This window comes from Phormidesmis priestleyi ULC007 (genome assembly GCF_003003695.1).
Taxonomy (GTDB): Bacteria; Cyanobacteriota; Cyanobacteriia; order Leptolyngbyales; family Leptolyngbyaceae; genus Phormidesmis_A; species Phormidesmis_A priestleyi_A.
On record NZ_PVWG01000004.1, the window covers coordinates 169,722 to 227,392 of the forward strand.

The 57,671-nt window shown below is 49.9% G+C and carries 43 protein-coding genes and 1 pseudogene (2 of these 44 cut by a window edge); 26 read left to right on the plus strand and 18 right to left on the minus strand.

The window, feature by feature from the left end; translation table 11 throughout:
• Positions 1 to 2,588, plus strand: the 3' portion of a protein-coding gene (locus C7B65_RS05995) for an esterase-like activity of phytase family protein (RefSeq protein ID WP_073070669.1). The gene continues 745 nt to the left of window position 1, outside the view; 2,588 of the gene's 3,333 nt are visible here — the last part of the coding sequence; its start codon lies off the left edge, out of view; its stop codon occupies positions 2,586 to 2,588.
• Positions 2,589 to 2,905: 317 nt separating this feature from the next.
• Here C7B65_RS05995 and gcvH read toward each other — a convergent pair whose 3' ends face one another.
• The 3 genes from gcvH to gcvT form a co-directional block, all read right to left on the minus strand.
• On the minus strand, positions 2,906 to 3,289 hold the full coding sequence (gene gcvH / locus C7B65_RS06000) for a glycine cleavage system protein GcvH (RefSeq protein WP_317615807.1): 384 nt from the start codon (positions 3,287 to 3,289) through the stop codon (positions 2,906 to 2,908).
• Between the two features lie 73 nt (positions 3,290 to 3,362).
• A complete protein-coding gene (locus C7B65_RS06005) occupies positions 3,363 to 3,905 on the minus strand; it encodes a Uma2 family endonuclease (protein ID WP_073070671.1) in 543 nt (180 codons plus the stop codon).
• A 15-nt stretch (positions 3,906 to 3,920) separates the two neighbouring features.
• Positions 3,921 to 5,045 carry a glycine cleavage system aminomethyltransferase GcvT gene (gene gcvT, locus C7B65_RS06010; protein ID WP_073070672.1) on the minus strand — a complete coding sequence of 375 codons (1,125 nt, stop codon included), beginning with the start codon at positions 5,043 to 5,045 and terminating at the stop codon, positions 3,921 to 3,923.
• Positions 5,046 to 5,392: 347 nt separating this feature from the next.
• Here gcvT and C7B65_RS06015 point away from each other — a divergent pair, with 347 nt between their 5' ends.
• Positions 5,393 to 6,691: a glucose-1-phosphate adenylyltransferase gene (locus tag C7B65_RS06015; protein ID WP_073070673.1), complete on the plus strand. Its 1,299-nt coding sequence runs from the start codon at positions 5,393 to 5,395 to the stop codon at positions 6,689 to 6,691.
• 197 nt (positions 6,692 to 6,888) lie between these two features.
• Here C7B65_RS06015 and aroF read toward each other — a convergent pair whose 3' ends face one another.
• Positions 6,889 to 7,743, minus strand: a complete 855-nt coding sequence (gene aroF, locus C7B65_RS06020; RefSeq protein ID WP_073070674.1) for a 3-deoxy-7-phosphoheptulonate synthase — start codon at positions 7,741 to 7,743, stop codon at positions 6,889 to 6,891.
• 375 nt (positions 7,744 to 8,118) lie between these two features.
• Here aroF and C7B65_RS27675 point away from each other — a divergent pair, with 375 nt between their 5' ends.
• The 20 genes from C7B65_RS27675 to C7B65_RS06115 all read left to right on the plus strand — a co-directional run bounded on the left by C7B65_RS27675 (position 8,119) and on the right by C7B65_RS06115 (position 38,498).
• Positions 8,119 to 8,283 (plus strand): hypothetical protein, encoded by a 165-nt coding sequence (locus C7B65_RS27675; RefSeq protein ID WP_181314344.1) that lies wholly within the window; start codon positions 8,119 to 8,121, stop codon positions 8,281 to 8,283.
• A 582-nt stretch (positions 8,284 to 8,865) separates the two neighbouring features.
• Positions 8,866 to 9,801, plus strand: coding sequence for a hypothetical protein (locus tag C7B65_RS06025; RefSeq protein ID WP_073070675.1), 936 nt, complete (start codon positions 8,866 to 8,868; stop codon positions 9,799 to 9,801).
• Positions 9,802 to 9,848: 47 nt separating this feature from the next.
• A complete protein-coding gene (locus C7B65_RS06030) occupies positions 9,849 to 11,516 on the plus strand; it encodes a phage tail sheath C-terminal domain-containing protein (protein WP_073070676.1) in 1,668 nt (555 codons plus the stop codon).
• A gap of 12 nt (positions 11,517 to 11,528) precedes the next feature.
• Positions 11,529 to 12,107, plus strand: coding sequence for a hypothetical protein (locus C7B65_RS06035; protein WP_083582805.1), 579 nt, complete (start codon positions 11,529 to 11,531; stop codon positions 12,105 to 12,107).
• Positions 12,108 to 12,121: 14 nt separating this feature from the next.
• On the plus strand, positions 12,122 to 12,586 hold the full coding sequence (locus C7B65_RS06040; RefSeq protein ID WP_083582807.1) for a hypothetical protein: 465 nt from the start codon (positions 12,122 to 12,124) through the stop codon (positions 12,584 to 12,586).
• A complete protein-coding gene (locus tag C7B65_RS06045; RefSeq protein ID WP_073070677.1) occupies positions 12,583 to 13,902 on the plus strand; it encodes a hypothetical protein in 1,320 nt (439 codons plus the stop codon). The genes C7B65_RS06040 and C7B65_RS06045 overlap by 4 nt, the downstream gene beginning before the upstream one ends.
• Positions 13,903 to 13,913: 11 nt before the next feature.
• On the plus strand, positions 13,914 to 14,459 hold the full coding sequence (locus tag C7B65_RS06050) for a hypothetical protein (protein ID WP_073070678.1): 546 nt from the start codon (positions 13,914 to 13,916) through the stop codon (positions 14,457 to 14,459).
• 21 nt (positions 14,460 to 14,480) lie between these two features.
• Positions 14,481 to 15,191 (plus strand): hypothetical protein, encoded by a 711-nt coding sequence (locus C7B65_RS06055; protein ID WP_073070679.1) that lies wholly within the window; start codon positions 14,481 to 14,483, stop codon positions 15,189 to 15,191.
• Between the two features lie 4 nt (positions 15,192 to 15,195).
• A complete protein-coding gene (locus C7B65_RS06060) occupies positions 15,196 to 18,327 on the plus strand; it encodes a peptidoglycan-binding protein (RefSeq protein ID WP_073070680.1) in 3,132 nt (1,043 codons plus the stop codon).
• Positions 18,317 to 19,906 carry a phospholipase D-like domain-containing protein gene (locus C7B65_RS06065; RefSeq protein ID WP_073070681.1) on the plus strand — a complete coding sequence of 530 codons (1,590 nt, stop codon included), beginning with the start codon at positions 18,317 to 18,319 and terminating at the stop codon, positions 19,904 to 19,906. The genes C7B65_RS06060 and C7B65_RS06065 overlap by 11 nt, the downstream gene beginning before the upstream one ends.
• A 34-nt stretch (positions 19,907 to 19,940) precedes the next feature.
• Entirely contained in the window at positions 19,941 to 21,038 is a 1,098-nt protein-coding gene (locus C7B65_RS06070; protein WP_219898387.1) for a hypothetical protein, read from the plus strand.
• Positions 21,039 to 21,063: 25 nt separating this feature from the next.
• On the plus strand, positions 21,064 to 21,867 hold the full coding sequence (locus C7B65_RS06075) for a phage baseplate assembly protein V (protein ID WP_073070682.1): 804 nt from the start codon (positions 21,064 to 21,066) through the stop codon (positions 21,865 to 21,867).
• 67 nt (positions 21,868 to 21,934) lie between these two features.
• Positions 21,935 to 22,261, plus strand: a complete 327-nt coding sequence (locus C7B65_RS06080) for a hypothetical protein (protein WP_073070683.1) — start codon at positions 21,935 to 21,937, stop codon at positions 22,259 to 22,261.
• A gap of 170 nt (positions 22,262 to 22,431) precedes the next feature.
• Entirely contained in the window at positions 22,432 to 22,926 is a 495-nt protein-coding gene (locus C7B65_RS06085) for a GPW/gp25 family protein (protein WP_073070684.1), read from the plus strand.
• On the plus strand, positions 22,923 to 24,557 hold the full coding sequence (locus C7B65_RS06090) for a baseplate J/gp47 family protein (RefSeq protein WP_073070685.1): 1,635 nt from the start codon (positions 22,923 to 22,925) through the stop codon (positions 24,555 to 24,557). Before C7B65_RS06085 ends, C7B65_RS06090 begins: the two co-directional genes overlap by 4 nt.
• A gap of 51 nt (positions 24,558 to 24,608) precedes the next feature.
• Positions 24,609 to 29,528 carry a hypothetical protein gene (locus tag C7B65_RS06095; protein ID WP_106253948.1) on the plus strand — a complete coding sequence of 1,640 codons (4,920 nt, stop codon included), beginning with the start codon at positions 24,609 to 24,611 and terminating at the stop codon, positions 29,526 to 29,528.
• 68 nt (positions 29,529 to 29,596) lie between these two features.
• Positions 29,597 to 30,505 carry a hypothetical protein gene (locus C7B65_RS06100; protein ID WP_073070687.1) on the plus strand — a complete coding sequence of 303 codons (909 nt, stop codon included), beginning with the start codon at positions 29,597 to 29,599 and terminating at the stop codon, positions 30,503 to 30,505.
• A gap of 324 nt (positions 30,506 to 30,829) precedes the next feature.
• Positions 30,830 to 35,047 carry a choice-of-anchor R domain-containing protein gene (locus C7B65_RS27680; protein WP_181314345.1) on the plus strand — a complete coding sequence of 1,406 codons (4,218 nt, stop codon included), beginning with the start codon at positions 30,830 to 30,832 and terminating at the stop codon, positions 35,045 to 35,047.
• A gap of 80 nt (positions 35,048 to 35,127) precedes the next feature.
• On the plus strand, positions 35,128 to 36,810 hold the full coding sequence (locus tag C7B65_RS06110) for a hypothetical protein (protein WP_073074213.1): 1,683 nt from the start codon (positions 35,128 to 35,130) through the stop codon (positions 36,808 to 36,810).
• 566 nt (positions 36,811 to 37,376) lie between these two features.
• Positions 37,377 to 38,498: a THUMP domain-containing class I SAM-dependent RNA methyltransferase gene (locus C7B65_RS06115; RefSeq protein WP_073074212.1), complete on the plus strand. Its 1,122-nt coding sequence runs from the start codon at positions 37,377 to 37,379 to the stop codon at positions 38,496 to 38,498.
• Positions 38,499 to 38,615: 117 nt separating this feature from the next.
• On the opposite strand, the gene C7B65_RS27685 is transcribed toward C7B65_RS06115, so the two are convergent.
• The 11 genes from C7B65_RS27685 to C7B65_RS06165 form a co-directional block, all read right to left on the minus strand.
• Positions 38,616 to 38,789, minus strand: a complete 174-nt coding sequence (locus C7B65_RS27685; protein WP_181314346.1) for a hypothetical protein — start codon at positions 38,787 to 38,789, stop codon at positions 38,616 to 38,618.
• 69 nt (positions 38,790 to 38,858) lie between these two features.
• On the minus strand, positions 38,859 to 39,086 hold the full coding sequence (locus C7B65_RS06120; RefSeq protein ID WP_143162087.1) for a hypothetical protein: 228 nt from the start codon (positions 39,084 to 39,086) through the stop codon (positions 38,859 to 38,861).
• A gap of 55 nt (positions 39,087 to 39,141) precedes the next feature.
• The gene (locus tag C7B65_RS06125) at positions 39,142 to 42,063 is read right to left on the minus strand and encodes a hypothetical protein (protein WP_073074210.1); all 2,922 of its coding nucleotides are present in this window, start codon (positions 42,061 to 42,063) and stop codon (positions 39,142 to 39,144) included.
• Positions 42,064 to 42,168: 105 nt separating this feature from the next.
• Positions 42,169 to 44,076, minus strand: a complete 1,908-nt coding sequence (locus C7B65_RS06130) for a pentapeptide repeat-containing protein (protein ID WP_181314347.1) — start codon at positions 44,074 to 44,076, stop codon at positions 42,169 to 42,171.
• Positions 43,976 to 44,554, minus strand: a complete 579-nt coding sequence (locus C7B65_RS06135; protein ID WP_073074208.1) for a hypothetical protein — start codon at positions 44,552 to 44,554, stop codon at positions 43,976 to 43,978. Before C7B65_RS06135 ends, C7B65_RS06130 begins: the two co-directional genes overlap by 101 nt.
• Positions 44,555 to 44,621: 67 nt before the next feature.
• Positions 44,622 to 44,855: a hypothetical protein gene (locus tag C7B65_RS06140; protein ID WP_073074207.1), complete on the minus strand. Its 234-nt coding sequence runs from the start codon at positions 44,853 to 44,855 to the stop codon at positions 44,622 to 44,624.
• 211 nt (positions 44,856 to 45,066) lie between these two features.
• Positions 45,067 to 45,861, minus strand: a complete 795-nt coding sequence (locus C7B65_RS06145) for a C39 family peptidase (RefSeq protein ID WP_073074206.1) — start codon at positions 45,859 to 45,861, stop codon at positions 45,067 to 45,069.
• Positions 45,862 to 46,058: 197 nt separating this feature from the next.
• On the minus strand, positions 46,059 to 47,330 hold the full coding sequence (locus C7B65_RS06150; protein ID WP_073074205.1) for a hypothetical protein: 1,272 nt from the start codon (positions 47,328 to 47,330) through the stop codon (positions 46,059 to 46,061).
• Entirely contained in the window at positions 47,330 to 48,565 is a 1,236-nt protein-coding gene (locus tag C7B65_RS06155) for a hypothetical protein (protein ID WP_106253949.1), read from the minus strand. Before C7B65_RS06155 ends, C7B65_RS06150 begins: the two co-directional genes overlap by 1 nt.
• A gap of 205 nt (positions 48,566 to 48,770) precedes the next feature.
• Positions 48,771 to 50,054: a hypothetical protein gene (locus C7B65_RS06160; protein ID WP_073074203.1), complete on the minus strand. Its 1,284-nt coding sequence runs from the start codon at positions 50,052 to 50,054 to the stop codon at positions 48,771 to 48,773.
• A gap of 117 nt (positions 50,055 to 50,171) precedes the next feature.
• Positions 50,172 to 52,232, minus strand: a complete 2,061-nt coding sequence (locus C7B65_RS06165; protein WP_073074202.1) for a hypothetical protein — start codon at positions 52,230 to 52,232, stop codon at positions 50,172 to 50,174.
• Between the two features lie 473 nt (positions 52,233 to 52,705).
• Here C7B65_RS06165 and C7B65_RS06170 point away from each other — a divergent pair, with 473 nt between their 5' ends.
• The 4 genes from C7B65_RS06170 (at position 52,706) to C7B65_RS06185 (ending at position 56,043) form a co-directional block, all read left to right on the plus strand.
• The gene (locus C7B65_RS06170; RefSeq protein ID WP_073074201.1) at positions 52,706 to 52,921 is read left to right on the plus strand and encodes a hypothetical protein; all 216 of its coding nucleotides are present in this window, start codon (positions 52,706 to 52,708) and stop codon (positions 52,919 to 52,921) included.
• Positions 52,922 to 52,975: 54 nt separating this feature from the next.
• Positions 52,976 to 53,872, plus strand: a complete 897-nt coding sequence (locus C7B65_RS06175) for a lipase family protein (RefSeq protein ID WP_073074200.1) — start codon at positions 52,976 to 52,978, stop codon at positions 53,870 to 53,872.
• A 39-nt stretch (positions 53,873 to 53,911) separates the two neighbouring features.
• Entirely contained in the window at positions 53,912 to 54,922 is a 1,011-nt protein-coding gene (locus tag C7B65_RS06180; RefSeq protein WP_143162086.1) for a hypothetical protein, read from the plus strand.
• A gap of 257 nt (positions 54,923 to 55,179) precedes the next feature.
• Positions 55,180 to 56,043 (plus strand): hypothetical protein, encoded by an 864-nt coding sequence (locus tag C7B65_RS06185; RefSeq protein ID WP_143162085.1) that lies wholly within the window; start codon positions 55,180 to 55,182, stop codon positions 56,041 to 56,043.
• 101 nt (positions 56,044 to 56,144) lie between these two features.
• Here C7B65_RS06185 and C7B65_RS29195 read toward each other — a convergent pair whose 3' ends face one another.
• The 3 genes and pseudogenes from C7B65_RS29195 to C7B65_RS06195 all read right to left on the minus strand — a co-directional run.
• On the minus strand, positions 56,145 to 56,888 hold the full coding sequence (locus C7B65_RS29195) for a WD40 repeat domain-containing protein (protein WP_425320460.1): 744 nt from the start codon (positions 56,886 to 56,888) through the stop codon (positions 56,145 to 56,147).
• Between the two features lie 30 nt (positions 56,889 to 56,918).
• Positions 56,919 to 57,620, minus strand: a pseudogene (locus C7B65_RS29200) (WD40 repeat domain-containing protein); the annotation flags it as partial.
• A protein-coding gene (locus tag C7B65_RS06195) for a BTAD domain-containing putative transcriptional regulator (protein ID WP_073074196.1) crosses the window boundary here: on the minus strand, positions 57,621 to 57,671 show its final stretch. The gene runs 2,532 nt beyond the window's last position; only the last 51 of its 2,583 coding nucleotides appear in the window; its start codon lies off the right edge, out of view; it ends in the stop codon at positions 57,621 to 57,623. It abuts the pseudogene before it with no gap.

Below are 57,671 nucleotides of genomic sequence, written 5' to 3' on the forward strand. Positions count from 1 at the left end.
AAGATAAAGATCGAATTGCGCTGATTGGAGGATTAACTTTTGAGCAATTAGCGATCGACGCAGGCACGAATGCAAATGCCAACGATACGCTGATTCGAGAGGTTAACACAGGCGAAATTCTTGCCATTCTCAAAGGAGTCAAATCAACCACGATCGACGACACCGCTTTTGTTAGATTAGACGATGACTATCAAGCAATTTCAACTAACATCAGTCAACTAATAGGACGCGCTGTTCTTCCTGCCGCTACGTTTGCGACTGGGGCGACTTCTGGACAGTTTTTGACCCTCAACAATGACGGCACGATCGCAACGCTCAACGCTAATGGACAATCCGTTCCCTTCAACGGACAACCGACTCAAGGATTTTCTGCCGTCCTGCCCGGTGCAAAACCAGGAACCTATTTGGTGTTGGTCGATAATGGCTATGGCGCAAAGGCAAACTCTGCCGATTCGCTGCTGCGATTTTATGCGGTCGAGCCAGACTTTACGACGGGTAAAGTTTATCCGGTTAGCGTCAAGACGGGCGATCGCTTAGACAGTTTTACGAGTGATAGCCTGTTTCAACTCAACGATCGCAACAACATCCTCAAAGACTTTCAGACGATTGTTGCCGATCTCAACACCTATCCCGGTAGTGACAAACTCCAACCCGGCGGAATTCCAGTTGATCCTGCAATTAAAGCGGGTCGCTTGCTCACAGGCGCAGATTTTGACTTAGAATCGTTCCGGCGATCGAGCGATGGCACCTACTGGTTTGGCGAAGAATTCGGACTCTTCTTACTGCACACTGACGCAAAAGGCACACTTCTCGAAGCCCCGATTCCCACGCCCAACGCTTTGCCATTAAACACCCTCAATGGACAAGACCCGATCGTGATTGGGCACCGGGGCGTAAGTGGATTGCGACCAGAACACACGCTCGCGTCTTATCAGTTAGCGATCGACTTAGGCGCTGATTTTGTTGAGCCAGATTTGGTTTCTACAAAAGATGGGGTGCTAATTGCCCGTCACGAAGTCAACATCAAAGACACAACTGATGTTGCCAATCATCCAGAGTTTGCCAGCCGCTTCACGACCAAAACGATCGATGGCACTGCCGAAACGGGCTGGTTTGCCGACGACTTCACCCTCGCCGAGATCAAGACTCTGCGGGCAAAAGAGCGGCTTGCCTTCCGCGATCAATCGTTTAACGGTCAGTTTGAAATTCCGACGTTGCAGGAAATCATTGACCTGGTGAAAAAGGTAGAAACGACCACGGGCAAGAAAATCGGCATCTATCCCGAAACTAAACATCCGACCTATCACACGAGTGTAGGTCTAGCATTAGAAATTCCTCTAGTCAGCATTCTCAAAGCAAATAATTTTACCGATCCCAGTCGCGTATTTATTCAATCGTTTGAAGTGGGGAATCTGAAGGCGCTAAATCAGTTAATCGATGTGCCTCTGATTCAACTTTATGATGCTAGTGATGTGGCGCTAGACGGTTCACTGATTGAGATTCAGCCCTACGATTTTGTGGTGAGCGGCGACAAGCGCACCTACGCCGATCTGCGAACTCCTGAAGGGTTGGCAGAGGTGGCAACTTACGCCGATGGCATCGGGCCCTGGAAGCGGATGATTGTCTCAGTTAAAGGAGTTGATGCTAATGGCGACGGCATTGCTGATGATGTGAATGGTGACGGCACAGTGGATGATGCCGACAAGACCATCACCCCGCCCACGTCGCTGATCACCGATGCTCACAATGCAGGCTTGCTCGTCCATCCTTACACGTTCCGCAACGAGACGCGCTATCTAGCATCCGATTATAAAGGCGACCCAGAGCGAGAGATTCGGCAGTTTATTGGGTTAGGCGTAGATGGGTTCTTCACCGATTTTGCGGGCACTGGCAAAGCGGCGCGTGATTTTGTGACTCAGCAGTTTGTGCGATCGCCCGACAATCCTGCCTTTGCCAATCTCTCAGAAGCAGACAAAATTAAATCGGCTAATCTGCCTCGATCGAAAGGATTTGAAGGCATGGCACTCAACGCAACGGGCGACAAACTCTATACGATGTTAGAAGGCGCGATCGTCAGCGATTCAAATCAAAACCGATTGCTAATCAATGAGTTTGATCTCAAAACCAAACAATACACCGGAGAAACATTTTCCTATCGGTTAAACGCACCCGGACGAGCGATCGGAGACTTGACTGCGATCAATGATCACGAATTTATCGTGATTGAAAGAGACAGCGGACAGGGGAATGCGAGTGATCCGGCATTTACCAATCCTGCCCGGTCTAAAAAACTCTACAAAATTGATTTGAATGTGATCGATCAAGATGGCTTTGTCGAAAAAGAGCTATTAGCAGATTTGCTGAATATCTCTGACCCGCAAGCGATCGGCGGCAACGGCACCACAAACGGCGTATTTACCTTTCCCTTTACGACGATCGAAGATGTGCTGCCGATCGATGCTCAAACTCTGCTGGTAATCAACGACAACAACTATCCCTTTAGCGTCGGTCGGACTTTAGGACAGCCCGACAACAGCGAATTCATCGAAATCAAGTTAAGCAAGCCTCTCGATTTAAAGGTGCGTTAAGTTAACGTCAGTTCGGCGAGTTTTTTCGCTTCGTTCTCAGCGGCTTCTGCCCCCTAAATCCCCCATTTTGGGGGACTTCAAGCCAAAATCTCCGGTTCAAAGTCCCCCAATTTTAGGGGATTTAGGGGGGCTTCCCGAATTCATCATCGGAGCGAACCGCGTTTGTCGAACTCACGTTAAGTTACAGTGATCGTTGATTAATAATCGGCGTGGCAGAATGCGGGAATGAAATAGCTGTAGAGGTAGCACCCCCGTGCCTACCCCTGACGGCGGGCAACCACCGGGGGATTGCCCCTACTCAATTATCCCGCAATTTACTAAATGCCTTCAACCTGGTCACGATAATCAGTCGCCGTTAAAGCATCATCCAAATCGTCAAAATTGTTGACTCGAATTTTGAGCAGCCAACCTTCAAGGTAAGGATCGTCTGCAAGCTGCTCTGGCGCGTCAACCATTGCGGCGTTGCTCTCGATCACAGTGCCCGTTACGGGAGACTTTAAATCTTCGACCGCTTTGACCGATTCAACGGTGCCAAAGCTTTCCCCTTTTTCGACCGCAGTGCCCACGTCAGGCAACTCTAGAAACACAATGTCACCGAGTTGATCGATCGCAAAGGCACTAATGCCCACAGTGGCAATTTCGCCTTCAAGTCGTACATATTCGTGAGTGTCGAGATATTTCAGATCTTCGGGATATTCCATCGCTATTTAATGGGTACTCGATCGCTAAATTCAGCCTGTCTCAAAATCTTACCCTTGCCCGCACGTTTTTCAGCTAATCAAACTCTGGTGCCCATAGATCAACGACTTGCACTTCCCAGCCAGGAAGCAGATCGGGAACGGTCAGCACATCGCCATCACGAAGCGTGACGATCGCTTGCTCAGATCGATGAACCTCAACAGTACGATCGTCAGGGTTGATCAAAATCCCCACTCTCGTTCCCAACGATAAAAACTCTTGAATCTTGGTTCTAATCGCCTCTAAAGAATCGGTCGGAGACTTGACTTCTACGGTCAGATCTGGGGCGAGTTGAGCAAAAGACTTGGGGCTACGGCGCAGTCGTTCTGCCAGCACGAAGGAAGCATCTGGGGCCCGCAGGTCTGAATTGGGCAACCGAAACCCGGCACTAGAAGCCGCGATCCGTCCTAGTTTTCGGGGTCTAACCCAGTTTCCCAAAACTCGGATCACTTCGGCTGCCACTTCATCTGACTCATAGCCTGATGGACTCATAACCACAATTTCTCCCTTGATTAGCTCCATCCGCCAATCGGGATGATCTGCCTGCAACGCTGTTAAATCTTCAACTGTGAGAGACATACGACCTCCTAAAAGTTAGACTTTTTTGGCTCGATAAAACGGTCGCTTGACCACGATCGCCGGATAATTCTTTCCCCGAATCTCAACTTCGACAGATTGCCCCACCTGAGCCAGCGCGATCGGAACGTAGGCCAGCGCGATCGCGCATCCCACCGTCGGGGCAAGAGTGCCGCTCGTGACGATGCCGACTGCTTGACCGTCGTGCAGCACTGGGTAATGATGACGGGCAATATTGCGACCCTGCATTTGCAGCCCGACTAGCCGTTTGGTGACCCCAGATTTTTTTTGCTGCTCAAGCGCCGATCGCCCGATAAAATCACCTTTGGTGTCGAGGTGAACCAGCCAGCCCAATCCGGCTTCTAGAGGCGTGGTGGTGTCGTCGATGTCTTGCCCATAAAGTGCCATCGCCGCTTCTAATCGCAGGGTGTCGCGTGCGCCCAAACCACACGGAGTCACACCGGAGGCGAGGAGCGATCGCCAAAGCTCGATCGCGACTTCTGGGTCAAGCATTACCTCAAACCCATCTTCCCCGGTGTAGCCTGTGCGCGCCAGAAACGCGGGCTGACCCAAAACATTGGCTTCTAAATGTCCGAAGGCTTTAATGGGAGAGAGGTCAGCGTCTACCAATGCTTGCAGATGTCGTACGGCATCCGGCCCCTGCACGGCAATTAACGCTTTAGAGAGCGAATAATCTTCAAAGCTCATCTGACTGAGATCTAGATGTTCGAGCATCCAGGTTTTATCTTTCAGCGTGGTAGCAGCGTTGACAATGATCATCCAGCGCTGATCGCCATCCAAAATTCCCTGGTAATAGAAGATCAGATCGTCAATAATCCCACCTTCAGGATTCAGCAAAACCGTGTACTGAGCCTGACCGATTTGCAAACGGCTGAGATCAGACGGCACCAAGGTTTGGATTTGACTCAAAACATCTTTGCCCTTGAGCGCAAACTTGCCCATGTGCGAGATGTCAAACATGCCAGCAGCCGTGCGAACTGCTTGATGTTCTTGCCCAATGCCGCTAAATTGCACAGGCATTTCCCAGCCTGAGAAGCCAGTCATGCGCGCTCTGAGTTCGACGGCAAGCGCAAAGAGAGACGTTCGAGCTAGGAGGTCTGGGGTTTTGGTTGGGTCAGTCACAGCAGCGATCGTCCTCTCTATTTTTTATCCTTAAGCTAGCAGGGAAAAAAGAATTGATCCCGGATGCTGCCTTGATTAACGTCAGTTCGACGAGTTTTTTCGCTTCGTCAAGAGCCGCTTCTGCCCCCTAAATCCCCCATTCTGGGGGACTTCAAGCCAAAATTTCCGGTTCAAAGTCCCCCAATTTTGGGGGATTTAGGGGGCGCAATGGACTGGTAACGAAGTCGTCGAATTCACGTTGGATTGTGATCCCCCTTGACAATCTTCTTCTGTTTACCCCTTGTCAACGGCACCATACAGACAGACACTATTGATGGGAGTTGAAGTGGCAGCAACGAGGTTTCTTTGTGAAAAAAGTATTAGCAATCATCTTAGGCGGTGGAGCCGGAACTCGCCTCTACCCATTAACGAAGCAACGTGCAAAGCCTGCGGTGCCGCTCGCCGGAAAGTATCGCTTGATTGATATTCCAGTCAGTAATTGCATTAATTCAGAAATCTTTAAGATTTACGTTCTCACTCAATTCAACTCTGCTTCTCTCAACCGACACCTCACCAGAGCCTACAATTTCTCGTCTGGGTTTAACGATGGCTTTGTCGAAGTCTTAGCCGCCCAGCAAACTCCTGAAAATCCCAACTGGTTTCAGGGCACTGCCGACGCGGTGCGCCAATATGATTGGCTGTTTCAAGAGTGGGATGTGGATGAATATTTAATTCTCTCTGGTGATCACTTATATCGGATGGATTATCGCCAGTTTGTGCAGCGTCACCGCGATACGGGTGCTGATGTTACGCTGTCAGTCGTGCCGATGGATGAGCGTCGTGCGTCTGATTTTGGCTTGATGAAGATCGATCAGGCAGGGCGAGTCATCGACTTTAGCGAGAAGCCCAAAGGCGACGCGCTCAAAGACATGCAGGTCGATACTACAGTTTTAGGGCTGACCGCAGAGCAAGCGCAAGAAAATCCTTATATTGCTTCGATGGGCATTTATGTCTTTAAAAAAGAGGCATTAATGAAACTGCTGCGGCAAGATCTTGATCAAACTGATTTTGGCAAAGAGATTATCCCGGCTTCTGCTAAAACGCACAACATTCAAGCGTTTTTGTTTAACGATTATTGGGCTGACATTGGGACGATCGAAGCCTTCTATGAAGCAAACTTGGCGCTGACTCAACAGCCCAACCCTCCCTTCAGCTTCTATGACGACAAAGCGCCGATCTATACCCGCCATCGCTTTCTGCCGCCCAGCAAATATTTTGACTGCAAAATCACCGAGTCGTTAATCGGCGAAGGCTGCATTCTCAAAGACTGCCGCATTAGCCATTCAGTGTTAGGAGTGCGATCGCGAATTGAGGGCGGAGCTACGATCGAAGACACGCTAATCATGGGGGCTGACTTCTATGAAGACTATGCCGAACGGGAATCAGGACTCGCTTGTGACGATCCTCAAGTTCCGTTAGGCATCGGCAGAGACTCCGTAATCCGACGGGCCATTGTCGATAAAAACGCCCGCATCGGCTGCAATGTTCACATTGTCAACAAAGACCGCGTTGAAGAAGCCAATCGAGAAAATCAAGGCTTCTACATTCGCAGTGGCATTGTGGTGGTGTTAAAAAATGGGCTGATTCCCGACGGGACGGTGATTTAGCGTCAGTTCGACAGAAGCGGGTTGCTCCGGTTGTGAATTCGGGAAGCCCCCTAAATCCCCCAATTTGGGGGACTTCAAGCCAAAACTTCCGGTTCAAAGTCCCCCAGAATGGGGGATTTAGGGGGCAGAAGCCGCTCTTGACGAAGCGAAAGAACTCGTCGAACTGACGGTGATATAGGACTCCATTTTTCGTGGGTTTAAGCGATCGCTAACTGCGATCGTGCTGATTCATAAACTTGCCGCCCGATCGCCTCTGCCACGGGTTTCACACTCTCCGCTAAACGCACCATATCATCGAGAGTCAGCGCTTGACGAGCATCGGAGACAGACTGTTCGGGGTGAGGGTGACACTCGATGATCAGACCATCGGCACCACACGCGATCGCACCACGAGACAAATCAGCAATCAGTTCGCGCTTTCCGGCAGCATGGCTCGGATCGACGATGACGGGTAAGTGCGTAATTTGTTTGAGCGCAACAACGGCTCCTAGATCCAGCACATTACGAGTGTAAGAGTCAAAGCTACGAATGCCTCGCTCACACAGCACGACATTGGGGTTGCCGTGACTGACAATATATTCGGCTGCCATCACAAATTCCTCGATCGTCGCCGCCAATCCTCGCTTTAGCAAAACAGGCTTATTAGCTTGCCCAACCGCTTTCAGCAAATCGAAGTTTTGCATATTGCGACTACCAATTTGCAGCATATCCGCATAGGCGGCAATTTCTTCGATTTGCGCGATCGCCATCACTTCAGTCACTACGGGCATATTGTATCGGCGGCTCACCGTAGCCAAAATCTCTAGCCCCTCGATTCCCATGCCCTGAAACGCATAGGGTGACGTACGAGGTTTATAAACGCCGCCTCGCAAAGCTTGAACAGGCGCAAACTGGAGGTGACGAGCAACCGTTTCCATTTGCGTCAGGCTTTCGACTGTGCAAGGGCCGCCGATCATGACGATTTTTTGCCCACCGATCGCCACTTGATCAGAGAGATGAACGATCGTGTTCTGGTTAGATTGAGATTTAGCGACTAATTTTGCATCTTTCATGACATGAACTCCTAGATAATAAAAAAGCCCGAAACCTTTAAGTTCCGGGCTTGACGAACGTTTGCACGACAGCTTCACCCGGAAATGGCTGGGGTAAAAAAATAGAATCCAAATTGCCAGGAATTGAGGTGAAGCATCAGAGGAAATGAAACTGAATAGGACATTAAAAAACCGCAGAGGTTAGCCTGCGGTTCACTGGGGCGCTCACAACGAACGACATTCACCCCAAGTGAACCGCGTCGCGCCAAAAAAAGAAAAACGTGTTGTGAGACATAGAGGATAGGTCAGTCAAAAATTGATTACTCTGAACTTAACAGAGAGATTAGGGTGCGTCAAGTACCCAGGTGACGCGCAAAAGCAATATCTCAACCCTTAATGGCTGCGGTTTACACCAGTCAATCAAAAGCAGCCAGTCGATTACATTATCGGGCGCATCCGATTCCAGACTCGTTTGGCGCTACGAATGAGCCTGTTGCAACCGCCGTCGATCGCCTCCGTCGCCGCTTAAAATCGCTGTTAGCAGGGCTCTCTAGAGAATAGTTCTGAGAATTACTCAAAGATGTTAAGAAATATACCAAGAAAGAATGAAGAGATAAGGTTATGTTAGTAATAGGACTGTATTTACTAGTTAGATGCTCCGCTGCAAAGCTAGAAACTGAGTTTAATCGATCGCAAGTCTTGAGTGTATATCATTAGATCAGGTGTCGCTTCTAACACTCGCTCCAACGGTTTGCTGCTCTACATAATTCCGTCAAGAGTCATGAGCTTGAGAAATATTGAGTCTGTTGGTATTGATGACCTATCATAATTACACCTAGTAGTGCCATTGTTCTATAGGACTGAAAATGGCTTGACTTAGCTGAAGAGATCTCCTTCAGCGAGAGAGTTTTGGCACAACAATCTCACCCAGTAGAAAGCTACCCGATCGGGTACTGTCAGAACCTGAGTTGTTAGCTGAGAATCAAAACGTAATACAGACAACATCACAGTTATAAAAGCGCTGAGATTGTTGGACACACTTTGTCAACTAATGGCAATTGAAACTGCAATGGCAATGTCAACTGTAAATTTATACAAAGCGCGCTCGATTAGGCAACCAGTTCTTAGAGCAGGAATCGACCTATGTTAAGTGAGATGTTGAGTGTTCTTAGAGACTTTTTACCCTCACCCACGCCGTCAGTTCCGGCTCCTAATGTCTCTGTGGTAAGTGTCGTAGAACGGGCAGTAGGATTGGGAAACCGCGTCGGCAATGAGATCCGTGGATCGTTTATGGTGGCAGCCGTGAAAGGTAGCCGTCTAGATGCGATAGTGCGCTTTCAGGTGTGGGCAAGTCAGCCCGATGGAGTCAACACTGCCATTCAGAATCTGCATGAACAACTGTTAGCCGCAAAGCAAACCTTGCGCGGATTGGGGTTTCTTCGTCTCGACGCGACAGAAACCTCGTTAGCAGAATTTGATGCTGTTCTGAATGGGTGGCATAAAACCTGCGATTATAAGGTGCTTTATGAGTTCCGTTTCCAAGACAGCGATGGAGCAGAGAGCTTGATTGCTCGCATTCCGATCGCCGCCAACAGTGAGTATAACGAGTCTACTGTCGTCACCGATCGTATGGTGCGCTGGGATAACCAATCTGCTCCAACGCTGCGGCTGCAAGGACGCACCACCCTAGCTCGTCTCTCTGCGTTAGCGTATCTGCCCGAACCGTTGCCGAGTGGCAGTCTTACCCTAATTCGTACCTTCGATGGGGCATCGGGTTCACCCGACAGTTACCCCACGCTGACAGCCTTTCTCGCGGCGATCGCTGGAGCTAATCCAGCCACTCGTTACGGGCAAATCACCTTCGCGTCTGTGAGTGCGTTTCTCGCTGCATTCAAGAGTGAAGGAACTCCGATCGCACTCGGAGATTGGGACAGCAATGGCACTCCAGACCTGTATCAATCCCGATTGCTCGATTTTTCTCCCCCGGTTCAACTTGCCAGCGCTGACGATCGGCTAGAGATTGTTCCCTTGGACAATCCTTTAGATCAGGTTGCAGTAGTGTATTTGCAAGCCAGTTAGTTTTGAGAATCCACGCTCACTCCCCTATAGGAGGATAACGGAAAGATATGGCTGAAATGATCTTGCCAGGAGTTTATATTGAGGTCAGACCTGAAGGGTTAATCGTGCCGGGTCGGGTCACGGTCGGTAATGTTGGAATTGTTGGAACTGCCAGCAAAGGAGCGATCGGCAAACCCGTAGTTCTCGGTAGCTATGCCGAAGCCCGCGATCGCTTTGGTCTTTACGATGCCTGGAATGATGGGGCAAGTAAATTAACCCTCGTTCGAGCATTAGAGCAACTCTATAACAACGGTGCCACAACAGTGATTGCTGTGCGAGTAGCAGACGAAACAAAAGCGAAAGCATCCAGTTACTCCCTTAAATCAACTTCCGATACGGATGCGATCACGCTATCGGCAAAGAGTGCAGGCACCTGGGGAGATGGATTATCGATCAATGTGTTTGATGCGATCGAAGATGCCTTTGTTAGCGGCGAAAAGATCGATGTTGCCGCGGCAATGACCCTCAAACGTAAACCTGTTGTGCCCAATGCCCGAAACCAAATTGTGGTGAATGGACGACCTCGCAAACTCGTTTATACGGGGAGTGCTGTCTCCGGCGCTGTGAAGATCGACCCCGCAACAGGCGGACTCACGTTTCCTGCGGGTGAAGAACCGCAAGCGGGTGATACCGTTGAAGCAGCTTACTTGGTCAAAAGCGATCAGGCTGTGAAAGTGACACTGCGCTTCGGACGCGCCGAGGAGTCCTACACCACAGTAGACGTTAAAGATCTAGTGCATGACATCAATCGCCAATCGGCTTGGGTGCAGGCGAAGCTACTAGTTCCTATCACTGATCCAAAAGCGAGTGAATTACCCAAGAAAGGCGCTAAAAAGGATGATTTCGCCCTATTTTTGGGTGGAGATGATGGGGCGGACGGCGCGAACTACAGTGAAGGACTAGAAAAGCTGCTCGATCAGGATGTGCAAATTATTGTTGCGGCCGGACAGGATGATAGTTTTGGCGATGAGTTGGATGCTCACTGTCAGAACGCATCTACAGATACGATCAAGCGCGATCGCATTGCCGTAGTGGGCAGCAAAGCCGAAGCGGATACGAGCGACTCAACTGATCCCGTAACCGGACATACGTTAGCTAGCGATCGCCTGATCTTCGTCGCACCAGGAATCAAAGTGTTGGATAACGCAGTTACGCCGCCCGTAGAAGTGTCGCTGCCCGGAGCCTATGCTGCTGCTGCCGTTGCGGGCTTGCTAGCAGGCTTACCGCCCCACTTCAGCCCCACCAACAAAACCCTGCGCGTTGGGGGATTGGCAAAACTCTATAGCGATGCCGAATTAACCCAACTGTTGAAGAGCCGTGTGTTAGCCCTAGAGTCTCGTCAAGGCTTCCGCGTCGTGAAAGGCGTTACGACCTCGACGAATACTGCCTGGACGCAAATTACCACCCGTCGGATTGTTGATTTTGCTAAATATGGGGTGCGATCGGCAGCCAATTCCTACATTGGTTTGCTCAACAACGATCGAGTACGCGGCGCATTACGCACCACAGTTAATAGCTTTCTGGCTGAAATGGTCACCGATGAAAAACTGGTCAGCTATGACCTGAGTGTGACTGCCACCCGTGACCAAGAGCGTCAAGGCATTGTGCAAGTCACGATGACCCTGCGACCCACTTTCAGCATCGATTACATCAAAGTCACTATGTTCCTCGAATAAGGAGACGATTCAATGGCCTTGACCAATGTTTACACTGGCTCTAATGGAACGTTGACGCTGGCGAATGAAGACACCCCAGAAGGTCAAGACGCGAGCCTGGTGATTACTGCCTACCAAGTTCAAACTGTGGGGCGCGTGACAGGCGCACAGATTTGTGTCCAAACGGATCTCGAAGAGTTCCACGAAATTGGACGACGACACGCAGTTTCGCTGCATCCAGGTGACATTCACATCAGCGGCAAAATCGATCGTGCCTACATCAATGGCGCAATGCTGTTCTTATTGCAAGGACGAGGCTCTGCTCCCACACTGGTTGATGAAATTGCTAATCCCTATGTGCAGCCGACTTTTAACATGACGATCGCGCTCAAAGATCCGGCTTTTCCGGGCAATAGTGTCAGTCTAGAGGTCGGGAAAGTGAAATTTCAAAGCTGGTCTTATTCAATGCCAGAAGAAGACTTTGTGATGGAAAATGTCACGTTCAAAGCGGTCTCGATTCGGATCGTGGATGCAGAAGCCCCGGCAGGTGGCGGCGGTGGTGAACCCACAGCGCTAGTTCCACAATTTGGTGGCGGCACAGCAACCGCATAGTAGGAGAATAGGCGATGATGTTGACGACGGAAGAGTTATTGGCAGGCGGTTCGCTCCTCCATGAGGTGGAAATTCCGGCTGACCTGCTAAATCTCAATAGTTCATCTAATCAAGTGGTGAAATTGCGGCCGCTAACGGTGCGTGATTTGCAACTGATTGGCAAAGCTGCCCGCGATGACGAAAGTTTGTCAGCCGCACTAATGATTCAGCAGGCACTGGTCGAACCTGCTTTAAAAATGGAGCAGATCTCCAAGCTGTCGGGAGGATTGGCGCGCTTTCTGGTGCAGAAAATTAACGCGATTAGTGGCATTAATACGCCACAGGATGCGTTAGAAGAACTGGTGCAGGCTCCTTTGGCACGGGCGTGTTTCACCCTGGCAAAGGAGTTTGGCTGGACTCCAGAAGAAGTCAGCGGTATGACGATCGGGCAAATTCTGCTCTATCTAGAAATGGCTCGTCGTCATGGTGACACCCCATGAACAGCGCACAGGAGCTACTCCAAGCAAGTCATCGCTGTACTGGTGCGCTGCAAGCAGGACGGGCCCCCGATCGCTGGCGGCAAGACTTGCAACAACAAACGACGCGGACTAAGGCGTTACCGCAACAATGCCACTGGATAGCATCGGTGGCATTGTTGCAGATGAAGCCGGATCAGCCGCTGTGGGGGAGTTGCTTGTCCAGGCTTACCGGGGGAAGTGACCGCCTCACAGAAACCCGTCCTCCAGTAACGCGATCGCGCCCTGTGCCCTCTGCTCAACAGGCATTGTTGTCCCCTTCGGCTGAACCCGATTGTCCACCGCCCAAACGATTTCTCCGCCGATCGCCAACAGAGCCACAGCGCACTGAGCGATTAGCGCTAAGTACAACTCCAAAGGAACCGCAGACAGAACTTACTCCCTGTTCTGCCTACGAGCCGTTGCGTTTACCGACTCAGGCAAGTGCTGATCTGCTGCAATGTTTAGTTCAGAAGCCTGCGCCTACTAAACCGTTCCCAGAACCCGTCTGCGAACCCAAAACACAGGGTGCGTCTACGTCTAAAATTCTTCCCCGACAGCGCTTTAGTCCCATTGTGCCAACTCCGAAGTCACTGCCCAAGCTACCTCGTGATGTCTGCTTAGACAACACAAATCAAAAACGCTGGCGACAACAGTTGATTCAACGATCGGATGATTCTTTGCGCTCAGGGTCTCATGATCTAAATGTTCCGGTATCTCAGCCGTTGCAGCAGAAAAATTTAATTGAACCCTTAGCAGTGGAGGAATCGCCCAGTCATTCAGAACGAGAATTATCTAACAATCCCTGGCTATGTTCTTTAGGAACAACGGCACCCTTAGATCTGCTAACGGATTTGGTAACGTCGCGATCGACGGTTTCCAGTCCTTACGATCGCACGTCTGAATCAGAACCGCAGAGACGATCGCTGCTAACCCACGAGCCTCAATCATTGCCTGAACTGCAAGATTCAGCTCAGACAATGATCCCATCACATCCCGCGATTGCGCCCTGGCAGAATGCTCAAACCCGTTCTCCCCTAGAAATGCTGTCACCGTCGAGTGAGCGTCAAAAGCACCAAGCCGCCGCCGAACTTGAGCGGATTGATCCGCCTGCTGTTGCCCCAACACTACCCCCCCTGGTTGCTTCACAAACGAGTGAAGCCCCAACCTCAGTGACAACACCGTTGATTCAACAACGCGCCCAACAGGAAGCCATACCAGAGGCAGACCTTGACGGCTTGGCAAGTCAGATTAAACGCATTTTGGATGAGGAAGCACGACGTTACGGAATTAATGTTTGAAGGAGTGATCTATGCAACCCATGCTAGACGACATTGAACTGCCACAAGTGCAGGAAATCACGACTCACGAAAAGCGCACCCTAGCAGAACATAAGCCCCCCGGTATGTCGGGCAGTTTACTGCAAAACCTGGGACGACGACCTACTTATCTACTGTTGTGGGGCGTTGCCACTGGGTCTGAGGCGTTAGATACGATCGCCAAACTCAACCAGAAATTCCAGGCGGGTGCGTCGCTCTCTTTTACTGCCGACATCAGCACCGAAGCTAACATTGATCAGGTGATTATTGATAACTTGCAGGTGCAGGATTTGGCAGGTAAACCGCAGCGTTATGCCTATGTGCTGACGTTGCGCGAGTATATTGAACCTGTACCACCAGAAGATTTGTCGGCACTAAACACCGATATTTTAGACGATGCTTTGAGTGGGATTGACGACATCTTAGCAGGACTCGGTTTTGCAGATATTCTTTCACCGTTTATCACTCAGTTAACTGAAATTAATGATGCGCTGCAACGTCAAGGACTTGCCGCCGTGACTTCGCCCCCCGATCAATAAACCAATTTTGGATCTTAGATTTTGGACGTTGGATTTGAGCTAGTTGCTGTCATTGTCGCGATCGTAACGGTTGCTCTCTTTCTCCAGTTCTCCTTCAAACAGTTTAGTGAACAGCTCTCCCAGTCACCCGATCGGGAGCCGTCTACTCTACCGGGAGCCGATATAGAGACAACGGTGGTCGATCGACCTGAGCCAACAGCACCCGCCCCCATCCTCACTCAACCAGATTCACAACCAGAGTTCCCAGATACGCTCTCAACCACGGTTGACGAATTAGCTACTCAAGTTCGCACCCTACAAGCTCAACTCCAAACCCTTACCCCCCAAGAGGTCTCTCTAATGGCTGACAATGCTTTAGATAAACTAGATTCTGCCTTGACTGATCTATCCAAGATTCTGGATGACTCTGCCGTAAAAACCGCTCTAAGCGCGATTCCTGCCAGTATCAAAACGCCGATCGTCGAAGGCTTACAGAAAGTTTTGGATGTGGTTAAAAAGACGCTGAAGGAATTGGAAGACAAAATTTCCAGTGTGGTGAATCTCGACAAATTGTTTACGACAACGACGAATCTCTTAGATGCGGTTGAAGGATTGGTAACGGATCAAAAAAGTACCTTAGAAGATGTCAAGAAAGTGATCAGCACTGTACAAGATGTGAGTAAGGCAAAAGAAAAAATTACGGGCATCCTGGCAAAAATTGATGAGATTGTGAACAAACTGAAGGCAGCCTAGCGTTATGGTACGTCCTCTCCTCGGTGACATTGAGCTACAACAAGTCCAAAAAGTTGAGACTGAGGCAGACCAGACGCTTGCCCAGCACAGCATACCAGCGCTAGAAGGCGATTTCTTTCAGGGCTTGGGACGACGCAACACTTGGGTCAAACTCTCTGGGGTCTTAACAGGGGCCGAAGTCAAAACTGGGCTGAAAGATCTGCGCGACAAATTCCGGGATGCTCAACCCGTAGACTTCATTGCCGATATCGCCACTGCCACCCAGGTTAACCAGGTAGTCATTGAGGAGATGGGCGTGCGCGAACTGGCAGGAAAGCCTGCGCGCTTTGAGTATGCCTTTACATTGCGCGAATACATTCCGGCTCCTGCACCGCGCCAAGAGCCGCCACCCCCCATTCCGCCACGCCTCGATCCGGTGACGGCAACGCTGATTGTGGAAGTGACTGTTGAAGGAGAACCGACCTTTGACTTTAGCAAAGTGACGCTGACAGTGCAGGGAACGCAGGACGAGGACAACACTACTCTCGATCGTACCCTCACAAATCGAGCTAATAACATCTGGACAGAAGCCGATTTTCCGCCCGGCAGTTATACGGCTAGAGCGATCGTGCCCTCAGATCCAGAATTACCGCCTGGTTCGGCAACTGCTGTAGTTCAGAGTGGGCAGACTACCCAAGTGACCATTACCCTGCGCCGTAATCCGCAGCGGCTCACGAATGTTGCTAAAAAATTCGTGGTCCATTTCTGGTTTGATAAAGCGTTTGTTGAACCTTGTATGCGTCATGTGTTGCGGCAAGTAGCAGACTATGCCAGCCATCATGCTGATGAAAAAATGCTGATTGTTGGCAACACCGATGAAAGTGGTCGTGATAATTACAACTTGTCGTTGGGCGATCGTCGTGCCCGCAGCGTTTATGCTTACCTCACTTCTGGACGCGATCAACCAGGGGCATTGACAGAGTGGAATCTGCTACGGCGATCCCAAGATGGACAGCAGCCCACCGTCAAAGATAACTGGAATGTGCGGCAATATCAGTACATGCTTCAGACATTGGGCTTCTATCCGGGGAATGTCAAAGATACTCACGATGCACTGACAACCCAAGGTGTGAAGGACTTTCAGACTTCCAAGGGTTTGCCTCCTACTGGAGTCGTCAACGATGCTACCTGGGAGAAGCTGATTGAGGCATATTTGAGTCTCGATCCCCAAGCCGTTGCCGATGCCCAGTTTTTCCGAAATTGTGGCGATGAACCGTTGAAATGGGTTAGCTGTGGTGAGCAACATCCGCTTGACGATACGCCGATCGATGCCTGTGCGCCGGAACTAGCATGGCGACCAAACCGCCGCACCGAGATTCTGTTTGTCCGCGCCGATCGCCTCCCTCGCCCGGAACCGATTCCAGTAACCTTCAATCTCTCTGGGACTCCCCCTGTAGGTAGCGGTTGGTGTGTCGGTTCTAATACGCCTGATTCCAATGCCCGACGTTGCGACTTCCTCAAGCAAAATTGCAGCACGACTCTCGCCCCGGATGAGTGGTGTGTAGAACCCGTAGAACCTGGCTCCATTACAGTCAGCGGCTCGATCTCAGACGAAAACGGCAATTCGTTAGGCGAGATCAAATATGTGCTGATTGCTCCCGATGGCAAGTTCATGGATGGTGAGCGCAAATGTGGCCCCGATCGCGGCAAACCGATCAAAGGCAAAACCGCTCTGGATGGCACCTTTGCCTACCCCGATCAGAGTTCGATCGGAGTGTACACAATGGAAGTGGAATTGCCCCATCCGCCACAAATTGCCCACGCCAAAACCAAACCTCCGGCAACCGGGCGAGGCAGTGTCGTCTGCAAACGGCTGGATAGCGGCGATGCAGTTTTTGATGTGATTATCCGATCGGGTACGCCAAGCCAGTTTGCTGTTAATCCTCTGATTACCTTAACGTCAGCGATCGTCGTCGTGAAAAAGAGTTATACCAATCCGGCTCGTCAGCTTGTCACCTTAAAAACGGATGCTGAGTTTATTGGAGCGGGGACACTTGAGCGATCGAATAATGCAATCCGATTCTTTATAGCAGCGACAGGCAACACAGAAATTACCTTTAATGGCACCGATAACGTCTTTGATGGCGCACAGTTAACGGCAGGAGTTCCCCTATTTGCCGAAGGTGCAACGCCGAGTACAACAATAGATGATGTCCAATTAACGTTGACGTTATCGTCTGTTGATTTGCTGGTAGGGCCGCCAAAAACGGCAACTATGACTGCGGTGGAATTGACGCTGGAGATTGGCGATCGCCGTTCTGCGCCAGGAGTTGATCCCGTTCCGCTCTCCACTGCTGCCAAAATCGATCCCGGACGATCTCTGGAAATCCGCGATCCGAACAATGTGCATGAGAGAGCACTGCTGATGGTGCGTCCAGCAAATCCAGCCACTTTCACTGGAAATTTGGTACTCACTGCTATGAATGACAAAGTGCGGGTTTTTGCCGAGGCAGACGAAGTTCCGGCAACGGGGCAAACGCCTTTGCCAACCCCACAAGTTATTCCCAACGGCACGATTCCCCCAGACGGACTGAAGTTCTGGGCTGAAGGAGCCAATGTCAGTGCATCACCACGAGATAGCGGATTTCAACTAGGCATTCAGGATATCGAAAAAGATGGCGATCGAGTCATTATTACGATTACGCCAGGACGCATTTTAACCCTGCGCTTGATTGACGATCGGGGTCAGCCTGTGAAAAACGCGAGCTATCGACTTCAAGCCGCCGACAAAGAGTTTACAGGTTCCACCAATGTTCAAGGCATTTTGCAGCAACGGATTCCATCGAATGCAATAACAGGTAAACTACTGCTTGACTCCAAGTTGTTCCATCGCCGCAACCTCCAGACAGGCGAATTAGTGATCGACATTTGGAGCATCGATCTCCAGCTTCAAGATCTCGATCCACCCAACAAAGTTACCGGTGCCAAAGCGCGCCTGAATAATCTGGGTTTGTTTGCCGGAATTCAAGTGAATAGCAATTTGGATGATCAAACAAAACGTGCATTACAACGCTTTCAGACCCTTCATGGAATCGAACCTACGGGCAATCTAGATTCAGCAACCCAACAAAAGTTGAGGGAACAATATGGCAGCTAATTTACTGACTCCGCCAAATTCGCAAGATCCACCCGATCGATTACTAAATCGAACAGCACAAGTTGCGATCGGTGCCAGCAATACCCTTCGCATTCCTGGTGATTCGTTTCATGACGATTCAGGCTCTTGGTTTAAGACTGGAGCAGGACAGCCTTCAGTGACCGAAGGGAATCAAGTTAAATATTTCATTGATGCACCAGAAACTTTTGGAGAAATGGTCGCAGCAATCCGAACTGCAACGACTTCTGGACACTTTATTTATCTGCTGAATTGGTGGGTCGAGGACAAACTTGAGTTACTTAAGAATGATGAACCCGGTGTCACACTGGGTTCATTACTGCAACAAGCTTCGGATGAGAAGGTGATGATTCGCGCAATGTTTTGGGATCAGCAGTTCAGCCTACAGAACAATGCCGAAGCCAATCGCATTAACAAGTTAGAAAAAGGAGCTGCCATCATTGACTCACGTGGTAATGAAGATATCTTACCGATTTTAGAAAACATTATTCCCCTACATTTTGGCTCTCAGCACCAGAAGGTTCTCTGTGTGATGGGCGAACAAGGGTTAGTTGTCTTTTGTGGTGGAATCGACTTTAATACCGATCGCGTGAAATCAAAAGTGGAGGACTCCAGCGTCACTAAAGGTGCTCCTCTTCACGATGTCCACTGCCGAATTCGAGGTCCTGCTGCCGCAGATATTTTGCAAACCTTTATTCAACGCTGGAATGATCACCCTGAAGGACAGAAGCACAATCGCCCCCCAAATCTAGGAGGAAAAGGCCCTCTAATTGTCTTGAATGCTTTGCCGCCCTCAGCAGGTCCGCAGATCGTGCAAATTGGGCGAACGTTTGGCAAACTTGACTATGGGTTTGCACCCAATGGAGAAACGACCGCAAGAGAAATTATTCGACGGGCAATTCGCAATGCAAAACGATTTATTTATACCGAAGACCAATATTTTGTTGGCAATCCTGAAGTTCTCGAAGATCTCACCTTTGCTCTAAAACAGAATCAAATCAAGCATCTCACGATTCTCCTGACTCACTGGAGAATTAGTGATCTTCCCCTCGTTCAACATCATCGGCGTGAGTTTATTGGCAAGCTCAAGGCAGTTGGTCAAGATCGGGTTCGTGTCTTTACTTTACAACCACCGGGTTCGGACTCACGACAGTTTGAGCAAGGATTGATTCCCCATACTTATATCCATGCCAAGCTCTGGATCATGGACGACGAATTTGCGGTGATTGGGTCAGTGAATACAAATCGTCGGAGTTGGTCGCATGACAGTGAGATCGCCGCTGGAATCTATGACACCTCGAATGACAAAATTTTGACTTGCCGACTCGCTCACTGGTTTCGCATTAATCTATGGCAAGAACACCTGAACCTACAATCACCAGAAGGGGCTGCCGAGTTGACCGATGGAGTAGCCAGTGCAGTTCACTGGTTGCACCCACCTCCAGGCGCACGAATCCATCCATACGATCATACAGAGCCAGGTGATCAGCACCTTCCGATTCCCATTCTAGGTTTACCTCTAGAACTCGCGATTTACGACTCTGTGATTGATCCCGCCTAAAGTTGATAGTAATAATTTTGGTAGTCGAACCACTATGACTCTGTTCAAACCTGCCTATAAAATCATTGTTGCTCGTAAGTTCATCGACACCACCGATGAGCCAAAAGCCAGCACCGTCACTGACTTGACTATCAAGTTGGATTTGGAAGCATTTGCCGACAGTGCCACGATCGTGCTTGGAAATGTCAACGGTTTGCAGCCAGAACGCGACGATGAAGTCAAAATCTCGTTAGGCTATGCAGACAACGGCGGTCTGACGCAGGTGATAGTCGGATCAGTCGTGACAGTAGAACCCAACATCACCACAAAGCGCGTCATCGCTTACAGTGCTGCTGCCACCTTATTGCGAACCTTTGTAGATCAGACCTACGAAAACAAAAACGCAGGTCAGATTGTTCGTGATCTGGTGGACAAAGCCAAAGCCGGGGGCAGTTCCAGCACCAATCCTGTGCCAGTGGGCGGCGCGATCGACAGTGCGGTGAGTGGCGCGATCGGAGGTCTAACGGGCAAAACTCCTTTAGAAGTCGAGACGGCTGACGACGGCATTCAATTTCCAGCCTATGTGATTGATAGTCAACGAAGTGTCTATCATCACCTGCACGATCTGGCTGAATTGTGTGGTTTTGATCTTTACGTTAATTCTGATGGCAAATTAGTGTTTGAAGAATTTGTTGGGGGTAATATTGTTCATGTGTTCGAGTATGCTAAACACATTATTGAATTAGATATTCAGCGAACTCCACCTCGCGCTGGACAAGTGGAAGCCTGGGGAGAAAGCCCTGCCGGACGCGGTGGCGCAGAATCTTGGGCATGGCTGACAAATGATTTTACTAATGCGCGTGGTTCAGCCGGATCTGGGAGTCCGAAACTGTTATTAGAGCGTTCCGCATTACGCACTAGAGCCGCCGCCCTCACCGCCGCCAAAGCTGCCCTCACCGCGATCCAACGCCGCACCCTTCAGGGACGCTTGCTCATCCTCGGCGACCCCAAAGTCAAGTTAGGCGATGCCATCCGCCTCGCTAACCTCTCAGACGACAGTCTCAATCAAACCTATCAAGTCCGAGGAGTCACTCATCGCATCACCAAACTAGGCGGATTCACCACCACAATCCAGTTTCGTAGCCTGACCTAAGTCCCAGTCACTCTCCTTTCTCCCTATGTCAACCATCATCAGTACGCTTCAAGAAATTATTCGGCAAGAACTGCGCTCTGTGCGCGTTTCAGAACTGGGCATTGTCAAGGATGTTCATCCTCACAGTGGCACCAGTGATGATGATAACTATGGTTGCGATGTGCAACTAAAAAATAGTGGCTTGTTGCTGAAACGAGTGCCGATCGCGGCCGGTCACATTGGCACAGTTGGCATTCCCAATGTCGGCGATCTGGTTTTGCTGACGTTTGATAGAGGCGATGTCAATCAACCGATCGTCATCGGGCGTTTATATCACAACGAGGCGCGTCCACCGCTCAACAATCCCAATGAGGTAATTTTCCGGTTGCCCCTGGCCGAAGCCGATGAGAAGACGCTCAAAGCTGCCATTCGTAACATTTCCGCTAACGACTCGCCGCGAGAAATTTTGGTGGAAATGCCGCCCAAAATTACCCTGCACGTGACCGATGGAATGGTGAGAGCGATCGCGGGTAAAACCGAGATGAAACTCAACCAACCTGGAAGCACTGGAGGTGTTGTAACCGTGCTGTCGGGCCGCACTAAAATTACGATGAATCAGGATGGCGATGTGACGATCGAAGCCGCAGGCGCGATGACACTCAAGGCAACACGAGATTTAACACTGGAGGGAATGAATATCAAACTCAAGAGTCAGTTGAATACAGACATTGAAGCGGGAAGCCAGGCAACGCTAAAAGGAAATCTAGGAGCAACTGTGAATGGCGGACTCGCTTCAACCGTGCAAGGAGCAACCATCAGTGTGAGAGGAATTACTTCATTTTCACCTTAGTTGTCGGCTAACTCAACGTTGTTAGGTGATCTCAAAACTTAAAACTCAACAATCTAAGGAAGGTTCTATGCCTGGTTCCCCTGTTTCAATTGGTTGTGCGGTCATGGTGACCCCCGGTGCCTCTGGGCCGCCAGATACCGGAACGATCGTCACGGTGTTTCCCCCAGTGATTACGGCGGCAGGGCTGCCCCTCGCGACAACCGGATCACTGTGTCTGATGATTAACTCTGTTTGGGGAGTTCCCTACCCGTTGGTGATTGGCCCGTTAGCCAGCACAGGTGTGATAGTCGGTGGGCGCGGTCTGGTACGCATGGGCGATCAGATTCCCACACCTCCAGGAATGATGACGATTTTAGGCCCCCCCGCAGCCCCCTATATTTTGGATAATTCGTAATTGTAATTCAGGATTCAAGATCACCCAGTAGGGGACTGCTAAAAGCCTTGCTGATTCAACAGAATTGAAACACAAGCAACCTACAATTTTTGGATTTTAGACTCACTCCACCAATACAACCATTAAATTTCAATCTAAACTCTAAAATCAGTCAGCCGGAGGAACAGCCAATGACTCAAATCGAAGAACGGTGGGGCATTGATCTACGCTTGTTAGGCAATTTGGAACGGCAAAATAGCCGCGATCGTGCCAATGATCTCTCTACAACTCAGCTCGATTTACCCCTCGCTCAACAGACGGATGAAACCGCAGTCGTCGATTTGGCGGTTCTAAATGGTGCAGACAATCTCAAACAGGCATTGCTGCTGCGGTTTCTCACGCCATTGGGTGAACTGACTGCATTAGGTCATCCAGACTATGGATCTCGCCTCTATGAACTGATTGGTGAACTCAATAGCGAAGTCAATCGCAATCGCGCCAAAGTGTTCGTGCTTCAGGCATTAGCAGCAGAGCCACGAGTGAAAAGTGTGCGATCGGTGCAGGTGACGCAAAGCCAGGCTGACCGCACCCAAATCGATATTCATGTATCGCTAAGGGCGATCGACAGTGACACGGATCTAAATTTCGTCTTTCCTTTCTTTCTTGAACGAGGTGCGGGCGGGTGAACTCCGAAACAGTCAATTTAATTAATCGCTTATATCCAGAAATTCGGGATGACCTTCTAACTGCCTTGGTTGGGGGGGTGGTCAACGAACCGATTATTTTTGATGACAAGGTTGATTTCTATCCATTATCGCAAGCGGCGCGAGACGTGCGAAGTATCACGGGAACCGTCACGCCAGAAGGCACGGATCAATCTCAGCGATTTACATTTCAGCGATCGCTCGATTTCGAGGTAGTGATTGGTGACGGTGCGAGTGCGATCGTGTGGCAGAAGAACGGCAAGCATCCAGATGATGACACGATTTTCTATGTTGATTATTTTATTCCAAACAGTCGTTCTCCCATAACCGATATCAATGTCGGCAGTGTTAGCCGCACCATTTGCGAAGCCGTTGGACGAGAGGTTGCCACCGTCTATCAACAAATTAATCAAGCCTATTTAGCAGGCTTTGTCGATACTGCAACCGGAAAGTCTTTAGATTTAGTGGTGGCGATTCTCCACATTCAACGCAAACAGAAAGGGAATGCGATCGGACTGGTGACGTTTTTCCGCGATCCTCAAGCAGATGGCAACATCACGATCAACGAAGGTACGGTGTTAAGCACCAGCAAAAATGAAGCCACCTTCGTCACCACAGCAATTCGGACGCTGCAAAAGGGACAGGTGCGGATTGATGTCCCGGTGAGCGCGGGAGAGAATTCTAGTGGCAAAGCAGGCTTAGTCAAAGCAAACGCGATTACCACGTTGGCACAGCCGATCGCCGGAATTTCGCGCGTCATCAACTTTGATGCCACTATCTTAGCGAGTGAAGATGAGACAGATGAGCAGTTGCGCGCCCGTGCGAAAGCAGCCCTCAGAGGTGCAGGCAAAGGCACTCTGGCAGCTTTGCAGCAGGCGATTCTTGATGAACGAGCAGTGTTGTCGGAAGTCTGGGAACCCAATAGTCCGCCTGCCAAACAATCTGCGCTAGGGACGGTGAAACTGTTGATTGAAGCCGAGCCAGAGCGATTTCCGAGTCTGCAAACGGCGGTAGAGCAAACCCGCGCAGCAGGAATTCAGACCACGCTGGTTGCTCGGTATATTTACTTCAAACCGCGCCTTGTTGCCGAAGTCATTCGGGGACTTCCGGCGGTTGCCAAGCCCAAAGTGATTGACGACACGATCGCCGCCATTCAAACCTATGTGGACACGTTGAGCAGCGGCGATGATGCCGAGGGTGCAAAAATTCTAGACGCGATCGCCACCATCAAGGAGGTTGTCAAAGACTCTAAGGGCAAGCCAAAAGCCAGAATCATTGAAGTCGCCACCTGGCGCACCGACATCGGACGACCCGGAACCGCTGACCTCACCGATGCGCTGCTGATCGCCTTTCAGAGTGTGCCGCCAAACGATCCAGAAGCTCAACGTGCTGCCCTCAATCGCGTCTTAAACGAAACCACGACTTCGATTGTGCCTACGGGTCGCCGCATCGCTGATCGCAGTCTGATTGTTAGCCTAACCGGACAACCTGCCAAAGATGGCGAAGTCGAAATCGGACGCTTCAAAATTTCTGCGACGGTGGGCAACGAAAAATGGTGGATTGTTCTCGATCTAGAACCTGCTGACATTGTGTTAGTTGAAACCTCAACTTAGCAATTTGCAAACCGCGACTTGACTCCGCTGGCTCAATCCCAAATGACAAATATGGCGACTAAAACCGATCGGATTCTCAGCTACCTCCCTAGCACCTTCCGGGTTACCCCTCGACCGGATGTGCTCTATGCCCTCATTGATGCATTTGGCAGGGATTTGCTGTTAGCGGAAAATAGTTTAGCAGCGGTCATGGCAGCGCATTGGGTGGATTATGCCGATCGCAATGCCGCCAACATTACAGACTTGGCAAAAATTGCGGCGCTATATGGGCTGGCTCCCCGTCGAGAAGCAGATTTGACAGGACTGGCACCGAGTGCGGACGCGGGTGACGTACTGGAGACGGTGGAGGAGTTTCGGGAGCATCTGAAGCGGTATATTCGCACGTTTTTAGAAGGCACGGTGACGGTGCAGGGAATTTTGCGCGTCACGGCAGAAGCGCTAGCATTGCAGATTGCGGATGATTATCAAGACCTGGATTGCTGGTGGCAGCGGAGATCGGAGACGTTAACCACGATCGTGCCGCGTTTGGAGGATGCAGCATTTGCTGTGTTTGGGATGAAGGCAGGGCAAGTTGCAGGACGATCGGCGCATCCAGCACAGGTGAAAGGGTCTATGGATCTCAGCAACGGGGTAGATTTGCGCGGCGCAAATTTGCTGCGGTTAAAAATTGGTGACGAGAATCCGATCGAGATTGATTTAACAACGGGAGCGAATGCGGCAAATGTCTCGCTGAACACAATCGTGGCAACGTTGAATCAACCCTTAATCGGACAAGCGATCGCACGTGCAGAAAATGGGTTGTTAGCTATCACTTCCTTAACTTCTGGCGCTTCTAGTCGCATTGAGATTCACGATGGTTTGAGTGATGCCGCTGAACGAGTATTCGGATTAGTACCTTGGGTCTATCGTGGCAGTGAGTCTCAATCGGCTCAAGTGATCGGCACTGTTGCGCTGAGTGATTCATTGGATCTACGACAACATCGCTATTTGCGTTTAGTCGTCGATCGCACTCGTGTAGCTGAAATTGATTGTGCAGGTGCAAATCCCGCTCAAACTACGCCGCAGCAAGTTTGTGATGCGATCAATCAAGCGCTACAAATCGCCAATTTTGCGACGCTGCAAGCAGGGCATTATCTCAAATTCACCTCCCCGATCACAGGATTTAACAGCAGCATTGCGTTTCAGACTCCTGCGGCTCAAGATGCAACGGCTTTCTTATTTGGGGAGGTGCAGAGTTTTTATATCGGACAAGATCCTCAACCTGCAAAGTTTAAAAGTCAACGGGACTTGAGCCAGGGAATTGATCTACGCGATCGTGCCACCCTGCGCTTCCAAGTTGATAGTAACGCGACGATCACGGTCAATTGTGCGGGCAACGATCCGCGTAACACTCAGATTACCGAAATCGTGACGGCGATCAATCAGGCAGCCCAAGCAGAGATCGCCACTCAAGACGGACAATTCATCACCCTTGCCTCACGAGACACGGGCAGCAGTGCGCGGCTCATTCTAGACACTGCCCCAACCCATGATGCACTAGAGACAATTTTGGGGGCGCGTCCGCGTGTTTTTGAGGGCAGAGATGCCACAGCCGCAGCGATCGTCAGTGTTCCAAACCTGACTCAAGAATTAAATCCTCAGCCGGACAAGTTTTTGCAGTTAACAGCGATTCAGATTGCGGTGGATGGCGGTTCCCCGGTAGAGATTCCCTTGCGGATTAATTTACGATCGCCCGGCGAGAATGTTTCAACTGCTCAACGTCGCCATGTACACGAAATTGCCAATGCCATTAATCACGCCTTCCCGAATCTGGCGATCGCAGATCAACAGCGCTTGATTCTGCGATCGTCCACATTTGGAGATGCCAGTCGATTAGAAGTTCTGCCGCTAGAAATTCAGCAAACGCAACGATTTATGACTCGTGCAAAAATCACGGATGAAGCGGCTCTAAAAATCTTTGGGTTTCTGGAGCAGGAAGCTCAAGGAGATTCTGGAACGAATGCTCAGATAATCGGTGCAGTAGACTTAAGCCGCAGCGTAGATCTACAGACGCAGCCATACTTACGGATTAGAATTGATAATCATCCACCAATCGATATTAACTGCGCGGGTCAACGTCCGCGAGTTACAGCGATTGATGAAGTGGTGAAGGCGATTAACACTCGTCTGGGCAGATCAATTGCCAGTCATGATGGACAGCATTTAATCCTTTCATCGCCCACAGCCAGTCAGGAAAGCCGGATTGCCGTGACTGAGCCGCAGGCTGGCGATGCGATCGCGCCGCTAGGTTTACAACCCGGCACCTTCAAAGGACAAGATGCCACAAAAGTCAGCTTTGTTGGCTTAGTCGATCTGCATCAAGGCATCACCTTACCGCCCCATGCTGCAATTAAACTGGGTATTGATGGAGCAGACCCGATCGAGATTTCCTTCACAGATGCAGAACCAAATTTCCAACGTCTTGATCAACTATTGCTCAAGATTAATACGACGCTGAATCAGGTGATTGCCAAAACCGATGGACAGCACATCAGCCTGACCTCGCCATCAACGGGCACGAATGGCAAAATTCAGTTTGCAGTGCCGACTACTGGAGCAAATGTGACAGCCGCGCTATTGGGGATTACACCGCCCCGACTCTATGAAGGCAGTAATGCGATCGCAGCACAGATTACAGGAACCATCCGCTTGGATACCGTTGATTTACGCATTGCACGATTTCTGCGGATCAAAATTGGCAATGCTGCGGTGAAAGAGATTGATTGTGCTGCTGGAGTGCCGATCGAACGGCTCAATGCCGTGACATTAAATGAAATCATTAATGCCATTAACACGGCAGTTCCCGGACTGGCAACTGCTTCTCCAGAAGGCCCACATTTAGTCTTACGATCGCCCCAACCCAATCAAGAACTTGTTCTCGAACCCTACACGTCTGGCGATGCCCGCAAGCGCTTGTTAGGCGAAGTTCCGACGGAGGTAACAGGCACCAATCCCACTCCTGCAACGATCACAGGCACAATCGATCTCTCTCGACCTGCCAATCTTAGCCGCCGCAGTTTGTTGCGATTGGCAGTGAATGGCGATCGATCTGTTGACATTGATGTAGGTGGATTCGATCCCGGTTCAACATTCTCGGATGAGATCATTGCAGCGATCAATGCGGTGTTTCCCGGTCTAGCCACCTTGAACTCGGACGATCGCTTACAACTTATTGCCCCCAACCAAGGCAGCGAAAGTCAGCTTTCTCTATTGCCCCTGCGCTATTTAGATCTGATCGAATATGCGCCCAAGCCGATGCACATTTTGCCGCGATCGGTGCGACATGGCGACCACTGGGCGATCAACAATCCGGGTGTGGTGGAGAGTTCGAGTGAGATTACGATTCATGCGCCCTTTGGTGTAGAGGGGCCAATGCTCGTCAATACTGCACTGGGTTGGCGGGTGCGCGTCTTTACCCTGCTCGATCGCGGGGAATCTGTCACCCTCCAAACCGATGCCAAACTCGGCTTGCAAGCGATGGTGACTGCTGCCAATGGGGTGACTCGTAAGGTGCCGAGCGATCGGATTTTGGTCGGCCCTCTGGGCGGTCAAGTGTGGGTGCCTTTTGCCGGAGCCGCCCCGCTAAACCAGGACACCGAGCATCAACTCACCCTCGATTTGAATAACCCACAGGCGGCTGAGATTGTTCACTTGCGGGCCCGACAAGCCGATCAAGATTACGGCGAAATTACAGTAAAAGTTGTGGAGAGTGCGCCGACCATTGTCACCCCTGCTAACGTGATTGCGAATGGGAGTGAAGTCACCCTGGTGGGACGAGTGCGAATGCAAACTAACACCGTTCAGTTAGTCGATGCCACCGAAGATCCGATCGCTCAACTCAAACCCAGTGCAGGCATCACGCTCTCCGCCTATCAGGATCGCGTGGTGACACTGAGTGGAATTTTGTACGCCGATCGCATTCTCCTCGTGCAGCAGATTGACTCGCTGTTTGATGTCACGGTGCAGCCGACTCATGGCAAAGCCGAACCCTATTCACGAGTGACGATCGGAGGCGCAACAACAAACGATTCTTTGGTTTACCAGATTTGCGTTCGTTCTCGTTTAGTCGTCGCCACTGCCTTAAACAAAGGTCAGGTGTTGACCTTGCCACAGGGTAAATCGAACTGGATTTACCTCGACTGTTACAGTAGCCGCTTCGATCAAGCTTACTTTGATGAAGGACACTTTGCAGGCGGCGTTTGCTATGAGCGAGGTATTTTTGATGTCAGTCGCTTCGAGAACGAGGAGGAACCCCCACAACTCGCCGCAGTCTTCGCTGCTGCCACGATCGTCGATCCGCCTGTCGAAATCACCTTCGCGTGGCAAACCTACCAACCTGGCAGCTTCCAAGTCAACTTGCCTGCCGATTTGCCCACGCCTTTCGGGGCAAGATTTAATCAAGCCCGATTCAGTCAGGAAAAAGGCAAACCCGACCTGTATCCAGAAGCGGTCTTAGAGAACACTGGCGATCCAACTTTCGACCAGGCTCATTCTCTAGTCAATTTACTCGAACGCTCCAATCTCGTCAAAGCAGAAGAAGTCGATCGCATTCCTCTGGGCTGGAAACCTATCACGCTGCCCTTCCGTAAGCCCCAGCGCCTGACGTTAGGCACTGCCAGCAAGCCCGCCCAAATTTACCTCATTGAAAAGGCGTTGGCAGACCAGGGCGTGAACCGATTTATCAAAGTGCAAGCCCGCGAACCGGGAACCTGGGGCAATGACCTCAAAGTTTCCGCTCGTCCAGCAGGTGCGGCGATGTATGAAGTGACGATCGCCTACACCGCCAGTCGGTTTGAGAATGCGCGACGGGTGGCGCTGGGCAACCCGCTCTCGGTGCTAACCCAAGAGATTCTACACCCTCAACCGATCGGCGTTTTGCAGGCGAAAGCCGCAGGCGTTGAGGTTGATGTCACCCGCGAGACGTGTCAATAACGGCGAACAGCGTTCGTCTACATCGCTTCTGTTCAATCCACAAACTAACATTCTGTAAGGAGAAAGCTATGCCATTTAATTTTGACCCGTTTGATTTTTTCAAAGCTGGAGAACTGATTGTTGCTGAAAGGCTCAACAACGTTCAGATCGAAATCAAAAAATACGTCAATGTTGAAGTCGGTAACGTCAAAAAAGCTCTGGACGATTACAAAGCTAAACCGATCGATGCCAATAAATTTGGCGGCAAAACCCCAGAAGAATGGACGAAGCTGAATGACGAGCGCTATGTGCAACGCTCAGAACTCAAAGGAGGCTGGGGCGAATATCGTCGCTACTTCAAACAGCTAAATCGTCCAACGACCGACCCTGATCCCGCCTTAGTCGAACACAATCTGCGGCGCTATCCTGTGGTCAGCCTGTTTGAATTGATGCAGTTGATCACCACCGATGAAGATGCCAAAAGACTGCTCTCGGATGACACCAGCAAAGATGCCCGCTTTGTGGTCTATTACGCAGGACGGCGTGACCCGATCGCCGAAAAGTTCATGACCCGCAGTGCCGATGCCACCTTCTGGGGAGACACGATCGAACTGATTCTAGAGCAATTTGGCTTAACCCCGACTTCGACGCAAATGTTTGACGATGTGCTGAACGATCTGTGGGGCAAAATGTTCGATCCGGGACTCGATCAAGACAACTTCCGTCGCGATGCTTACGGACATTCCCGCTACATCCAAACAGAGTTGTTGGGCAGAGGACGCACCGTCCAAGAGCTGAAAGCTGGCGGAGTCTGGGAAGATCTGCGTGTGGCAATTCGTCCACAAATGATTCCCACCAGCATTGACTTTAGCAGTAGCGCTGTCGATGCTAATGGCGTTCGCGTTACTAATCGCGTTGATGTCTTCCACCTGAGTCAAAACGTGGTGGATGTGAAAGCAGTCAAGCCGATCGACTTAATGGTATTGCTGCGAACCTAAAAAGGGATGAAATGGCTGTAGGGGTAGCGCCCCCGTGACTACTCCTGAACCTATCTACTACTGTATACACAAATTGCTTTGAGTTCGGATTGCTGGGGGTTTGCCCCCTAAATCCCCCATTCTGGGGGACTTTAACCCAAAACTTTCAGTCTCAAAGTCCCCCAATTTTGGGGGATTTAGGGGGCAGAAGCCGATCACAACGCAGCGAGAGGACTTAGGTATACACGTTAGCCTGATATATAAAGGGCAACCACAGGGGGATTGCCCCTACCTCAATCCTCTATTCAGCAATGCCCCTTCTATCTAACTTGGGACGCGAGAACAATGAGATTAGATGAGCAGTATTGGGGAAGCGACGATCGCTTCGAGGGCGATCGCACCCTCTGGTTGCGGAGTTTGCCTGCCAATGCCCAGGTGACACGGGCAGTGGTGACGCTGACCCCTGCTACACCAACGGGTGGCACACTGTTTGAGGAAATCATTCAGTTTGGCAGCGCGTTGGGAAACTCAAGTCAGGGGGATTTTGGCACCACCAAAGTCCGTGAAATGAGTTTGCCGGATGCGGTCAATCGCTTCATTGAGGTGGATTTTCATGCTCGTCGAACGGTGGTGCGGCTGCAAGGGAATGATCTCACGAACGTCAAGCTCCAAATCGATCTCGGTGGCACCTATGTAGATCTAAATGGGCGGGGAAGTATCAAAACACCCAGTGATGGGACAGATGATTTCCTCAAGTTCACCCAGCAGAATAATGACCCGGTTCCCTTGCCAGGACTGACGCTGAATAAATTTAAGTTGCGCGATTTTGCCAATACTGCAACAGATCTCACCGCCGTAACTATTCGGACGGTGCCCACAAATGTGAGTGTGCGGTTGGGACAAATGCCCGCTTTTTGGACGCGCATCGGGGAATTGAGCCTCGCTGCTACTGCTCCCGATTTTACGCCGATTCTGAATGCGTTTCTCGCAACTGCAACACCAGAAAATGGCTTTTATGCAATTCCAGTGATTATTCATTCAGACACACTGGCGCGATTGCATGTGCGATTGCAAATTGAATATTTCGTTACGCAATCTGGATTGCCAGCACAGTTATCAGAAGCAACGCTAGGATATAACTTTAGTACACTCCCGATCGGGAACACGCTCCTCACCCAAGTTGCCTTACCCGAAGGCGCAATTCCAGTACCCGGACAAACAACGGCTCAGGTGCGCGGCGAGTTTAAGCCCAGTCGTGTGGCTTTGGGTGAAGTCGGCGAAGTTGCCAAACTGCTGCCCGTCCTGGTTTCGCCCCAGCGCTCTCTTGCCCAACCGATGCAATCGAACACAGAAGAAATTGCCGTCACCGGAATTGATCTCCTGTTCGACAAAACGCAACCCGATTTAACAGGACTGAACCTGAGCATTCAGGCCGATGCCGATGGCAAACCCTCTGGCGAAGTTTTAGCCAGTGCCGAAGTCACGGTGGGAAAACCCTTACCGCCTGATGAATCGAGTTGGGGCAGCGCCACGTTACCGACTCCGTTCCGCGTCTTGAAGGGCACTCGTTACTGGCTGGTGCTGCAAAGTCAAATCGGGCAGGCTTACTGGCAGGCGCAAACCGATGCTCAGATGCTAGTAGGATTGCAATGCCGTAGCAGTGAGGGCTTATCTTGGCGGCAGGCAACTCCTGATCTGGCGGCGATCGCCAACAAGCTCAATGTCACTCCGTTACCGACGGCGAGTTTCTCAACGCAAGCTGCTAAAGAAGTCGGCACCCCGGCTCCTTTAACGGCTCTATTTCGATTGCGGAACCAGCCCGATCGCTTCACAGTGCCGCTGCATCTGCAAATAGGACGCGGCAAAGCGGCGATGAAACTGCGGCTGAATGAATTCGATCCGTTGGGCCGGGTAGAATTTCAGTTTGACTTCAGTCAGAAACTCGTCGAATATTTGCAAAAAGCCATCAACGTCACGGTTTGTGGCACAGAAAATCTGTTGGTGAATGGCGATTTTCGCAATCCGCTGGTCGATGACGCGACGCTGAAACTGTTTAAACTATTGGATCAGGATCAACGGCAGGCAAGTCGGCGCGGTTACTACGAGGGAGGCAGTTTTGAAGGAAACGCTCTCCAGCAAGACATTGATTTGCAAGTTGAACGGTTTATTGTCTTAGAAGTGGGCAGACATCGTTCGATCGAGGGTTCAAACGCGATTGCCAGTTCCATTCCACAATCTGATTGGGAAAGCATTCATCGTCCGATTCGGATTGATTGTGCGGGGAAAGTTTCTGGTCGCACTACGGCAGCAGAAATTGTCGAGGCGATTAATCTGGCGATCGGCAGCCCTTCTGTCGCGTTCCTTTCCCCAAACAATTCTGCCAACGCCCCCAAACAATGGGGACTGGCTGCTCCAGAAGGCACCTTGCTGCGGCTATATCTCTGGTGCAGTACGCAAGTGCCGATCGGTTGGCAAGGCACACCCGGACGGATTCTGCGCTTGCGAGTTCCTGGGGTTGATCGCATTGCGACGTTGCTCATCGATCCAGATTTACTCCGAACAGAACAGGTAGAGTTAACCTGCCTCCCACCGATTCCGATCAACCCCAGGGCGGTGATTCCAGATGAATTCAGTCTGTCTCAGCGAGTGGCTTGCCGTGCGGGATGTTCCTATTTGTTTCAATTCATCTACTGGATTTTCACCAGTCGGCAGGCGATTATTTCTCCGGCTGCGTGGCAAGTGATTTGGCGAGATGCAACCGGAACGATCCTTCGCACCGATACCGGAGAACTGGAGCCAGTTTTGCCGACCGAAGCCACGTCACCGCCTCAGACTTTGGCACGGGTGACGGCTCAAGCCACGAATTTTTCTGAATTGTTCGAGGTTAGAGTGACTGCACCCCCGCAGGCAACAGAGGTTGAAGTGCGGTTTGTTCAGCCTACCCCCGGAGGACTTTGGCTAGAAGCAGTGGCACTCATTCCGACGATCGAGACGCTGGGCAATCCCACGTTTGCACTGCGATCGGGGGACAAACTCCTGCACTGGCAGCGCTTGAGTGGGGCGGCCACGCTGCCGCAAGATGTGCCGCTGGCAGAGGTTCAGAAGTTTCCCGATCGCGCGATCGTGTTGAGTGGCGGCGATCGAGAAAACACCATTCTGACGCAAGTCGCTGAGGTCGTCGCAGGCGCACAATATCAACTGCAAGTCAAAGCTCGGACTCAGGCAACGGCAACGCCCCGTGATCCGCAAAATCAGCCTTTGCAAAACCGGGCGCGGCTGGAGCTTCGCTGGTTAGGGCAACAGGGAGTTCTCGGTGCAGCGATCGTGTTGCCTTTAGATGGGCCCGATTTTCCAGGACACGCCTGGACAGGTGCCGCTCCCGCCGCCGCTATTCAAGTTGAGATTGGGTTAATTCAACCCAGAGGACAGGGCGATTTGCGGGTGCAGTCGGTTTCGTTCTTGCGGATGGATGGACTTTCAGTGCCACTGATTTTCTTGAGCGAAGCACCCGGAGAGTTGACGGTTTCCAGTTTGCGAGTCGTGTATGATTTGCCGCCGCCGCCGACCGTTTTGGAGCCACCTGTGAAGTCGGTCGATCGCCTGACCCCCAGCCCCACACCGACCCCGACCCCGACCCCTAGTCCAACACCCACACCCACACCGACCCCTAGTCCGACACCGACCCCTAGTCCAACACCCACACCTAGTCCGACACCCACACCTAGTCCAACCCCTAGTCCAACCCCTAGTCCAACACCCACACCTAGTCCAACACCCACACCTAGTCCGACACCCACACCTAGTCCAACACCCACACCTAGTCCAACACCCACATCTAGTCCAACACCCACACCTAGTCCAACACCCACACCTAGTCCAACACCCACACCTAGTCCGACACCCACACCTAGTCCGACACCTACCCCTAGTCCAACACCGACCCCTAGTCCAACACCAATACCTAGTCCCACACCAATACCTAGTCCCACACCAATACCTAGTCCAACACCCACACCAACGCCTAGCCCGACTCCAGCACCCAGTCCGATACCCGCACCAACGCCTAGTCCTAGTCCTGGACTGCTCTCGATCGCTGCGTTTGGAATCTCGCCCACTTCTAAAGCATCCACCACCTTTTCAATGTCCCCGCCAGGAGTCATGAACTCTCAGCCTGTTGTCCCTTTTTCCACTCCCTCTATAAAAGAGATTAGTCAGACAAACTCAACTATCAGTCAGGCAGAAGTGCGGTCTCCATTAGAGCGATTGAGGGAAGCGATCAATCGCCTTGATGCAGAATCTTCTGAGCCATCAGGAACTTCCGAGGCAAGTCCGCCCCCTCGATCTTCACCACCTAATTTTTCTCAATCATCTATTGCTGGATTCCCTAAAATTGGCGACTCTGCATCAGATCACCCACCGCTCTTTAAAGCAGTAGGTCAAGCTCCACTCTCATCAGAAAGGAAGCAGGATTCACCCACGAGGTCACAGCCTGACCCACCATCTGGACTTTCCAAAATTTTGAGAAATATATTTGGACTTGACAAGTTCAAGGGGCAAAGATGATTCAGTTCTAAGGGTGTTGCTGAAAGAGTAAGGATGTTAAGTATTTTGCAGGACAAACTTAAGTTAAAGGTTTAGTAGCGATGAATTTACCATTCGTTCTGGATATCGCGATCGGGTTGGCGTTTGTTTACCTAATTCTCAGCCTGTTAGTATCTGAAATTCAGGAGTTGCTATCGACTCTGCTGCAATGGCGGGCGGCTCATTTAAAGAAGTCAATTGAGACTCTTTTAACGGGCGGAGAAGGAACCGCTAACGATAAGAGTGTCAAGACAATCGTTGAGTCGCTTTACAGTAACCCGCTGATTAAAAATATTAGTCATGAATCTAAGGAGGGCATTGAGTCATGGCTACGGCAGATTACTCGCTTTGTAATCACGCTCGGCAGAAAAGATAAGCTAACGCTGAAGGGCGATGAGCCTTCTTATATGCCTTCGGAAACCTTTGCAACGACGCTGCTAGAAAAGCTTAGCCTCTCGCAGTTGACAAAGAAGATGACGGCGCTCAATTTGAAGCTGATGGTTAAAGAGGAGATTCTGGACAAACTGGATAGCTACCTTAACCAACAGGATCTTCAAATTAAAGATGAAACTCGCCAAAATTTGACGGCTGATTTGATTGGTTTGCGGCTAAAGTTAGAGGCTATTTGCACAGACTTTAGCACTGAAAAAGCGACCCTGCTAACTTGTGTCAATCGACTTAGAGACGAACTTAATTCATTTATTGAAACGACTAAACTGCTTGCGCCTACAAACGCTCTAAAGGCTCAGGATGATACTTCAACTGAACAGCAAGGTGATCCTGAGATTGTCAAGTTTGTTAGTCAGATAAAATCTCTGAAAAACGGGATTTTTTATCAGGGGAACCCCGATTCCAATAACACCAGCTACAGCAACACTGACGAACTTATTCGCCGTTTACAGCCCAGTCTCGCCCAAACTTTGGATTTAGGAATTGGAGAAGTCAGGAATGAGCAGCAACAAGTCATTAGAGTGAGCGATACTTATCAACTGCTTCAGAATCGGTTTGGCAATCTTGACCCAAATGACAAGATTTACAAAGCCTATGACGAGATTAGAAAAGACGTTGAGGCGATCGGGCAAACGTTACCCCCTTCGGTGCGAGAAAGCCTTGCGGCTCTGTCACGACGCGCGCAGATTAACGTGAAACGGGCGCAGGTACAGTATGTAGAAGATGAACTTTACCAGTTTAAAGGTGAAATTCAAATCTGGTTCGATCGCTCTATGGATCGAGCCTCTGGCGTTTACAAACGCAATGCCAAAGGGGTGACGTTTCTGATTGGCTTTTTAATTGCTCTGGTCGTCAATGCAGACACCTTTCATATGGTGAGTCGGCTCACGACAGACCCTACCCTACGGGATGCCCTAGCTAAAAAGGCTGAGGTAGCGACAAACATCGAATGCCTGCCGCCTAGTCCAAGCGATACAACTACTGGCAAGCAACTGAAGTGTCTTCGGGATCAGGTCAATCGATCTATTCCCCTACCGATCGGACGAGACTCAGCTAACCTGGAGCAACAGACAGAAGAAAGCAGTCAATGGTTTTTTCCTCCACTCAGGATGATTTTGGGCTGGCTTCTCAGCGGGTTGGCGATCTCGATGGGTGCCCCGTTCTGGTTTGAATTACTGGGTAAATTTATTAATGTCCGCAATTCAGGCAGTAAACCGACCTCGACAGCTAATCAAACCACCGCAAATCGAAGCACGGCTGACCAAGCCACGGTAAACCAGGAAACCTCTAAATAAGCATTGGTATAGCCTTGATCAATGATGTGTCGTTCCGGCCGCAGTCCTTGCCTCGAAAAAGTTGCAAGCAAGATGTTCCTACTATAGAAAGCATCCTTCAAGACTGTTGGTAACGATCGCTCAAAAGAAGGCTATAAACAAACGGCGATCGGGCTAATCCCTGAAGATTGGGAAAGCCTTCGTGGAGGGGTTCTCACTTTATAGAGGGTTTGACCTTCCAAGTAGGTTGCGAAAACTGGGTAACATTTCTATAGTTTCATCACCTGGCGTAATTGATAAACATGATCAGGCATCAGTTCTTAGACCTAGTGTTGTAACAGGAAGGGACAGCACTATAGGAGAAGGATTTTTCATTTTTAAGGGAAACTGAGGTGGAACCCAAAAACTGGACAGGAGAATAAGCTCTAAAACCCCGATCCATGATAGGAATGGTTATGAGCAAAAACAAGCGCAAACAGTATAGTTCTCAATTCAAAGCAAAAATTGCGATTTATTTTAAGACGCTGCAAATACCATGAACCTTGAATCGAATTTTTATCATTAGCGGCATAGGACATACAGCTTATATGAATCAGTGCTTTGCAACGGTTGCGCGGGGATTAGAAGCGCTGGCAACTCAAGAGCTGGAGCAACTGGGTGCAAGTTCCGTTAAGTCAGGTTTTTGTGGCGTTGCTTTTGAGGGCGATCGCGCCCTACTCTACCGCGCTAACCTTTGGGCAAGACTGCCGTTCCACATCCTGGTGAAACTGCACGAATTTCCTTGCCGTGATGCAGAAGATCTCTATCGCGGCATTCAAACGATCGATTGGTCGCAATATCTCACGCCTGACCAAACGCTGGCGGTGAATGCCACTGGCAAACATGAGCAGCTCAACCACAGCCACTTCACAGCACTTCAGGTCAAGAATGCGATCGTTGACCAGCAGCAAGCAGCATTTGGAGATCGCTCAAACGTAGAAACGCAAGCGCCAGATGTGCGAATTAACGTTTATGTCGATCGCGATCATTGCACGGTTAGCCTCGACAGTTCTGGAGACAGCCTTCACCGCCGCGGCTACCGCCCTGCTGTGGGAGCCGCGCCCTTAAAAGAATCTCTGGCGGCAGCGCTGATTCAGCTATCGGGCTGGCAGCCAGAGCAGATGTTTTACGACCCGCTCTGTGGTTCTGGCACGCTGCCTCTAGAAGCCAGTCTCAAGGCGCTTAACATTGCGCCCGGTTTGTTCCGACGCTTTGGGTTTGAAACCTGGCTCGACTTTGACCCAGATCTTCTAGAGCAGTTGATTCAAGAAGCAGAATCTAGCCAGCGAGATCTCTTGCCCGCACCGATTTGGGGCAGCGATCGCAGCGAGGAAGTAATTCAGCAGGCGATCGCCAATGCCCAGCGTTGTGGTGTATTAGACCACATCTGGTTTTCCCCGATCGAGCTGTCTGACGTAGTGGCACCCGCAGACAGCGGCGTGCTGTTTTGCAATCCGCCCTACGGCGAACGGCTAGAGCGAGACAGCGATCTAGGCGCGTTTTACAAACTGCTGGGCGACGTTCTGAAGCAGCGCTTCAAAGGCTGGACAGCTTTTGTGCTAAGTGGCAATAAGGAACTCTCACAGTCGATCGGACTCAAATCATCCCAGCGAGTTGCGGTCTATAATGGAACGCTGCCCTGTCAGTTGATGAAATATGAGCTGTACTAGAAAAGGGGTTGCCGATTTCATCACTTTGTTTAACGCGATGTAGTTAAGGCGTTTGTTTGGGGCGCGAGCGCAGTTCCATAATCGGCAATTGGGCAAACTTCGTTAAGCCAAAGGTGTTTAGCAAGGTTGTCCAGTCCTGTTGACGCTGACGATTGGCGCAACCCGATCCAATTTGCCGCCGACCGCTCGGAAGTTCAGCATTGCCTGATAGCTAGCGAGTTGGTCATCACGATCGCGGTAGCCGCTGCCATCGCCTGTCAGTTGACGAATCGGAGTTTGACCCAACTGCAACGATCGGCTGATTTCTCCCTGATCGTCTATCGGTGACGTAAACGGTTTTCCGTAAGTTTCATCGGGAGCCTACATCAGCAGATGACGGCGGAGAAATTTATCGCCATCGTCTTGAGTATTGGCAAACCCAATCTGGCTTATTTTCACTTCCGGCGGCGGTTTCACTTCCGCTGCAATTTTGGCAATGTCGGGAGCGATCGCAGGGGGAATGGGCAACTGCTCGATCGAAAACCAGGTATCAAACAGTGCAGTGTGAGTTTTGGCAACATTAGGATCGATCGCTTTCACAGTATTCATGGCGTTCACAATTGTGGTTGACTTATCACAAAAATTCGGCACCAGGCTGGACATTTCAGCGCCTGGGAGAGCGAGGTTTTGGTGCTCGTCCTGAGGTGGTGGGTGGGCACGGGTTTGCCGCAGGATAGCACCCATACAGGTTGGTGGTTTGTGGCTTCGTCGGTGCCGAGGTGTTTATTGCAATCACATACACACTTGCGGATGATCCCAAGTTTAGCCTGCAAGACGTTTGGGATGGGTCACAGGACTGCGGTGTCCAGGCAGACCCATCCTTGACATAAAGGGTATATTGCAGGGTTTGGTTGGGTCCAACCACAGCCGCGGGCCAGCTCACCTGCACAATCTGACCATTCTGCTGTTGAAAGGTAATTGCAGCGTTAGGTGTCCAACTCACCAAGGTGGGGTCTATCGGGGTTGGCGGCGCAGCGGGCAAGTTGACATTCACCCGTGGCATATCTTTCGGATCAAGCCCCATATAAACGATATCGCGTGACATCGCATCGGCAGACCACACGGCGGATAGGGTGATGTTGTTGCAAAAGCCAGCGATCCTCTGGTTTGAAGAGTTGTTCTGGCAATTTTTCAGATCACTTGCCGTCAGATTGCTGACGGTTAGAGGCGAACCGCTGAACGTTCCGCCGATCGGGAGACTCATCACCGACACCTGGGTACCCGTGTAAGTGTCGGTGACCTGCTTGGATGCTGGAGTCAGGCTAAAGGTCATGGTTTCGTTATACGTGTCTGTCAGAGTGATCTCGCAAGGCTGATTGAGCTTGACGGGGAGCCTCTGCGATCCCGGTTGATTAATCGTAATGGGTTTTGGGAAGCCGCATACGGATGCCTTTACCCAGTTGCCTTTGGCAGGCACATCGGCGTTCTGCTGGATGATGTAGCCATACAGGATTGCCTGACCCTCAGACCAGTTTGAAGCAGCATCGAAGTCCAGCAGGTCGATAGCCGGGGGGGGGTTCTGGCTGTTTCCATCCCAGGCAGCAGTGGGGAAAATACTCTGAACTGGCGGATTCGCTGTTGAATTGCCAAACAGATAATCGATCAGAGTCTGGTAGTACTTAGTATTCCCGCGTGCCTCTTCCTGCTGTGCCTGATACTGCAACTGCGCCAGGGTCACGAGGGGGGTTGTGAGCGTCCAGTTGGTGCTGGTAGCATGACCCAACACGGATATAGTCTGGTTTTGCTTGATCAGGAACGGGCGGTTATCGTTTTGCGCGGCGATCGCCTGCAGTTGTGCCTGAACATTCGCCAGATTCACCCCAGATGCGATCGCAATCAAACTAAATTGGTCTCGGTTATACCCCCAGTTCATCTGGTATTGCTGGTAGGGGTCGTAGGGCTGTTGATTATCCAGGGCACTGGTTCCCCCCGCATCCACAAGGATGCCCAGGGAAGCATCGCGGAAGTTGCCGTACTTGTCATCAATCGAAAACGAGTAGGCAACCGCACCGACTCCGTCCTTTGTGCTGTGAATCAGGCGAGTATAGGGGTCGAGGTTGAATTGGCTGTTATAGGGGGCGGCAAAAGTCAAAAATGGATCGTATTGATACTGCTGGTTATTGGGGTCAATACCATCCGCAGCGTTATAAGCTACGCCCCGCAACAAAGCCTGGACTTGCCCAGGCAACTCGCCCCCCAGCACGGTTGAGTTATACCCAATGATATGCTGGATAATGCAGGCATTGGTTTGATTTTGGTCGGGCTTTGCATCGGACAACCCGCAATCTTTATAAAATTGCGCCTGGTTTGACTGAAATCCATCTGTCTGGTCAGTTAAGAAATGATTCCAGACGGTCTGAGCAGTGGTCTGAAATTGAGCACAGAAATTCTGTTTGTTGAACGTGGAAGTGATGCCATCGGGCCAGATCAATTGGTCAAAATTTGCCCCCGTGCAAGGATCTCCGTTCTTCGGCTGCATCCACCCCATCCATCGATCGAGATAGGGCTGCACTTGGGCGTTCTGGTTGAGAACTCCACTGATCAAATAGTTCGATGTGCTGTCCTTTATTTCGTAAACCGAAGAGGTCGCTTTAGAAAGCGTATTCTGGATACTGTTGTAGCCCGCTGGCAGATGCGGTGCGGGAGTATTGGTTCCTCCACCCAGATCCGGCGGCAATTGTTTCGTGTCGATCGCGTTTCTAATAACGTTGGGAACCGGCTGATTTTGGCTCAGGTATGCCGAGTAATTGGGCCAGGGAACCTGGGTGAAAAAACTGCTGATCCGCTGCTGGAATGTGGGGAAATCCATCGCCCCACCCATGTAGCCAGTTGCACCATTGTTGACGACCGAGGCAGCGATCGGCAGATATAGATCATCCACATGGGATACATCGATATCTGCCATGGCAATGCCCGAATCGGGATCGCCGTTGGTGGATGCATTATCGGAGTCAAAGGTGTATTCTGCCAACTGAGCGGGTACATCGGCAGCAAAGGAATTATCGGCAACGCCGGTTGTGCAGTTACCGCTCGCTCCCGGCTTGTTTCTGGGGCCTTCATAGCAGGGCACAGCAACACTGGGATGCGTGGGGTCTTTATAGTTGGTTGTCTGGGAAGAATTGTTTGAATCTACCTCAACCATGTTTCCTTCAAAGGTGGTGAGATTAACGGGGAAAATGTAAATCCGCCCGGATCGATACCAGCATCGAATCATTGGATCGGCAGGACTGCTGGGATTGTTCGATTCTTGTGGAATCAAAACCGTCAGGGTTTCGTTCGGCTGCAAGCCATCGTGACCCGCTCCATTGACGACAATCCTTCGCACACGGGTAACCCCTGCGCCATCACAGATATCTGCGGGCACCTGAATCACTGGAAAGATCGGGAAGTCGAAGTCGTTGTGAAAGGTGATGTAGCGCTGATAGTCTGGGGCTGCTGGGCGTGCCGCGATCGCAGTTGGCTTCACTAATAAGATAAGAACAATAACTGATAACGCCAGACTCAAAAAAGTGACTAGTTTTTTCATCTCTGTAATCCTGAATAAACCTCTTGAAAATTAATGAAAACAATGAATAGAATCTCTGGTATTGAACAACACGGAACCATATTCTCCGTATTTCTGACAGCGAGATCATGGGTCATGATTGGCTGCATCCAGATAGGAAGGTGTTACGGGGTGAGGGCAAGTCATCATTTGTTCCCAAGTGTAGAACCCAGGGTCGAATTCACTGTTAGGTTGTCCATTGGGGCAGATAGTTTGTGAATTGATGGCAGTTTGAATTGCTAGAGTAGATCCGAAGGCAATATCAGATGGATAGGTCGGGAAGTTTTTCAACCACAACAGAGTTGTTCCATAGACATGCAAACAGCCATCTGCTTCGGAGACGATCGCAATCCTTTCGTAAATGACGGGTTGGGGCACGGGTGCATCAGGACTATTGCTAATATTCCAGGCAGTAATGGGGGCAATCACAGCCTGGGCACTGAGGGAACAATTGTTTGATTTGAACCAGTTGATTAAGAGATCGTTAGGATTGGGATTATTCAGGAAGGGCTTGTATTTGGTAGAGAGGAAAAATAAAGGCTTAGTAGGATTCAGGAAATCATAGACATTCAGGTTGACATCAATGAAAAAGGTTTTGATGGACGGGGTTGTATCCATGGAATTATCAATTAACCAACCGGACAACGGGCTTAGGCTCGCCTGTTTGCCTAAAGGATACCCCTGGCTGGTAAAAGGGGTGATGGCAGCGAGATCGCCGTTGTTCAAATCACTGGTATAGCTGCTATCCATCACAAATAGGGGCACACCAAACGGCAAGGAGATCGCGGCTTGATATAAATTGCCATTGATCAGGGTGGCATCGGTAAAATCGGCTCCCTGAAGTTGGGCGTTGGTGAAGCCAGGGTTCGTGAGTTGTACGCCCCTGAACCGGGTTTGAATCAGCACGGCACTGGAGAAAATTGTGCCCGCCACGATCGCTTGGGTAAAGTCGGCTTCCAGGAAAAAACTGCCTGCGAGGTTTGTGGATTCTAAATCCGTATGATTGGCAATAGCATTATGCCACAGACTATTGGACAGATCCACCGAAGAGAAATTAGCCCCTGAACTGGTACTGCTGTTTAAGGAAGCTCCGGCAAAGCTGGCCGCCACTGCTCCACCATAACGGTAGACGAGGAGTTGAGAGCTATCTGCACTCAGCAGCAGATTGTAGGCGATCGTTCCGGTAGTGATGAGCCAGCTTTGCCCTGAAACCAGCACCGTAACAATACTGTTTAAGACATCAATTCCATTGCGATTAAAGGCATTAATAATATCCTGGGGAACGGCTTTACCATCACTTTGATTGAGTTCGGTAATGTAATTCGACAGGTTTGTAGTAAGGACAAACAGCAAGGCTTTTGCGCCAAATTGACTATTGCTGAGATTGGCCTGATTCAGAATTGCACCACAAAAGTTGGACCCATGAGCCTTGACTTGTTGCAGGGATGACCCGGTAAAATTGGCTCTGGCTGCGATCGCCCCAGTCAGGTCAGCAGCATCCAGCATCAGGTAACTGAGCGTTGCCCCGCTGAAATTGGCATTGTTGGTGAAATTGGCTGAATTGCAGGGGATCAAATTTCCCGATGTTCCCACCAGTTTTGTCCCCCGCCCATCACACCCACTGAAATTGATAGTCTGGGCACTTTTAGGTTGTCCCCATTGAACAGTCGTCAATACCGTATTGGAACCCGAAAAGTTTGCCTGATCTAAGGTCGCCCCATCAAAGCTGGTTTGATCCAGGTTGGCTCCAACGAAAACGGCTTGGGTCAGAATGGCACCCTCAAAAATAGTCCCCGTCAGATTCGCCTCGGTAAAATTGGCTCCAGTAAAATCCACTCCTGAGACATCCTGACCACTCAGGTCTACATAGCTAAAATCCATCCCCTTGCCATTTTTAGACTGAGTAATCGTTGTCAGGGGAGGGATAAACTGGGTAGGAGCAAAGGTGCTGCAAGTATCCGCCGTGAGCAGATAAGCCGGAACCGTCTGCCCCACGGGTGCATAGCCAACCGGATAAAGCTGTGGAGGAGATTGACCGCCATCCCATCAGCATGTCTAAACTCAAAGCCGTCGCTGTATGCTCGTCCAGCCCATAGTATTTCAGTATTGCAGGAAAGTAACTAGACCGTTTCAGTAACACCTTCTGAAAGTGCTGAAGCTGATAACCCTCCGGAATATAGATGCTCATCTGAATCAAATCGGGAACAGGGATTGTCGGATCTTTCTGAGGGCGAAGTATCCGTATCCAACTGATCCGATCCGACGGAAACAGGTCTTCCGGGACATGGACAAAATGGGTGAAGCAGCGAGTGCAAGTTTCCAGGGGTAAGGCAGCCAGGGCAGAATTTTGCTGTCTCGCCGCCGCCATTGTGGTAGCATCATGCGCCTGCATCTCCAACTTGTGCGATCGAAACTTAACCAAAATCCCACAGGTCTCTTCAACGTGACTTAAATCAATATGAAATGCTTTCATGGTGTTTTCTCGCAGTAAGAAGTCCGTGACAATATCTGAACCAGGAAAAGTGCTTGGCTTCCAGACCCTAAATGGTTTGATCCGGTGAATCCTCAGTCGCATCTGCGATCGCCTGAGTCTGAATTTGAGAGAGGGCTAATTCCAGGGCATTGATTAATTCCTCCGAACTGGTGAAACCAATTCGTTGACCCGTGGCAGGAACATCCAGCGTGAAACGGTAGACGTTCATGTTTGCATGAAAACTTTGCTCTTCCCAACAGCGAATCACGTAGATCCGGTAGGGGGCTATATTTTTTGCCATAGGTCAACCCTCCTGCTGATTGGAAGTATTCGATGCAACTTAATCGGTTATAGAAGGCGATCGCCAAGAGATCGCGAATGAGATAGTAGGTTTAGAGAACGTCATAATCTGTTGCAGAGTTGTCAGCCCAGATCTCACTCCTCAGCGATCGCCCGTTGGAAGTCTTCTGTTTCCTGAGTACTGACAATTCTTCCATACGACCTTTAAAGTGCTACACGCCTTTTGTGATGTGATGTGCCCAAAGCTGATTGTCACTGGAAACCGTCTGATACATCAGATCCCAGGAATAGTGTAGATTTTCTCCACCTTTGCTTTCGTCATAGCCATTTGGAGTCCAAACCCCGTTCGGATCGTTTACCCAAACGCCCGTTTCGTCATACCCGCGCAATAAAATAACATGTCCTGATTGAGTTAACTGGGTATGCACCACTACGGGCAATCCACTTGCAATCCAGGTTTTAATCAGATCCCAATTGCTGGTGTAACTAAAGTCATCTTTACAGCCATAGGCTTCAACCACTTTGGCTAAATCGAGTGGAGAATGACGGTCTAAACCATGCTCGTCGCAATACGCATCGAGTTCATCGGGGTAGCGCATTTGGGTATGCTGTTGAGGAACGCCTAGATACGCTAAATCCATCGCGATCGCCGTAACATTGCACGATCCCCCCGGTGCTTCCTGATTGTCATTTTGGTCGTAGTAATCATAGTGAGGCACGGGCAAGTCAACAGATGTTGGGACTAGGCTCAAAGGCTTCCCATCTTGTAGGATTTCAACATGGGGTCTAAACACATACCAGGTGTTATGTCCCTGATAGGCGAGTTGTTTTCCTTGAGCGTCATCACCGAGGGAAACTTTGATGTAGTTGCCCATGATTTCATAACTGGAGATGGGTAATATTGTCCCAGTCGAAACGGCTTGCTTTTGGTCATCTGGTAATGTTGTACTTTGAGCTGTACTCAGTTTGAGCCAAGTGTCGCGATCGACTTTGAGAGTGTATGACATGATAAAAACCTGCAATAAAGAACCACTGAGCGTATATCACTCAATAAAATCTGAGCTACTCAGTGAAAGATATTTCTACAAGCTAGGAATAATGTGAGTGATGCAAGTTACCCTGACTCAACTGATGCAACCTTAAATTTAGTTATAGAGAGTTACCGCCAAGAAATCGCCAGAAGATCGCCAGAATCACAGTACCTCTAGTTTTCCTCCAGCACGATCGCGTATTCGTAGTTGTAGCCCATTGTGCCATCGGTGGGTGAGGACGATTCTCCCTTTAACTGATTAGTCGCAACGCGCAGGGTAAAGTTGCCAGACGTGGCGCAGAAGGTCAATGTGGCTGGTGAATCTTTATGAGATGCCCAATAACTTGGACAATCGTCTTGAGTATTAAAGCTGCCATACAGCTTATTTTCCCCGGTATTGGGAATGTTGACAACCACGTTAAAGCCAGGGCATGTTTCATTTGGGGCAGCTTTCAAGACAAAGCCGAGATCTGCCGTCAGATCGGTGTTGAAGTAGGCTAGATCGATGTAGTGGATAGGAGTCGAGCCAATCATCCAGGCGGGAACCCAAGCGGGTGAAATGCCCGGAATTGTCTTAACATCATTCGGAATCAGAGGACCGATCGCGGAGGTACAGCTTTTTTCGATAAAACACAGGCTGAAATCGATCTCCTGTGAGGTCGCGTTGAAAAAGCGCACGTAAGACATCATCCGTTTCTCCAATAGGAGCATGATTAGCCCATACGCGAAGGTGCCTAACGTGAATACCACACCAGCGACTCCAAGAACGAACTCGATGTTCGCTGAAATGGTGAGCGTTTCGGAGATCACGATCTCTTCGCCGTCAGTTCCTGCTGATTCACCGGCTTTCTGTGCTTCTGAAGCGAGTTTTGCGTCGAGGGCAACCGCATCTAGCTCTCCTACCTCGATCAGAGACTCAACCATCAGAGAAACAAACTCCTTAGTCTTGCCCACCAGTGTCTCGATCACGTTCTCTTTGGCTTGTTCCAGCTCAATTTCTGCAATACCTACACCTGCGTACTCGATCGTATTAGCCATCACTTGAATAGTTCTTTCCTGGTCAGTGCCTGTGCCCGTTGTCAGCGTGACATAGGTAGCCCCAACGTCCTCAAACGTTTCGAGATCGGCGGTGCCCTTTTGCAGAATACTGATGCCATCTTCGGAGAAATATGCGCCAACCATCAGATAAGTATTGCCGATCTCCACATACAAGACAGGCAGATTAGATGGATCAGTTCCGTTTAACCAAACGCTCTCGCCACCCGTTGCGATCGCGGCATACAAATTTTGCAGCGCCGACAGATCTGATGCAAATAGTTGATGTACACTGTCTCCTCCCTGAGTTGTGATTGTGTCTAAGAGGTTCTTAAATGAGTTGTTGTCATTCTTAACCGCTTGATCATGCACGTCGAAGCCAAAATTAAACTGGTGTTCTGTGTCAGACATCAGGATGCTCCTTTTTCAATAACAATGAGATATTCGTAGAAGTAACCCGTTTCACCGGTAATCGGAGAGGGTGATTCGCCCCGTAGCTGATTGGTGGCGATCGATAATTGGTATCCGCTGTTCGATACACCCATGGTGAGTTGATCGTACTGACCGTGATCAATGTTTTCATACAGTTGATCCCAGTCTTCAGTATTCTTGAGGTCAACATATAAGGAGTTGTTGCCAACTGCCGGAATATCAATTACAGCCGTCATGCCAGGGAAATCTCCTGATCCATCGCCGTGAATAACGACTCCTAAACCGTTAACACTGGAATCATTCTGAAACTGGTAGTCTGCGCGGTAGATCACCGAGTCCAACGGCTTCACCCCAGGGGGCGCAGGTGCAATTCCGATTGGGGGCATACTCCCCGATTGGGGAACTTCTTTCGCCACCAAGTCATACTCATAGCACAGCGCTAGATTTAAGGTTTGATCGGTGTAGTTGAAGATTTTGACCAGGCAGATCATCGTCTTCGCCAGGAAGAACAAGATGATCGCGATGATGGCGGCGATCGCGGCGACTGCAATTCCCACGATCGCTAATGGGCTGAAGGTGAGTGAAAGGGCGACTTCATCCGCGACCACTTCCCCATCAATTGCGGCATCTTCTGCGGCTTCAGTTGCAGCTTCCTCACTGACCGTTGCCGAGTCGGTCGCACCTTCGGCAATAGCACTATAAGCGCGGGTCAGGTAGGATTGCAGAAAAGTCTTGAACGCTCCCAAGATTGCCAGGAGAGCTGGTGCGATCGCGACACTGGCGATCGCCGGACCCAGCTTTTCCACCCAGTTGACGATGACACTGATGGGTCCTTGGTCGGTAACGAGATAGGTGGTCGCAATGCCCGCTTGTTTGTAGTCCGGTGTATCTTGCCCCAGGATGCTATTGTCCGCTAGAACCTGCACTACCAGGGTGCCTTTGCTGCCTTTCACATAGTGAACAGGGGCGTTGGGATCGAGAAAGTCGTACCCTAGACTACTCGGCTGGGAAGCTTGTTGCCATGCACTATCACCGTTGTTCGCGATCTGTTGAGCGATGTCGTGCAGAGCAGCCATATCTCCTGAAAAGAAATCGTAAGTCGGATTTCCCCCCTTTAAGGCAGCGTGTAAATTCTGCACTAAGGTTGGACGGTCAGGTGCGCCGTTCAGCGTATGGGAAGCTCGAAATTGTACCTGCGGTAAAGGATTAGCCATAACTCTCTGGGATAAAGTTGGGGTCATGGGTAGAAGCCGATCGCAAGCTGCCACTCAAGCTGTTCTAGCGTCTATACGTAAGACCTGAAACGCTTGCTACAGCAGCTTGCTCAATCGCGTAAGGGGGCGTAGGGGAATGCCTACAGTACGGGCAAACCCCTTGTAACCCTGCCCTAGCCTGAGGGCGATTGATCGAAACTCGGCATTACACCGAAATACTGCCATCCGTCAGGACAATCAAATGCTGGTAGTTATACCCTTCAGTTGCGTCAAGCGGAGACGGAGATTTACCACTGACTTGATTCGTTGCAATGCGTAAGGTGTATTTGCCGGATGTCGCAGTCATGGTTAGATTTGTGGTTCCCTTTCCTGGAGAAGGAGGATCTTGATTGGGATCGGGTGAAAGCTCTTGCCACAGAGTATTGCAGTCTTCAGTCGTAAATCCGAGATACAACAAGTTATCCTCCAGTAAAGGAACCGCGACCGCGACTCGGAATCCAGGGAAGTCGCCACTAGGCGTAGCTTCCAGCACGTAGCCCAGCGACTCCAGAGGATTGGTGTTAATGAAACTAAGATTCGAGTAGTAGATCGCCGTATCGGAGGGCATGATTCCTGGAGGAGCCTTCGCTGGACTCACTTTCGTGATGGTCGCTGTCTTACCCACGTCTGCGGGACCTTGTTTTGAGCCACCCTCCGGTACGATACACATGCCAAACTGGATGTCTTCGGCGGTCACATTGTAAAACTTGACGAAATTGGTCATCTCCTTCGATATCAATTGGAGAATTCCCATGACTACGATTAGGACTGCACCGACTCCAAAGGCAGCGCCTGCACCGAGAGAGACACTGAAATCGGCAACGATACCTTCAGCAAGTTCAGCTCCTTCCTCCCCTGCGTCTGATGCCGCATCTTCTGCGTCTTGTTCAGCCGTTTCTTCTGCCTCATCGTCACCTTCGTACCCATCTTCAGCGCTCTTGAAAGTTCTGCTTGCCAGACTTTTCACGAAATTCTTCATGGTTTTCACAGCGAAAACAAGAACGTTTTTGATGACGGGTGTTATCAAAAGACCCCCCACTCCGTCACCCGAATATTCAATCGCGTGGACGACCAGTTGGCCCGTACCGGCATCGGTTGTCAGCGTGACCACCGCAGCACCCACCTGCTTATAATCAGTCCCTGTGCCATTCTGTATCGGGTCTGTGTCGGTCACAGAGGCAGACACCATGAGATAATTGTTGCCCTGTGCGACATATTTTACTGGATTACCGCTTTTATCAAGGCCATCAAGCCAAGCTGTATCATCAGTGGTAGAAATGGTTTCATAAAGATTTTGCAGGGCTTGAGAATCACCCGAAAAGAAATCATAGACCGCAGTTCCTCCAGTCAGGGCTGCTGTTAACTCGTGCAGCAGATTGGGTTCATTGGGATCGGCAGTTGTTAAGGTGGGTGACTGTGTGAGTCGGATTTGGTGTGGTGCAGTAGTCATGGGTTATTTCTCCTTGTGTTTCTAGGTTTAACGACGATTCAAACAATTAACTTTGGAACGATCGAGTGAAGCACAAATCCGAAAATTTGAATTCGGGGGCATCCTCTTTCTCCTGGGTTAAATCTGACAAGCGCCACTTCCGTCGCTATTAGTCCAGAGGGCGGCGATCGCCTGTCCATTTTTAAGCTGCGAAAGTTGGCTTTGATTGAGTTGGCAAGCTCTCAGCCACTGGCTTGGCGGCATTGCATTGGGTTTGTTATAAACAACCATAAACGCATAGGCATCGCTGGGTAATTGAATGGGGATAGAACCACCGATTGGAATCGGTTGAGTCAGAAGATTTTGCCAAGTAGAGCCGCTACTTGCTTGATAACTGGGCATGATTTGTGCTCCATCTACATTGTTTTGAACGGTCAAATTGATGACGTGGACATTCCAAGGACCATCATCGTTGTTGGGGTCGTAGGGGGGTGCTGTCCAATCGAGAGAGTTATAAGAGCCTCCTAATTGAAAGGGGTTGTAGTCGTAGTGCAAATAAACTGTCCAACTAGTAGATGTGGTCGATGGAATGGGGTTGGCATACCAGCCGAAAGGAATGTTATAACGTTTGCTGGCATACAGGAAGGCTAATTGCCCAGGGGGTGGATTGACATAATTGAAAGCCTTGCTGTCTAAGCCGTCAGGGAAACTAGCCGCAACATAATGATCAGTCCGCAGATTCAGGATGTGAGTCATCATGGTGTCATGATCGGACTGCAAACTGTTGAGCTTGGTCGTATCGCTCTGGTAGTACACCATCAGGCAACGCACGGCATTAATTGCGCCTGCTGTCCACTCAGCCGACATGATGGCGTTGTGATCTTGATTGGAGTAGCCGACCCCCCAAAACTGTCCATTTTGCGAGAAGCCGCTCCACTGTTTGACGTTTTGCCAAACATTAAAGGCTGCTGATTCACCAAACCAGCGATCGAGGGTTTGCGGCCCGAGAACCGTCAGTCCCCAAGTATTCACATCAACAGCTTGCGGCTCTGCTGTGGCTGCCCAGGTATTTTGAGTGTAGGTCCCGCCCTGATAAAAATTACCATTTGATCGGTTCCACGCTTTTGTTTGAAAGAATGCTAGCAATCCATCTGTATGACCACAGGGCGCTTTCCCCCCCCAAATCATGATGCAGATTAGATTGATAGCTGCCCTGATTTTTCCTTGATCGCTTTCAGCTAGCGACCCGTCTTGACTGAGCGTATTTTCTAGCACTTGCTTGAAGATCATCAGTCCCGCCAAAGATGAGGCGCAATTTTCAACTGAGATTGCTCCTTGAGGAATAGATCCTGTATTCCCCTCAGAACCACCCGGTGCGTAATAAAAGGCACCGATCGGTGATTGCATTATTCCAAATGCGTACAAAACATAGAGCGCGTTTTGAATCGAGTCAGCTTTAAACGGGATATAGCCCTGCGATCGATATTGGAAATAATCGACTGGTAAGGCACCTAGAAAAAAAGCCCATGCATTCTCGCCAGTGATGGGTTTCCAATCAGGCCATGTGATAGACCCTCTGTACTTCCTGATACAAGCAGGATAGAAGGTAATATACTGCTGATATTGGGTTTTCCAAAGGGGATCTTGTGCCCAATAATCTTTGCCTACTAATCGCAAAGCGTATGCTTCGCTAGCGTTTGAGATTGAATCTTGATAGCCGTATTGAAAGTTGGCTGTATTCGCACGGATTGCTGTAACATCAGCACCGAGACGCTGAGTCGTGTTGGCGGCTAGAGCAAATAGTGTAGCTGCTTGAAAGCCCTGCAAACCTCGATCGGACGCTAAAGCTAAAGCAATTTGCCAGCAAGCCGCATCATAGATATCAGTCCCTAATGTGGCATTGACTCGCTCAATCTGTAACTGTGCGCCTGGGCTTCCTTCACCATTGCGGTAATAGGGCTGATCGCCCCCGCCAAAATCTTGAACAACGACCGTACAATCTTGACCGTTTTTACTAGCCCAAGTGTTGCAGATATAATCTCCCCAATAGCCAGGGGTGGCATAGTAACTTAAGGGTAATGAACCCGGAACAGTGAAATACTGACCATCTGCATTAAAGACAACCGATTGGGTTAAGAACGAAACTAACGCTTGAATTTCGGCATCAGTTTGCGTCTTTTTGAACGTGATTGAACTCATTATCTTGTCACCGACCTTGACACACTATGTGCAATATTGAATGACTTAGCCCTAGGATTGAATTGGCAAAATTCACTCCATCGGGTACGACCTTTGTTTTAGCTATAGAAGACTACCGCCAAGAGATCGCCAAGAGATCGCCAAGAGATCGCCAATCGATTAATCATTTCAACTTAAAGTTACTTTTGGTCATCTCTCGCACTTCTTTTTATTAATATAAAGAGTTCTTTAACAAGCCTGGAAGGTGTTGACAATCAGTGAATAACCAAGATAGGAATAACACATGGAGTGGCTAAGTCAGAATTGACTGTTGAGCGATCTCAATCTAAAAAGATCGCCTCGCAGGTCAACTAAAAATCAATGACGTAAAACCATTTGAAATGACGCTCGAATTTTACAGAGTAAAGGTTTGAGCATTTACGCTGGGTGCACTATCAATTCAGAAATCAGTAAATAATGAGCCACAGCTACCATTGTTGAGAATTGAGAACCATGATGGTTGGGTTTATGGCAATTTGAAGTTTCAACACTATTGGCATTCCCTCAGCATCGTGCCTAATGTGGCGGTGCGGGGTTATCAAATGACTCAATCGGATGGCGGTACTGTGCAGGAGGTTGGCATTGATAAAAATCTGACTCAAGCAGATGCTGACCAAGCACAGGTGCAGTGGTTGCTTCAGCCGACTTGAACCTAAATTGATTACGCCAAAACTCTCTTCCTCACATTCCAAAGGATAAATACGATGATTTCAACGACTCTTAGCTTAGAGTGTCGATCGCTGTGCGCCAGCGTCGCTGCCTATAGCATTGATCCAACAGGCAAGTTTATTCCTCAAGAACCCTACTACAGTGCCGTTGGGTTTCTCACGCCACCGATTGCATTCGCGGCTGGCGAGGATGATATCGATGCCTGTTTAGTAGGCACCACCGATCAAGGTGTAGTACTGGCGTTTCGGGGCACCATTCCACCCGACATTCACGATCAGCAAAGTATGCTGGACTGGATTAGTGATTTAACCGATAACCCGATCGCGGCACCTGGTATTCCAGGCAAAGTGCATGAAGGGTTTTGGCAAGGATTATCGTCATTGTGGGAACCCATGGTGAAGGAGATTAAACAGCAGATGAATGCGGGTGGAAAATCCTTGCCGCTCTATATCACCGGGCATAGCAAAGGGGGCGCTATGTCGAGTTTGGCGGCATTGCGACTGAAGATTGAGGAAGATATCAATCCTGCGGCTGTCTATACTTACGCTGCGGCTCATCCTGGGGATACAACCTTTGCTAACCAATATCAATTAGAGATTCCAAATCACATCCGCTATGAATATGGCAATGATATCGTTCCCCATATTGTTCCTGACGCGGCATTCATTGATGCGATCGCCCACATTCCTGAACTTGGCAAATTCTTTAAAGGCTTGGAAACCTGGGACTACACGCACGTTGGCACACTTCGGTTTATTGACTGGAATAAGAAAGCGATTGTGGGTGAGTCATCAAAACTCCAGATGGAACGCTTGGCGAGACTCGTTGGCGCGATCGTGGAATGGCAATTTGAGGCGATCGTCACTGCTCACTCAGCGAGTTGTGGCGGCGGTTACATGGGTGGAATGTGTTCATCAGGAGTTTGTGTATAACGTTCCTTGCTATTCCTAATTTTGTATAGGTGAAACCAGATGATGGGTCATTTTCCGCTGTTGGATATCGCCATTGGGTTGACGCTGATTTACACCTTCTTAAGTTTGCTTACTTCAGAGTTGACCGAATTCATGACCACTGTTTTGCGGTGGCGAGCGCATCACTTACAGCAAGGCATCATGACGTTGTTGGGTGAATCAATCGCGCTTAGACGCAATCCAGAAGAGTTTAAGAACACCATTACTGGCAGGCTGTACTACAGTTCCTTAATTGCTTCTATCACTCAGCGATCGCGGCGATACAGACAGTCGGTTGGTCCTTCCTACATTCCTTCAAAAGTGTTTGCGGATGCGCTACTCGAAGTCTTGCAGGCTCTACCAGAGGTTGAACGCACAGAACCTCAACTGCTACAGAGCGCAGATCAAACGATTGGCGAACTTGATTGGTTGATGTCTAAAGTCGAGAATGCAGATCAGCTACCTTCGCGCTTAAAAGACAACTTAAAGCGGTTGGCGAATCAAACCCAGACCCAAACTGAGACGACTGAGCAGCAAATGGAGCGGTTTAGGCATGAAGTTGCGCTCTGGTATGAACATTCAATGGATCGGCTATCTGGGACGTATCGACGTAATGTTAAAGCGTTCACAATTTTGATTGGCTCAATACTTGCAGTTCTAATTAATGCCGATTCTCTATATATGCTCAGAAGAATTAGCGAAAACACGGCAACCCGATCGGTGATTATTCAGAATGCAATTCAAATTCAGGGGTGTCAGGAAGATCTCAGTTCATCGCAATGTATGGATAAGATGGCAGATTTGTTAGACAGCACCACAATTCCCATCGGCTGGCATCCTGTGAATTTTCAACAGCAGTTTCCGCAGTTCAATCTGGTGTATCTGTTGAAGGCTGCGATCGGGTGGTTGCTGACTGGCATTGCAATTTCGATGGGATCTCGCTTCTGGTTTCAAATTCTCGATCAACTCGTTCACGTTCGAGAAACCGGAGAAAAACCTGCTGCAACTGAAGAACAACAAAAAACAACGTAGGTTTGATTGCCGCAGATAAATTCAACATCTACACAGGTTACGTTTCCGCTAACGCATCTTACAAAACATTAGGGTTATCTACTCACAAACGAACCAAATAGCAGTTACATCAGGGGCATCATAGCAGTTCTGATCCAACGAAAGTTTCAACTTCGGAGCGATACGTGGAGAAATTTCCTCTCCTGGACATTGTTATTGGATTGTCCTTGATTTATACCTTTTTGAGTCTACTTGCCTCGGAACTAACAGAGTTTGTTGTGAGGGCTTTGCAATGGAAAACCCAATACTTCAAGCGAGCAATCATCACTTTGCTGGGTGAATCATCAGAACAGAGTGATGATCCCGACCAGTTCAAAGATACGATCGCAGGCAGACTATTGAATAGCCCAAGTATTATTTCTGCAACTCACTCTTTGAGTCGGCGTAATCGATCAGTCATTTTATCTGAAGTTTCTCCCCAAGTGTTTGCAGAAGCACTGCTGGATGTGTTGCAGAGCTTACCTCAACCCAATGATTTAGGGACACGCAACGACAATACTGCTGGAGATGCGATCGCCCATTTTATGGCGATTATTAACGCCTCTCCAGATCTATCGCCACGGTTACGAGCAAATTTGCAGCGAATCATCGATCGCGTTCAAAGCATCGATACTAATGCTGAGCGACAAATGGTGTGGTTGAAGTATGAGATCGGTTTCTGGTTTCGTCATGCAATGGCAAATGCATCGAATGCTTATAAACATCGTTACAAACTTGTTTCGTTTCTCGTTAGTTTGGTGCTTGTGATTGCAGTAAACATTGATTCGCTTTATATTATCCGCAGAATCAGCGAAAACACAGCTACACGAGCAGTAATTCTGCAAAATGTAACCCAAGTTCAGGGGTGCCGAGACAATCTCAATTCACCGAAATGTGTAGAACGCTTATCTTTGTTGATGGAAAGTACAACAATTCCCATTGGGTGGCAGCCCTCAAATCGACGGAGACAGTTTGCTCAATTCAATGGCATCATTCTCTTAAGAACGATCGGGGGCTGGTTACTTACCAGTCTTGCTGTTGCAATGGGATCTCGCTTCTGGTTGCAACTCTTCAATCGGTTCGTTACGTTGTTGGGCAAATAAAGCAAACCCAACGGTCTACTCAGTCCGGTTCACTTTACAGCGATCGTAGATACAACAGTTCTCAGTCGATTGAGATAGAGAACAATAATGAGTAAACCAAATTAACCCTTCTCAACCGCGCCCAGCGATTGCAATGTTGCTTTTTGCGCCTTGCTCAAACCCGTAGCACCAGCAATATTCATACCTTCATAAGGGCGGTCAATCCTGAGAATTTTCAAACACTTAGCGGTGTCAACCTCCCAAATTCGGATCGTGTCATCCTCTCCAGAACTGGCAAGAAGCCGTCCTGCGGGTTGCCAAGCCACTGACCACAGTGCGTTGGTATGACCCTCAAGCCGTTTCAAACACTGACCTGTATTGATATCCCATATCTGTACGGTAGAGTCACTGCCAGCACAGGCAATCCTCTGACCATCTGGACTCCAAACGACTGAGAAGATTCGCATTTGACTGGCTTGAAGCACATTCAAACATTCGCCTGTTTGAGCATCCCACAGTCGAATTGTCCCGTCCTCACTTCCTGTAGCCAACAGTTGCCCATCGGGACTCCATGCCACTGACCAAATCCAGCCATCATGCCCCTGCAATTTTTTAAGAGACTCTCCAGTATCCAGGTTGACTAGCCAAACTGCGCGATCCACACCTCCACTGGCAAGGGTTTTGCCATCGGGACTAGGCGCGATCGCCATGACCCATGCATCACTCTGCAAACTCTGCAAACATTGCCCGGTTTTGCCATCCCACACTCGGATGGATTGGTCGTTACTGCCACTGATAATCTTATGCCCATCAGGACTCCACGCCACTGACCAAATCCAGTTTGTGTGACCCCTTAAGGTTTGCAAGCATTGACCCGTGCGTGAATTCCACAGTTGTATGGTTTGGTTATCGCTGCCGCTCGCGATCGTCTGACCGTCTGGACTCCAGGCCACCGACCAGATGCAGTTGCAATGCCCCCGTAACTTTTTCAGACATTCGCCAGTGTTGATATTCCATAACCGGATTGTGCGATCATCGGAGCCAGTGGCAAGGGTCTGATTATCAGCATTCCACGCAAGTGCTCTGACGCAAGCACTGTATCCCTGAAGGGTTTTTAACCAATCCCCTGTTTGAGCATCCCAAAACCGTGTCGTGAGGTCAGCACTAGTGCTGGCAAGAAGCGGTTCTACAGGACTCCAGTCCATTGACCACACTGAATTCTGATGCCCCTGTAATATTCGCAAGCAATGTCCGGTCTGCCCATCCCAAAGCCGAATGGTGTTGTCGTCGCTGCTGCTGGCAAGCGTGTGACCGTCTCGACTCCATGCCACCTTCAAAACAGTATTCATATGCCCCTGCAAGGTATGCAGGCACTCTCCTGTATTTGGGTTCCAGAGCCGAATAGTATGGTCAGCACTGCTGCTGGCAAGGATCGGGCGACTGTATGACTGTATGCGATCGCCTTTTTCACTCCACGCTAAGCACAAAACAGTACTGGTGTGACCTGACAACGTTTGAACACATTGTCCAGTCTGGGGGTGCCAAAATTGAATGGTGCCGTCATCACTGCCACTCACAACAAATTGTCCATCAGGACTCTATACAACCGCTTTTCCCAAATGTTTCTGAGTGTCTAAAGCCTTCACGCA

Excerpts from the sequence above, each read along its gene's own strand:
- C7B65_RS06065 (WP_073070681.1), top strand. The coding sequence starts at position 18,317 with ATGGCAGCTAATTTACTGACTCCGCCAAATTCGCAAGATCCACCCGAT.
- C7B65_RS06115 (WP_073074212.1), top strand. The coding sequence starts at position 37,377 with ATGAATCAGTGCTTTGCAACGGTTGCGCGGGGATTAGAAGCGCTGGCA.
- C7B65_RS06125 (WP_073074210.1), bottom strand. The coding sequence starts at position 42,063 with ATGAAAAAACTAGTCACTTTTTTGAGTCTGGCGTTATCAGTTATTGTT.
- C7B65_RS06135 (WP_073074208.1), bottom strand. The coding sequence starts at position 44,554 with ATGAAAGCATTTCATATTGATTTAAGTCACGTTGAAGAGACCTGTGGG.
- C7B65_RS06035 (WP_083582805.1), top strand. The coding sequence starts at position 11,529 with ATGGCCTTGACCAATGTTTACACTGGCTCTAATGGAACGTTGACGCTG.
- gcvH (WP_317615807.1), bottom strand. The coding sequence starts at position 3,289 with ATGGAATATCCCGAAGATCTGAAATATCTCGACACTCACGAATATGTA.
- C7B65_RS06110 (WP_073074213.1), top strand. The coding sequence starts at position 35,128 with ATGAATTTACCATTCGTTCTGGATATCGCGATCGGGTTGGCGTTTGTT.
- C7B65_RS06150 (WP_073074205.1), bottom strand. The coding sequence starts at position 47,330 with ATGTCTGACACAGAACACCAGTTTAATTTTGGCTTCGACGTGCATGAT.
- C7B65_RS06060 (WP_073070680.1), top strand. The coding sequence starts at position 15,196 with ATGGTACGTCCTCTCCTCGGTGACATTGAGCTACAACAAGTCCAAAAA.
- C7B65_RS27675 (WP_181314344.1), top strand. The coding sequence starts at position 8,119 with ATGGCTGCGGTTTACACCAGTCAATCAAAAGCAGCCAGTCGATTACAT.
- C7B65_RS06040 (WP_083582807.1), top strand. The coding sequence starts at position 12,122 with ATGATGTTGACGACGGAAGAGTTATTGGCAGGCGGTTCGCTCCTCCAT.
- C7B65_RS06080 (WP_073070683.1), top strand. The coding sequence starts at position 21,935 with ATGCCTGGTTCCCCTGTTTCAATTGGTTGTGCGGTCATGGTGACCCCC.
- C7B65_RS06100 (WP_073070687.1), top strand. The coding sequence starts at position 29,597 with ATGCCATTTAATTTTGACCCGTTTGATTTTTTCAAAGCTGGAGAACTG.
- C7B65_RS06050 (WP_073070678.1), top strand. The coding sequence starts at position 13,914 with ATGCAACCCATGCTAGACGACATTGAACTGCCACAAGTGCAGGAAATC.
- aroF (WP_073070674.1), bottom strand. The coding sequence starts at position 7,743 with ATGAAAGATGCAAAATTAGTCGCTAAATCTCAATCTAACCAGAACACG.
- C7B65_RS06180 (WP_143162086.1), top strand. The coding sequence starts at position 53,912 with ATGATGGGTCATTTTCCGCTGTTGGATATCGCCATTGGGTTGACGCTG.
- C7B65_RS06140 (WP_073074207.1), bottom strand. The coding sequence starts at position 44,855 with ATGGCAAAAAATATAGCCCCCTACCGGATCTACGTGATTCGCTGTTGG.
- C7B65_RS06165 (WP_073074202.1), bottom strand. The coding sequence starts at position 52,232 with ATGAGTTCAATCACGTTCAAAAAGACGCAAACTGATGCCGAAATTCAA.
- C7B65_RS06160 (WP_073074203.1), bottom strand. The coding sequence starts at position 50,054 with ATGACTACTGCACCACACCAAATCCGACTCACACAGTCACCCACCTTA.
- C7B65_RS06095 (WP_106253948.1), top strand. The coding sequence starts at position 24,609 with ATGGCGACTAAAACCGATCGGATTCTCAGCTACCTCCCTAGCACCTTC.
- C7B65_RS06145 (WP_073074206.1), bottom strand. The coding sequence starts at position 45,861 with ATGTCATACACTCTCAAAGTCGATCGCGACACTTGGCTCAAACTGAGT.
- C7B65_RS06155 (WP_106253949.1), bottom strand. The coding sequence starts at position 48,565 with ATGGCTAATCCTTTACCGCAGGTACAATTTCGAGCTTCCCATACGCTG.
- C7B65_RS06045 (WP_073070677.1), top strand. The coding sequence starts at position 12,583 with ATGAACAGCGCACAGGAGCTACTCCAAGCAAGTCATCGCTGTACTGGT.
- C7B65_RS27680 (WP_181314345.1), top strand. The coding sequence starts at position 30,830 with ATGAGATTAGATGAGCAGTATTGGGGAAGCGACGATCGCTTCGAGGGC.
- C7B65_RS06070 (WP_219898387.1), top strand. The coding sequence starts at position 19,941 with ATGACTCTGTTCAAACCTGCCTATAAAATCATTGTTGCTCGTAAGTTC.
- C7B65_RS06120 (WP_143162087.1), bottom strand. The coding sequence starts at position 39,086 with ATGAATACTGTGAAAGCGATCGATCCTAATGTTGCCAAAACTCACACT.
- C7B65_RS06005 (WP_073070671.1), bottom strand. The coding sequence starts at position 3,905 with ATGTCTCTCACAGTTGAAGATTTAACAGCGTTGCAGGCAGATCATCCC.
- C7B65_RS06175 (WP_073074200.1), top strand. The coding sequence starts at position 52,976 with ATGATTTCAACGACTCTTAGCTTAGAGTGTCGATCGCTGTGCGCCAGC.
- C7B65_RS06075 (WP_073070682.1), top strand. The coding sequence starts at position 21,064 with ATGTCAACCATCATCAGTACGCTTCAAGAAATTATTCGGCAAGAACTG.
- C7B65_RS06030 (WP_073070676.1), top strand. The coding sequence starts at position 9,849 with ATGGCTGAAATGATCTTGCCAGGAGTTTATATTGAGGTCAGACCTGAA.
- C7B65_RS06085 (WP_073070684.1), top strand. The coding sequence starts at position 22,432 with ATGACTCAAATCGAAGAACGGTGGGGCATTGATCTACGCTTGTTAGGC.
- C7B65_RS06025 (WP_073070675.1), top strand. The coding sequence starts at position 8,866 with ATGTTAAGTGAGATGTTGAGTGTTCTTAGAGACTTTTTACCCTCACCC.